Here is a 44,950-nt window from a genome sequence, read left to right as displayed (position 1 = left end):
CACGATGGCCTAGGATATACTCACGGATATCAAACCATCCCTTAGCACCAGCGATCACAGCACATAAAGAGGCAAATAAAACATCAAAAAGTGGATAGGTAACTTTGGCGCTTTGTCGTTGATCATCAATGGCGTTGAAATGCTGCTTAAACGTGTCTATATGCATGATTTACTCCCCAAAAGAGAGTATAAGATCATAACTGCATCAGATCGTCAAATCAGGCTCGTTTTTGCTCAAAAAACGTTCGCGATCTCGCCCTGAAGTGAGGGCTGAGCCTGACGAATCCCCACGAAATATTAAGAGTAAACAATAAGATAATTAAAAAAGAAGGGAACATTCACGGCATTTGGTGATCAAATCTATCGCCAAGAAAAGATAAAGGGGTCAGAGCCCATTAGCTCTTTAGGGTTACTCTGATTTGACTGGATGTCCAGGTGCTAGATGACCGAATCTTACATTTAAATGGGCTTCAATCTCGGCTCTAAACTTGTCGTTACCAAGTGGACTACTCTGTAACGAGAGTTGGTTTAAACAGTTTCTGATGGTATGGATTTGTTCTGGAGGCAAAGCTGTATTGAATAGCTCACGGTACCGACGTTGACGGATTTCTGGAGTGAGTCCAAGTGCTTGATAGATTGTGTGGGGTGTTAGACAGGTAATCTTTCTGCCTACACCATGAAATTGATAACTTGACCAAGTGTATTCACTTGGATGTTTAACCATATTGGCTCTGACTGGATTCAGCTCAATATAGCGTTGGCAAGCTAGAAAGTAGGATTCACTATCGATGAGGCAGGCTTTGTGACGGCCTTCCCAGAGAGTACCGGTACGATGATAAAGTCGATTTATGGTGCTGACATAGGTGCGGCCAACGCTTTGCATCACACATGAAATACCTTCAGTGGTTGCAGGAGTCATGAGTAGATGAACATGATTTGTCATTAATACAAAGGCGTGCAGTTTTACATTATATAGGCTTAGCGCGTCACCTAGCGCATTAATGTAGATCTTGAAGTCATCCTCTGAAAAGAAGCAGGCGGAACGATTGTTGCCTCGCTGAACAATATGGCTGGTAATACCTGGGGCATAGATACGGGGTTTTCTTGGCATATCCGCTCCTTGGATAATGTTGAATGGAAACAGCGGTAAGTATAGGTGAAATGAGTTAATTAGCTCTGACCCCTTTGTTTCGTGTAGAAGAGTCAGGTGCTATACAGCCCAAACAACTCGATTATTACTTAGATGAGTTTGTCTTTCGCTTTAATCGCCGAACTTCAAAATCACGAGGGTTGCTATTTTATAGGTTGCTTCAACAGGCTGTGGTGACTCGTCCAGTTACGTACAAAAAGATCACAGGTAAGAGTGGAGAATAATACAAAACCTCATATATGGAGCTAAGGGAATACCCCTTGTTTATATACAGGTATAACTGGGATTGAGATAATTGCTATAAAAAAGATGCATAAATCGCTGGGTTAATGCATCGATAACACGAATGTGAAAATATTAATCAAATCTTATCAATAGGTTATAATGTGGTAAAAAGCGTTATGCAGACCTCGTAAACACCCGCGCATCTTTTTTATCTGATTATTTACGTTATTATATCTGTGAGTTATTAAAATAACACATTTACAACAACCACTTAGCGGTGATAGGCTGGCAGAAAATTAATAAGCAGACAGGAACGTTATCCTGCTGCTAATCAATAAGCTGTTAGGCGCAAAGCAAAGTCTGGCACCACAATCAAATATTGGAGTGAATTTGAAGGGTTTTATCTTATTTTTGTTGTTTACTTGTCCAGTGCAGATAACTTTTGCGACTGAAAGTACAGGGAATGATGTAATAAAAATAATTGAAAGCATCTTAGCTAAACCTGATGCCAATATTGATTTGGCAAAAACAAAGCTAACTATTGATAAACTAGTTGATCCCTCAATTAATATTAATGCAGCGATGGGTAAAATAAATCAAATGGTGAAAACCCTCAAAAGGGATCTCAATCCAGACATGATGCCACTTGATAAAGCTCTTTCATTAAGTTCTTTTTTATATGAATCAGGTTACTGGAATAACTACAAACCATTTCAATACGATCTGGACGATCCTTTTGGTCAAAAATTAAATAATAAGTTAATTTCAACTTATCTTAATACGAAAAAAGGCAACTGTATTTCTATGCCAATTTTGTACGCGATATTAGCGGAAAAATTAGGGCTAGATGTTACTTTATCAACAGCGCCTTTACATGTTTTTGTTAAATTCAAAGATCCCACCTCAGGTAAATATTTTAATATAGAAACAACAGATAAAGGGCAACCTGCTTCAAATGACTTTTATCATACAAAGTCATTGATCACTGATATAGCAATTCAAAACGGTGTTTATTTACAACCACTGACCAAAAAGCAAACCGTTGCTGTTATGGCTATGGTACTAAACGGATCATTTGAAAAACAAGGCAAATGGCAACACTCAATTGACTTAGCCAAATTACTTTTAAAGGTTTACCCTAGATATGCGTATGCCATGATCAAAGTGGGTAATGGTTACTCTCGTTTACTCAATATTGAAATATCCAAAGCTAAAATTAAAGGTAGTTATACCTCAGAAGAGAAACAGCACATGGATCATTTATATCAACAAAATATTCAGTGGTTCGCTAAAGCAGAAAAGCTGGGGTGGCATCTGTCAACCCAAGAAGAAAATGATAATTACTTAAATGCCATCAAAAAACGGCAAGCACTATTAACTAAAACAACACAAGGAAAATAATAAATGCTTAAATGGAAACAAATATTACTAATATTCACACTAGGACTCTTCTTTATTACAAACCAAGCTAACGCTCGCTTTGTATCGGTTGATCCTGTCTCAGCGCAACAGCATTTAAAAAAAGGTAATGTGCAAGGCTTTAACCGTTATGCTTACGCTAATAATAACCCTTATAAATATGTAGATCCTGATGGGAGAATTGCTGAAACGGTTTGGGATGCCGCAAACGTGGCAATAGGCGTTGTATCAATGGGAAACAACATTAGTGCTGGCAATTATGGCGCTGCTACTCTTGATGCCGCAGGAGTCATTGTTGATGGTGCTGCAACTATAGTACCTTTTGTTCCCGGTGGTGCAGGAATGGCAATCAAAGTAGGTAGGGCAACCGACTCTATTGTCGCTGGAAATAAAGTTCTAAAAAATGGTGATAGTTTAAGTACAGATAAAGCTTTGGGTGCCGCTCAGGACTTTTTAGGAGGTGGTTATAAAGAAGTTGGCTCTGGCGTATTTAAATCTGCAGATGGTACAAGTATGGTTAGAATGACTGATTCTGATCTTGCTAAAACAGGTAACCATGCAGGTGCTCCCCATATGAATTTTGAAAAAGGAACGACTTCCATAAAACCTAACGGTAAAGAAACATTCAATTCTAAAACTAATGTCCATGTATATTTACCGGAAGAAAAATGATATGGAAAATAATCACAATCAGCTTGGCTGCCTAATTCAAACATTAAGAAAGATAGATTCTTCTTTTGAAAAAAATGGTATTAGTACTCATGCTTTAGCTTTAAAAAATAATGATAGTGAAATTGTTGTTACTGGTAATTTTGAAGGTTTAATTAATTTAGGGTTAAAAATACTTGAAGTCGCATCTTCTTGCTCTGATGGGGAACATGTGCATTTTGATGAACATTCATTATTTGATGAGTGCGATAAAGGATTGATAATTAGCTATAAATCAGCTGAATGGGATTAATGTCAGCAAGATGTATGCGCCTAATCGGGTAGCCGGAGGTATCTAGCCTCCAGCCCCCACACCACCCTGCATGCGGCTCCGCACAGGGCGGTTCATTTAGAGCGCCTAACCTAGACTTTCTGGTTAGGGTAATGAACTGCGATCCATCCATCTCTTAGTGAACATAAACCCGCTTTCTTAAGGTAATCATTACTCAGCGCTTGCTGTATCCCTGGTGTTTTCGAGCTTCGCCATGGCCCTTTACTTGTGATCCCACAAGCAACGGCTGATTGGATCCTGACGCCACGTCTAAGTAAATTTTGTACCTTAGTCCGTGGCTTTCGCCACTGACGCCAGTAGCACATACGTACTCGACGACGGATCCAATGGTCTAAGTCGAAATTTATCGAGCCACCCATCATAAAAATGAAGCCATTGACCACATGCCAGTGCTGACATTGTGAGTGCTAAATGGCATATAAGGCGATGATTTATTTTAATTTAAAATATCAAGATGATGAGCTGTATGCAACCGCGATAAGTGGACACCCATAAGATTTTGGCACTTTAACTTAATCGGCACTTATTGCTGATATCTAGCAATCCATTCTAGAAATATTTATCAAGCAAATATTTATCAAGCAAATATTTATCAAGCAAATATTTATCAAGCCACCCACGATAAATAGTGGGTCGTTCCTCCAAATATCAACTCTAACAGTTTAAGCGCTATAAAGCCTGTAGTCGTTTGATTTATATTAATTTAAAACATCAAGGTGATGTGCTTTATGCAACCACGATAAGTGGACACCCATAAGTTTTTTGATACTTTAAACTCCCCCAAGTTCAAAGTAGCGAATGGATGGTGCCAGCCATGATTAAGCCTTTCACACTAGCAATAACACACTCTAAAAATCGAAGAGACAACTTATCTTGTAAATCAGCAGGTGTAGATGCGGCTGCCAGCTTCCAAAAAAGGGACTTTTTGGCAGAGCTTCCATGGACGGACTGGCAGCGTCTCGTAGAAGTATCTGCACATGCCTCGCCGGCCAGGCGATAGATTGCAATGAAGGTTAAACCTTCAAACACACTCCCCAATACCCACTCAGCCAGAAGCTAACCCAAAAATGTAACCAGCCTTCATTCCAAGGCTAGTCAAAAGGGTCTGGATCCCCGCCCACAAGCATTGCGGGAAGACGAATGTTAATTGCGAGAAAAACGAGCTATAGAGCTACTATCGACAATTAGCAAAGTTAAATCCAAGAGACCCACTAGCTTACTCTTTGCTTGTAAGAACAGGTGTGGATGCGGCTGCGAGCTTCGGTTTCAGGGATGAAACCGCAGAGCTTCCATGGATGGACTTGCAGCGTCTCGCAGAAGTATCTACACATAAGCTCGCTGCAGGCGATAGATAACCATGAAGCAAAAATTATAAACACACTTCCCAATATAAACTCAGCCAGAAGCTAACCCAAAAATGTAACCAGCCTTCATTCCAAGGCTAGTAAAAAGGCTGGATTCCCGCCCACAAGCATTGCGGGAATGACGAGTATTGAATTGTTATCCAACTTAATTCCAAGCCTAGCAAGATTTGGGGCATTTCTGAGTTAGCTACCCACCAACAAAATCCAAATCGAAGAGACAAATAAACGGGTGCAGATGCGGCTGCGAGCTTCCAAAACATGGACGTTTTGGCAGAGCCCACACGGATGTGCTTGAATGATATCCTATCTAAGGGCCAGTTCGGCATCCGTGCCTCTCGTTCATAAGCGCATGTCTGCGCCATATTCACCGTCTCGCAGAAGCATCTGCACATGCCTCGCCGGCCAGGCGGTAGGTAACCATGAAGTTATGGCCTTCAAAATACTATCCAACAACAAAATAGTTAGAAGCTAAACCAGAATGTAATCAGGCTTCATTCGAAGCCCTAAGAATTACCTTGGGTATCGGCCTAAGGTACATCTGTCATTACTACCAAAATCTCGAACGGTTGCGACGTTCTCGTAGCCAAGTTCGATCATCTTTTTCCTGAGCTCTATGGCTTGTTGATAGCCATGTTCCAGCAGAAGGTAACCGCCGGGGGCTAAATAGTCTCGAGCACTCGATGCTATATGATAAAGATCGGCAAAGCCCGCTTCACCCGCAGTCAGTGCGCTCTGAGGCTCAAACCTGACATCACCTTGATCCAGATGCACATCAGTCTCATCGATATAAGGCGGATTTGAAACGATGAGATTAAAGTCATAACAGGTTACCGAATCAAACCAGTCACTCTGGATGATCTCGACCTGTTGTAGCTTGAGATGCTCTCTATTCGCTTTTGCCAGTGCCACCGCCTCAATGATCTTATCGACAGCGGTGATCTGCCACTCTTTTTTCTCATAAGCTAAGGAGAGTGCAATAGCGCCGGTTCCTGTGCCTAAATCCAACACCTGTGCATTTTCTGCCAGTGGAAGATTTAACGCGGTTTCTACGAGAATTTCTGTGTCAGGACGCGGAATAAGTGTCGTTGGATTAACCATGAACGGCAGAGACCAAAACTCTCTTTCACCAACGATGTGTGCGATGGGAGTCCCCAGCACACGACGTTGGACCATCTTGGTGTAATCGACAACCTGATCCGATGTTAGACGTTCATCGGGCCAGGTATACAAGTAACCACGCTGTTTATGAATGATGTAGAGTAACATCACCTCTGCATCAAGCTTAGGTGTATCTGAGACATCGACCAATTGGGGTGAAGCCCAATCTAGGGCTCCAGCTAGAGTCTGGTGCAAGGGATTTCCTTAGTTTGATGCTTAATCAAGCGCGTTAAGTGGAGGGAGATCTAGAGGATCACCCTTCAGACAAGGCCGCTAACAAATCGGCTTGGTTTTCTTGCATCAAGGGAACGATCAACGCATCCAATTCACCTTCCATGATCTCATTGAGACGATAGAGAGTCAGGTTGATTCGATGATCGCTGACGCGTCCCTGGGGGAAGTTATAGGTACGAATACGCTCGGATCGATCGCCACTACCAACTAAGTTGCGGCGTGTGGTCTCTTCGACGCTACGACGCTTCTCATCTTCAACCGCTTGAATACGGGCTGTGAGCACGCTCATGGCCTGTGCACGGTTCTTATGTTGTGAACGTTGATCTTGGCATTCAACCACAATACCCGATGGTATGTGAGTAAGACGGATTGCTGAATCAGTTTTGTTGACGTGCTGTCCACCGGCGCCCGATGCTCTGAAAGTATCGACTTTCAGATCGCCCTTATTTATTTCAATGGCTTCTGCTTCAGGAACTTCAGGCAAAATAACAACGGTACATGCTGAGGTATGAACACGGCCTTGTGACTCTGTTTCTGGTACGCGCTGAACTCTATGTCCGCCGGACTCGAACTTCAACTTACCGTATACACCTTCACCACTTACTTTGATGATGATCTCTTTAAAGCCGCCATGCTCTCCCTCGTTAGCATTCATTATCTCTGTCTGCCAACGATTAGATTCGAAATATCGACTGTACATGCGGTATAGATCACCGGCAAAAATAGCCGCTTCATCACCACCCGCGCCCGCACGAATTTCAACGAAGGCATTGTTATCGTCTTTCGGATCTTTAGGAAGCAGTAAGATTTGAATTTCATCTTCAAGCTTTTCAATAACAGCTTTTGTCTCTTTGAACTCTTCTTGAGCCATCTCTTTGAGCTCGGGATCATTCTCTGCCAACATCTCTTTGGCACCTTCATGATCTTCACTCGCCTGTTGAAATGCTTTAAAAGCTGCAACGACATCTTCAAGCTGCGAATATTCTTTCGAGAGTGCACGAAAGCGCGTCTGATCTGCAATAATGCCAGGATCGCTCAACAGAGCCAATACTTCTTCATTACGCTCAAGCAAGCCTTCAAGCTTGCGGATAACACTATCCTTCATTAAAACGTTAACCTTAGTTTTTATCTAATCCGAGCGCAGTTCTAAGCTGGCCAATGCTATTAAGATCGCCTTGACGGCTAGCAGCAGTCAAGGCTCGAGTTGGTGCATGGATCAATTTATTAGTTAACTTATTGGCGAGTTCGAGTAGCAGTTGTTCGCTATCTCCACCTTGGGCTAATTTTTTGATCGCTCGCTCAACTAACTCATCTTTTATCGCCATACTTTGGCTGCGATACTCACGGATGCTGTCTACCGACTCTAATGAGCGGACCCACTCCATGAAAAGATGTGACTCTTCTTCTGCAATTATCTCAGCTTGCTCGGCAGCCTCTCTTCTTGAGGCCATATTCTGTTCTATGATGCTTTGCAGGTCATCCACTGTGTAGAGGAAAGCATCGTCAAGGTCGGCCACCTCGGCTTCAATATCACGAGGAACTGCGATATCAACCAATAACATAGGCTGATGACGACGCTGCTTCAGCGCTTTTTCTACCATGCCTTTACCGAGTATCGGTAATGGACTCGCGGTAGATGATATCACGATATCGGCCTGAGGGAGAAAATCAGGGATCTGCTCGAGTGTGATCGCCGTCGCACCGAACTCCTTACACATACCTTCGGCACGTGAGAGGGTACGATTTGCCACAACCATAGAATCAACACCATTATCTTTTAAGTGCCTGGCAACCAGTTCAATTGTCTCACCGGCTCCGATCAGCAGGACTTGGGTCGCGCTCAGTGCAGAGAAGATATGCTTAGCCATGCTAACGGCGGCAAATGCCACTGACACGGCTGCGGCACCAATCTCGGTTTCAGTTCTGACCCTCTTGGCGACCGAGAAAGTATTCTGAAACATGCGGTCCATGGTGATAGCGACTGTTCCAGCCTCTCTTGCCTTAGCAAAAGATTGCTTTACCTGACCTAAGATTTGCGGTTCACCAAGGATCAGTGAATCTAATCCCGATGAGACACGCATCAAGTGCTGCACCACGGCTTGACCATGGTACTTGTATAGGCACGACTCAACCTCCTCGTGGGAAAGTTGGTGATACTCTTCCAGCCAACGCACGACCTCCGCTTCATCTGCGGTATTGGTATACAGCTCAGTGCGGTTACAGGTTGAAATTATCACAGCTTCACCGGTCTTGGTAAGCCTCGCCAGACTCTTCATGGCTTCATGAATGTTATCTGGTGAGAACGCGACCTTTTCACGCAGGTCAACCGTGGCTGTTTTGTGATTAATACCGATTGCTACAAGGCTCATCTGACTCGTTTTGATCTCTTGGCATCTCATTTATTGTCGGACATTCTACTTAATTGAATGAACTAAAAACAGAATATGCTTAACAAAACCGAATAATAATCTCAGTTCTTATCCATTTATCCAATTTAAGCTGGCTGTTTTCACTGTGAAGAATAATGATAGGCCTGTTTGATACCTAAGTGCGACAGGACATACAGCGATTTTCTCATTTAAGACTGGTATTCTTAACACGCCTTCGTATCATAGAGAGCCTCATTATCAGCCATAGATGAATAATTTGAGCTACATCACAAAAACGCCTCTCCTTTTGCTGCTCCTGAGCCTAAGTTTGCTATCGGCATGTACCACGACTCCAACGAACTTGGTCCCAATACAAGTCGATACAGTGTCTCAAGCTAAGGCTTGGGAGATGCGAGGCAAGCTTGCAGTCAAAACACCCAAGGATAGTTTCAGCACTAATTTATACTGGCTGCATACCCAGACAAAAAGTGAACTTAAACTCACCACTATGCTTGGTACAACCGTTTTGTCCTTAATCACCGAACATGGCATGACACGCTTAGAGGTCGACGGAAAAACATATGAGCACCATGATGCTCAGCAGTTGCTAACCAGGGTCACAGGCTGGTCTATCCCGGTCAACGCTTTACCGCTATGGATAACGGGCCAAGTATCGCCGGATGATGAAGTCAGCTCATTTGATAAAAAGAATAGGCCAGTAAGCTTATTTACGCCATTAGAGAGGCCTCCGTGGCGGGTCGAGTTCCTCACGTGGCAACATCAGAGTGGTGCTCAGGTCCCTAGGTTATTGCAATTGAAAAGAGGTGATCTGCGACTCAAAATACAGGTCAATGAGTGGCAAGCACTCGCTAATAGTGAGCAAGCCCCCACGACAAATCACGTTAGAAAAAACACACCAATGAATGCGAGCACACGCTAGATGACGGACACGAACTTATCACTAGGTTGGCCAGCTCCGGCAAAACTCAACCTCTTTTTACACATCAACAATCAACGTGATGATGGCTATCATGAATTACAGACTCTGTTTCAATTTGTCGACTACTGTGACTATTTAGACTTTAAAGTCACCCAATCTTCCGAGTTAACGTTACATTCGAACATGAGTAAGGTTGTCGCAGATTGCGATAACTTAATTCTCTTAGCCGCAAAATCATTGCAGAAATTTTGTAACTGCGAAAAAGGCGCCGAAATTTGGCTTGATAAACGCCTGCCTATGGGGGGAGGAATAGGGGGAGGTTCGTCCGATGCGGCCACTACTTTAGTGGCATTAAATGCACTCTGGAACACGCAATTATCTAAGACTCAACTGATGGTTATGGGCTTAGAACTTGGTGCAGATGTACCTGTTTTCATTAATGGTTTATCAGCATTTGCCGAAGGTGTCGGCGAAAAACTAGTCCCCGTTTCTCCGACAGAATATTGGTACCTAATTCTAATACCCTATGTACATGTTTCCACTGCAGCAGTGTTCCAAGATCCACAACTTACCCGCAACACTCCTAAGTTAGACTTAGACTCCTTGATGAGTGCTCCATGGAAAAATGATTGCCAAAATTTCGTCGTTAAACGTTACCCTCAAGTTGCCAACACCTTGGGCTGGCTGATAGAATATGCGCCGTCTAGAATGACTGGAACTGGAGCGTGTATTTTCGGTCAATTCGAACTAGAGCATCAAGCCTTAGAGGTCCTGGCTAAATTGCCGAAGGACATGCGAGGTTTTGTCGCTAAAGGGACAAATATATCGCCCCTAGAGTCGCATTTAACTCGACTATAGAGGCTAAACTCTGGAGTAGCGCTAATCTTACTCCAGCCACTAAAAATGAAGCATACGCCTGAGGTTCATACAGTGCCTGACATTAAACTTTTTGCTGGTAACGCAACACCTGCTCTCGCTAAGAAGATAGCCGATCGTCTATTCTGCAAACTCGGAGACGCAGCAGTAGGCGTGTTCAGCGACGGGGAAATCAGTGTCCAGATAAACGAAAATGTACGTGGTGCGGATGTCTTTATCATTCAATCTACATGTGCACCGACCAACGATAACTTGATGGAGCTTATCGTGATGGTCGACGCATTACGTCGTGCATCGGCCGGACGAATTACCGCTGTGATCCCTTACTTCGGTTACGCTCGTCAAGACCGTCGCGTACGTAGCGCTCGAGTCCCTATTACAGCGAAAGTTGTCGCAGACTTCCTATCAAGCGTAGGAGTTGACCGCGTGTTAACTTGTGATCTGCATGCTGAACAGATCCAGGGCTTCTTCGATGTTCCTGTCGATAACGTCTTTGGTAGCCCTGTGTTGCTAGAAGATATGCTATCGAAGAATCTTGATAACCCAGTCGTGGTTTCTCCGGATATCGGTGGTGTTGTTCGTGCCCGCGCTATTGCTAAACTACTGGATGACTCTGATCTCGCCATTATCGATAAGCGTCGTCCACAGGCTAACGTTGCTCAGGTAATGCACATCATAGGTGACGTTCAAGGTCGTGACTGTATCATAGTCGATGATATGATCGATACCGGTGGCACTCTTTGCAAGGCAGCCGAAGCCCTGAAAGAGCATGGTGCAAACCGTGTATTTGCTTACGCGACTCACCCTGTGTTTTCGGGTAATGCGGCTAAGAATATCGCCGAGTCTGTTATCGATGAAGTTATCGTTACCGACACCATTCCGCTAAACAAAGATATTGAGGCACTGGATAAAGTCACTCAATTGTCTATGTCTGCACTTCTGGCCGAAGCTATCCGCCGTGTGAGCAACGAAGAGTCCATCTCTGCGATGTTTAAATACTAGTCAGCATTTTGCACTGAATGCTCGGAGGCACTCTTAGGAGTGCCTTTTTTGTGCCCTCAATTTTGTCAAATATTGAAAGATAGGTATCTCTTATGAGGCTCAACTCTACTGTCTATAGCCTAGGAGATGAGGCAAGAAATTGGTGTTTTCAAGTTAGCTTAACCAAATCCACTTATACTAAACACGAAAATTCGCACTCAACGGAGCTAACAAGCTGCTGTCAGCGAAACAAGGTATCCCCCACCCCTATGTTCCAAAACCTAAATCGGGCCGCCTACCCAGGCTAAACAGAGCCTCCACACACACCAGAGCGACACTAAAACCGCAATCCTTCATATCAAAACCCACAGCCTCAAGTTTCACATCTGATCTTGATGTCTACAAACAAACGACTCAGTAAACTCCTGACATAAAAAAACCTGCCAAAAGACAGCTTGCTTGATGTTGACTTTTCGTTTTTAAGAGGTAGGACGGCAAGAGAGCCCCTTGCGGCAGGAGACAGGAAGAGAGGCTTGGACTGTGTCAGGTGACTTGTCACCCCTTGCGGCAGCAGAACCTAAATCTGGCCTATCTCCGATAAAGAATGCCACTTTATCTAAACCAGAGTAGCAAAGGTTTTTGTCTAAACCAGAGGATTCCCGTACGGCATCAGTTTACGTCCTGATTAAATCCCAAGGATTGAACCAGTAAATTCCAGACACAAAAAAGCCCGTCGTAAAGACAGGCTTTTCTGTTTCAACTGTTCGTTATATAAGAAGTGGTACGGGAAGAGAGACTCCCCCTTGTTTCAGGAGAGTTGTCACACCTTACGGCACCAGAACCTAAATCTGGCGTGTCTACCCTCTCTCTAACTAAAGAGTACCACTCCCGCACTGATTTCAATTTTACATCTTGAATAGATGGGATAGGTTAAGTATCCAGAGACGACAAACCTGTCAGAGACAGATCAATCCATCTTAAATAAATGGTACGGGAAGAGAGACTTGAACTCTCACACCTTACGGCACCAGAACCTAAATCTGGCGTGTCTACCAATTCCACCACTCCCGCACTGCATCAGTTTTACATCTTGAATAGATGGCAGGCTAGAAGATATATCTGGCGTGTCTAATATCAACACCACCACTCCCGCACTGCATCAGTTTTACATCTTAATAGGATGAGACACCTTAAATGTATCTGAGACATAAAAGCAGTTTAACCAGACCTTCATGTATAAAATGGTACGGGAAGAGAGACTTGAACTCTCACACCTTACGGCACCAGAACCTAAATCTGGCGTGTCTACCAATTCCACCACACCCGCACTGACATTTTATTTTTCATCTTATTTTACATCTTGATAAAGATGGCAATATAGAAAGTTAAATCTGGCGTGTCTAATCTCAACACTACCACTCCCTGACTGCATCAAGTTTTCATCCTGATTAAGATGTCTTGGAATTAAATCCCGCCTATTGTCTAAATATAGCACGAGTCAAATTCACCCTCTAGTTTTCATCTTGAGTAGATGTAAAAGTGGCTGGGGTACCAGGATTCGAACCTGGGGATGCCGAGATCAAAACCCGGTGCCTTACCGCTTGGCGATACCCCAAAAAATTTCTAACTAAGTTACAGACTAGCAGCCTACAACCTTTAATAAATGGTACGGGAAGAGAGACTCCACCTTGTTTCAGGAGAGTTGTCACACCTTACGGCACCAGAACCTAAATCTGGCGTGTCTACCCTATCTCTAACAAAGAGTACCACTCCCGCACTGATTTCAATTTTACATCTTGAATAGATGGGATAGGTTAAGTATCCAGAGACGACAAACCTGTCAGAGACAGATTAATCCATCTTAAATAAATGGTACGGGAAGAGAGACTTGAACTCTCACACCTTACGGCACCAGAACCTAAATCTGGCGTGTCTACCAATTCCACCACACCCGCACTGCATCAAGTTTACATCCTGATTAAGATGAAGCCCGAGAGATAAATCTGGCGTGCCTAATATCAACACCACCACTCCCGCACTGATTTCAATTTTTCATCTTGAATAGATGACAGACTGGAAGATAAATCTGGCGTGCCTAATATCAACACCACCACTCCCGCACTGCATCAAGTTTACATCTTGAATAGATGACTCGGTTTAACATCCTGAGAAAAGATGGTAGCAATAGCGGGACTTGAACCTGCGACCCCAGCATTATGAATGCTGTGCTCTAACCAGCTGAGCTATATTGCCACTATTTACCTGTCCCTCTTGGTGAGGAACGGGGCGTATTATGCTTATTCAGCGTATTGAGGTCAACCGCTTTTTTCGCTAATTGAAACTAAATCTACCGTTCGGCTATTACTTCAGCAAACTGAGCAGCAGATGCACAAATATAGCCGCTTAAACGCCATAGAGATAGCGAACAGACGCGACAGAACGCTAGCCTAAAAGCAAAAAGGCCCAATGAATACCATTGAGCCTTTATTACATCACCAACTTAAGCCATGAAATTAAGCTTCATGTCCTAAAATTAGTACAGCCATAGGGGGAAATTTCTTATGCGTCTTATACGTTAAAGAGGAAATGCATCACATCTCCATCTTTCACTATATAAGATTTTCCTTCTACCTTTAGCTTACCAGCTTCTTTCGCGCCAGCCTCACCTTTATAGGTAATGAAGTCGTCATAAGACATGACTTGAGCACGAATGAAGCCACGTTCGAAATCAGTATGGATCACGCCGGCAGCTTGTGGTGCTGTCGCACCTATTGCTACAGTCCAGGCACGAACCTCTTTAACACCTGCAGTGAAGTATGTTTGCAGTGTCAGTAGATCGTAACCGGCACGAATAACACGATCTAAACCTGGCTCTTCCAAACCAAGATCGGCCATAAACTCGTCGCGATCTTCAGGTTCCATCTCTCCGAGCTCTGATTCAATCGAGGCGCACACAGCCACGACAACCGCATTCTCTTTCGCTGCGATTTCACGAACAGTATCTAGATGCGGATTGTTTTCGAAACCATCATCGGCCACGTTAGCGATATACATGGTGGGCTTTAGCGTCAAGAAATTCAGGTAAGCCACCGCGGCTTTCTCTTCGACTGACAAGTCTAAAGAACGTAACATAGTGCCTTCGTTTAAAGGAGTAAGCATCTTCTCCAGTACAGAGACTTCAAATTTAGCCTCTTGATCGCCACCTTTAGCACGCTTTGCCTGACGATGAATGGCACGCTCACATGAATCCAGATCAGCCAAAGCGAGCTCAGTGTTGATCACTTCGATATCTTCGGCTGGTGAGATTTTATTAGCGACATGCACTATGTTCTCATCTTCGAAACAACGTACAACGTGACCGATAGCATCGGTTTCACGGATATTCGCCAGGAACTTATTGCCCAGTCCTTCACCTTTAGATGCACCCGCAACCAGACCTGCAATGTCGACAAACTCCATAGTCGTCGGCATTACACGCTCAGGATTAACAATCTGTGCTAAGGCATCGAGACGAGAATCGGGTACAGGCACGACACCAGTGTTGGGTTCGATCGTACAAAACGGAAAGTTCGACGCTTCGATGCCTGCTTTAGTTAACGCATTAAATAACGTTGATTTACCTACGTTTGGCAGGCCTACGATGCCACATTTAAAACCCATATCTTTACCTTTTATATCAATGATAAACTAACAGTTATACTGCCAGTTAAGTTCTTAAGAAGTCACCAAGCGTCACTTCAATCAATTTTTTGCTATAAACCAACCTGGCTTAAGACTTAAATAAATACACCTCTAAGCTTTAAAGGTGTGCAACCTGTTCATGGCTTTAGCCATGTCTTCAGTAAACAGTAACTCGGTGGAGCGTACAGCCTCATCGAGCACAGTTTCAATCTGAGTCTGTTCTATCTGCGGAGCCTTGCCCAGTACATAGTTACTGACTTGGTTTCTATCACCTGGATGACCTATGCCTATTCGCAAGCGATAGAAGCCTTTATCATTGCCCAGACTGGCAATGATGTCTTTTAAGCCATTATGACCACCATGCCCGCCACCCAGTTTAAACTTGGCAACTCCAGGAGGCATATCGAGTTCATCATGAGCGACTAAGATCTCATCGGCTTGGATACGAAAGAAATTCGCCATCGCACCAACGGACTTACCACTGAGATTCATGAACGTACTCGGGATCAGTAAACGAACATCTTTACCATGCAGGTTAACTCTAGCGGTTAAGCCATAATACTTGCTATCGGCGATCAGAGTCGCAGTGCATATTCTGGCGAGCTCTTGTACATACCAGGCCCCGGCATTATGCCTAGTCTGCGCATATTTTTCACCAGGATTAGCGAGTCCTACAATCAGTTTTATGTTACTCATTTAGCCCATTCTTTAATACGAGGCGCACATCCGCCGTACAATGATGCCGGCTAAACGTCACGCGCAAAATAAAAACGCGGCATTTTAACACTCAATCCACGGCGCAACAAATTATAAGCAAAAATGCTTGGTTCGAGACATTCACAAATACGCTAAACGGGTCCCAAGACCCAAGTTTAAATAGCGCTAATATCGGGTTAGAGTCCCATGGCATATTTGAGCACTTGTTTCTTAATCGGCGAGTCGATATTTGCAAGCTTAAGCGCAGCATTTCGCAATACTTTAAGTGGGAGTAAATCATTGCTGAATCCGGCATAAAATAGATCCATCGCCGACATCATCAATTGATTATCTCGGTATCGGCGATTTTGGTACTCGCTCAATGCAGCATTACTCCACCAAGCCTCTTGCTGACTCAGTTTATCCCCAATCACAGAAATCAATGCATCGACATCTTTAAAGCCAATATTGACCCCTTGCCCAGCCAGAGGATTAATGGTGTGAGCCGCATCGCCTAAAATCACCAGATTATCGGAAAAATAAGCTTGGGCATGGCGTCGGGTCAACTTAAAACTGCCCTTATTCAATACTTTAAACTGCCTGTCCAATCGCTCAGGAAAATGCATCTTTATCTGCTGAGCCAGAGCCGCATTGCTCAATGTCGATAGCTGGGCGATGCGACTGGCGTCATCGTACCAGACCAGAGATGCATTATTGCCCGGCAGCGGCAGCAAAGATCTCGGCCCTTGGGGCGTAAACTGTTGCCAGGTAACATCTTGTTGCTCTATGGCCGTCTCGATATTAATCAACATGGCCGACTGGGCATAATCCCAACCTGTTAAGCCGATACCGGCCCAAGTTCTGACCTGTGAGTTGGCCCCATCGGCACCGACTAATAACTTGGCATCGAGTCGCCGACCATCGTCTAAGGTCACACAAACCCCATCTTCGGAGCGACTAAAGCTATCAAGACTTCTAGGGCAGAGTAATTCGAGATTCTCGAATGACTCAAACTGCTCCCACAAGGCCAACTGGATCAAACGATTCTCGACAATATGCCCCAGGTGAGACACGCCGATGGCATCGGCATGAAAACATGTGATACATCCCTCTAACTCCCAGGTTTCCAGGCCTAAATATGGCGCTCGTCGCATCTGAGTCAAGCTTTCTAGTGCACCCAAACGCTCCAGCAAGGTCTCTGTCGCTAGGCTAATTGCTGAGACCCTCAAATCTATGGCCTGCTCACTAGTGTATGCCTCTGGTCTGTACGCCTCAATCACGGTAACGCTCAAGCCTAGTTGAGCTAAACCTATGGCCGTTGCGGCACCGATCATGCCTCCTCCCAGAATAACCACATCTCTTTTAGTAATTTCTGTTTGCGATTGACTCACCAAGACTCCTACACATCAAATAACCATTGCCTAATCACTCATTCTAATTTACGGGCATTAGATAGCCCATCAATCATTTCAAAATTCTTAGATGAGTATGCAAATGTTGCTATAGCCAAACTACTCACACCTGCTTACAATCCGTACGATTATCACACGAATTCCTGCCTTACACTCAATCTTGCAAATCAACCAATGGAATGAGTGAGAATACGATGAAATTTATCACAGCCTTTATACCAGCCTCTATATTCGTCATCAGCAGCCTGTTACCTACCACAGCTTGGGCAGCCCCTGCGAACGCGGCAACGAATTCCGCCACCATGGAAGTCATTACAGTAACCTATCGCTCGCCTATAGATTATGCCTTATATCAATATACGACGGAACTGTTCGCATATTTCAAGCTGCAGGTCCAGGCAGACATTTATACCCAGGCTCGGTCAAGCTCGATGCAAATGGCTGAGTCAATACACAGGCAATTTCAGGCAGACAGATCCGCTTGGAAAGCGCCAAACACGCTAATACTTGGCAAGTTCAAACCTACAGTCCGCAGTATTTTTTAATAAAAACGCCCAAAAGCTAGCCAGTGACTTGTTCAAGAGGTAAAATGTCGCGCTATTTTTCCCCTGGTTCCAAGAGTGACATAAACTGATGAGCAAGAAACTCCATATTAAAACCTGGGGCTGTCAGATGAATGAGTATGACTCATCCAAGATGGCCGACCTGATGGACGAATATAAGGGCTACACCCTGACAGACGACGCTGCAGAAGCCGATGTTTTGTTACTGAACACCTGTTCTATTCGTGAAAAGGCTCAGGAAAAAGTGTTCCATCAACTTGGGCGCTGGAAGAAGTTAAAAGATAAAAACCCGAACCTCATAATAGGTGTCGGAGGCTGCGTTGCCTCTCAGGAAGGCAAGATGATCAAGGAACGTGCCCAATGCGTCGACATCATCTTTGGCCCGCAAACCCTGCATCGTCTGCCTGAGATGGTCGATCAGGTCAAGCAAGGCGGCAAGGCGGTTATCGATATCAGTTTCCCTGAGATCGAAAAGTTCGATCGACTACCAGAGCCTAGAGCCGATGGCCCTACGGCTTTCGTTTCGATAATGGAAGGCTGTAGTAAATATTGCTCTTTCTGCGTGGTGCCATATACACGCGGCGAAGAGGTGAGTCGTCCCGTGGATGATGTCATTCTGGAAGTCGCTCAGCTGGCCGAACAAGGTGTTCGTGAAGTCAATTTACTGGGGCAGAATGTGAATGCATTTCGCGGCGCGACCCATGATGATGACATCTGTACCTTTGCCGAGCTACTGCGTTATATCGCCGCTATCGACGGTATCGACAGAGTGAGATTTACCACCAGCCATCCAATCGAATTCTCTCAAGACATCATAGATGTCTATGAAGATACCCCCGAGCTGGTTAGCTTCCTACACCTGCCGGTACAATCGGGATCAGATCATATTCTGACTCAGATGAAACGTGGTCATATGGCTATCGAATATAAGTCGATCATTCGTCGTCTGCGTAAGGCGCGTCCTGATATTCAGATCAGCTCTGACTTCATCATTGGCTTCCCGGGTGAATCTAAGCAAGATTTCGCCGACACCATGAAGTTGATTGAGGATGTCGCGTTCGATCATAGCTTTAGCTTTATCTATAGTGCACGTCCAGGCACGCCCGCAGCAGATCTACCAGACGATGTCACTCTGGCTGAGAAGAAAGAGCGCTTGGCCATCTTGCAAGAACGTATCACTCAGCAGGCGATGCGTTATAGCCGTCAAATGTTGGGCACAGTTCAGCGCATCTTGGTCGAAGGCCCTTCGGTCAAGAACCCAATGGAACTTAGGGGACGCACCGAAACCAGTCGTGTGGTTAACTTCGCGGCCGATCCTAAACACATAGGCAGCTTCGTCGATGTCGAAATCGTCGATGTCTACGCCAACTCACTGCGTGGTACCTTTGTTCGCGGTGAAGACGAAATGGATTTACGCCGCTCATTGAGGCCTTCTGATATTGTTTTGAAACATAAGAAAGACGATGAATTAGGCGTGACACAGTACACACCTTAAACATAACAAGATAAAGTTTTAAGGCGGCTTAATTGCCGCCTTTTTTATTCGTTAAATACCATTAGCATTTCTTGTTCTGTGCTCGTAAAATGAAACAATAGTGACACCTTAATTATTGCCAATTGGAGCTATTCTTGTCTAACAAGTTAACCACGCTTAACCTCTATCTTGAGCCATCCGATACCCACAGATTGGCATCATTATGTGGTCCTTTCGATGACAATATTAAGCAGCTCGAACGCCGAATTGGTGCTGAAATAACCTATAGAAATAACCATTTCCAGATTGTTGGTCAAGCGAGAAACTGTCTAACCATCAGCAATCTACTCAAGACTCTCTATGTCGAGACTCAAGCCATAAGAGGCAAGACTCAGGATCTTAAACCCGATACCGTGCACCTGGCAATACAGGAAGCCGTGGCTTTGGAGGCCGAAGTACCTAGGGATGATAAAGCGTTTTATATCAAGACTAAGCGTGGGGTGATCAAGCCGCGAAATTTGAATCAGAGTGACTATGTCGCCAACATAATGCGCCACGATATCACCTTCGGTATCGGCCCTGCCGGTACCGGTAAAACCTATCTGGCGGTTGCGGCGGCTGTGGATGCCCTGGAACGTCAAGAGGTTCGCCGTATTCTACTCACCCGTCCCGCCGTCGAGGCAGGTGAAAAGTTAGGTTTCTTACCCGGAGATCTGAGCCAGAAGGTCGATCCTTACTTACGGCCTCTCTATGACGCCCTATTCGAGATGATGGGATTCGAGAAGGTCGAACGCCTGATAGAAAAAAATATTATCGAGGTCGCTCCACTCGCCTATATGCGTGGCCGAACCCTTAATGATGCCTTCATCATCTTAGATGAGAGTCAAAATACCACCTTAGAGCAGATGAAGATGTTCTTAACCCGTATAGGATTCAACTCACGAGCGGTTATCACCGGCGACATCACGCAGATCGATCTGCCCAAGAGTCAGAAATCGGGTCTGCGCCACGCTATCGAGGTTCTTAGCAAGGTTGAGGAAATTAGTTTCAACTTCTTCCAGGCCAAAGATGTGGTTCGTCACCCCGTAGTAGCACGAATAGTCGAAGCATACGAAGACCATGAGCAGAAAGTTGAACAAGCTAAGGCAAAACGTGACAGTCAATATAAGCTTCAGGAAACGACGATAAATGAGTCTTAATCATAAACATCTCGAGTTAGATCTCGATCTGCAAATAGCCATAGATAATGATGGGCTCCCATCTCAGGAAGATTTTGAACTTTGGGTTCGCATTGCACTCAGAAATACCATGAATCAAGCCGAGTTAACCATTAGAATAGTCGACGAAGCTGAGAGTCAAACGCTCAATAGCAGCTATAGAGGAAAAGATAAGCCGACCAATGTGCTGTCTTTTCCTTTCGAGGCACCGCCCGAGATTGATATCCCTCTCTTAGGCGATCTCATTATCTGTGCCCCTGTGGTAGAACTCGAGGCCAAACAGCAAGACAAAAGCTTACAAGCTCACTGGGCCCACATGGTTGTACATGGTTGTCTGCATCTGCTAGGGTATGATCATATCCAAGATGCCGAAGCTGAAGAAATGGAGTCATTAGAGACTCAACTAATTGAAAGTTTAGGTTTTAACAATCCGTATAAGGAGCAATAATTGGTCTATTTTCCCATCATTTTGATAGGAAGCTAGTCTAGGAAAACACTATGAGTGACGATATCCCCCCGAGTACCAACGCCCAGAAGAAGGGCTGGTTTGAAAAAGTAAGTCAGTTATTTCAGGGCGAGCCCCAGAGCCGCGATGATCTTGTTGATGTCATTCACGATGCAGAGCAACGTGAGGTCATCTCTGAAGACACACGCGAAATGATCAAAGGTGTATTAGAAGTCTCAGATCTAAGAGTTCGAGACATCATGATACCCAGAGCTCAGATAGTCGCACTGCAGATCGATGACACAGTAGAAGAACTACTCTCTACGGTCATTAGCTCTGCACATTCACGTTTTCCCGTCGTCAATGAAGATAAAGATCATATCGAAGGCATCTTGCTGGCAAAAGATCTACTCAAATACGGTTTTAAAAACAACGACGAGCCTTTCACCCTCGGCCAGGTTATTCGCCCCGCCGTCGTTGTTCCCGAAAGTAAACGTGTCGATGTACTCCTCAAAGAGTTCCGTTCCCAACGTTATCATATGGCCATAGTGGTCGATGAATACGGTGGCGTATCGGGTCTGGTCACCATCGAAGATATTCTCGAAGAGATAGTGGGTGAGATCGAAGACGAGTTCGACCACGACTCAGCCGAAGATACCGAGATCCGCAAGGTGGGCAAGCAGGTCTATATGATCAAGGCTCTAACCCCGATTGAAGATTTCAATGATGAATTTAAGACTCAATTTAGTGACGAAGAATTTGATACCGTTGGCGGAATGGTCTCACATGCGTTTGGCCATCTGCCGGAACGTAATGAGAAGGTCGTCATAGATGGCATAGAGTTTAAGGTGATCAGCGCCGATACACGCCGATTACTTCAGCTAAGAGTCAAACTCCCCGATCCTAATGCCGCAGAGAAGATGGCCTAGCACCAGCGCTGTCGGCTCAAACACGGTCGTTTTATATGATGAGGCTTAAATGCTGAATAAACTTCGGGCATTTGCCCATCATGGAAAAATACGTCTGGTACTGGCATATCTTGCCGGTGCCAGCACGGCACTCGCTTTTGCCCCCTATGGCTTATGGCCAATCTATCTCATCGCTATCGTCTTCGCACTCGATCAGAGCAGCGGCTTATCCCCGCGAGCCGGATTAACATACTGGCTGAGCTTCGGCTTTGGCTGCTTCTGTGTCGGCATTAGTTGGGTGCATGTCAGCATGGCCACTTATGGCGGCATCCCCTTAGTCGCGTCCATGGCCTTGATGGCGTTGCTCGCCTTGTATCTTGCCCTCTATCCAGCATTGACGGGTTATCTGCTGCAAAAAATATCACCCACTACATCCATAATGAGAAATATCATCTTGTTTCCGGCGTTATGGACCTTAACCGAATGGCTAAGGGGCTGGGTGTTGACCGGTTTCCCCTGGCTCTGGGCTGGCTACTCTCAGACCGAAGGACCGCTTAAAGTACTCGCCAGCGTCATAGGCGCACTGGGTTTAAGCTTTGTATTGGCATTAATTGCCGGCGCATTGGCTCTGTGCTTGCAAAAACGTTGGCGTCCGGCGGTTATTATTTTCCCCTTACTGGGATTAGCGACTTATCTGTCTCCCATGCTATCTAGCGTCGAACCCGATGGCGAAACAGTCAAGGTGGCTCTGGTACAAGGAAATATTCCCCAAAGTATGAAGTGGCAGCCAGAAACGCTCTGGCCTACCATGAGCAAGTACATGGATCTTTCTCGTCCACAGCTAGATGCAGATATCATCATCTGGCCCGAGGCTGCCATCCCGGCCCCAGAATATATGGTGTCAGATTTTCTCGATAATGCCAGTAAGGTCGCTAACCTCAACAACAGTGCCATCATCACCGGCATCATCAGCCACCAGCAAGACAGCTTCTACAATTCGCTGATCGTGCTCGGCAACCACAATGAAAAACATCAGAGTCAGGCAGACTATACCGAAGGTGGCAGCAACGAATTTAAGAAACACCACTTATTACCGATTGGAGAATTCGTCCCCTTAGAGTCTCTGCTAAGACCCCTAGCACCACTTTTTAACTTGCCCATGTCTTCGTTTAGTCGAGGTGCGTATCAACAGCCAAATCTCAACGCTCTAGGTTATCAGATAGCGCCCGCCATCTGCTACGAGATAGCCTTTGCTGAACAGTTAAGAGCCAATGTCAATGAGGGAACAGAGCTGCTACTGACCGTGTCTAACGATGCCTGGTTTGGCAGTTCCAACGGGCCGTTGCAGCACATGGAAATAGCCCAGATGCGCTCAATCGAACTTGGCAGACCGCTAATAAGAGCGACCAACAATGGTGTCACCGCCGTCGTCGATGAGCGGGGAAATATCACTCATAGCTTGCCTCAATTTGAGACTGGGGTACTGGTTGCCGATATTCCCCTAGTCAAGGGGCAGACCTGGTTCTCTAGATGGGGCCAGTCGCCGATATTATTCTTGTCGGCTCTGTTATTGGCACTGGCGATAATCCGTCAACGCTGGCTTTCAGTTAGCTGATATTGGATGAAGTCGGAAGAGGCTCTTTCACTAACAGAAAATGATAAACCCACATATAAAAATACCCGCCAAGTGCGGGTATTTTTATGGGCACAGAATAAAAGAATATCTAGACGATAAATTGATTCAACAACTGCTCCTGCCGCTTAACTTGTTCCAGTTGTTTGCTCATGGCCTCGTTGGTTTGTTCCGAGTTTTTGGCCACCAGCACAGATAAGTCTCGAATATTAGATGTGTTGCGATTCATCTCTTCGGCGACCTGACTCTGCTCTTCGGCCGCACTGGCGATTTGCAGATTCATGTCGGTGATCTCTTCGATGCTATTGCGGATCTTATTCAAGGTTTCACTCGCCACTTGCGCTTTCTCGACGGTAATCACAGTGGTCTGTCGACTGTCATCCATCACACTCACGACTGTGGCCACACCGGCTTGTAACTTTTCTATTTTCTGTTTAATTTCTGAAGTCGACTCTTGAGTTCGTGCTGCCAGAGTACGTACCTCATCGGCGACAACGGCAAAACCTCTGCCTGACTCCCCCGCCCTTGCAGCCTCTATCGCAGCATTAAGTGCGAGTAAATTGGTTTGACCGGCGATAGCATTAATCACCCCTAAGATCGACTCTATACTCACAGTATCGGCTTCAAGCTCTTTTACCGCATTGGCCGCATCATCTATTTGAGTCGATAGGTGTTCGATGGACTCGGTGGTCTGCACTACGGCCGTCACGCCTTCACTTACCGCATTGTCAGCCTGCTTCACCGCATTGGCGGCGCTCTGGGCATTATTGGCGACATCGGACGCCGTTACCGACATCTCATGCATCGCCGTGGCGAGCTGCTCTAGCTCTTGGGTCTGCTGGCCCATAGCTTCGAATGCTTCACTGGCCCCTCTGGCCGTCGCTTGCGTTCCCTGACTCACTTCGACACCGATCGACTTCACCTGATGGATCAGGTCTTGTAGTTTAATCACAAAATTATTGAAATTACCGGCCAAGGTCGCAAACTCGACATCGGAATTGGTGTTCATCCTGCGAGTCAGGTCCCCTTCGCCACTAGCCACATCTCTCATAGCCTCATTCAATGTGTGCAGCGGCTTCATCAATTGCCCTATGATAGCGCCGAGGAGCAGTATGGCGATGACCAAGGACAAGATTGAGTACCAGATAGCATCACGACGAAGCTCGTCGGCGGCGGCAAACATCACACTCTCATCCAATATGATCCCCAGGCTCCAATCGAGACCAGACAGGGGTTTAAAAATGACCGAATGCACAGTGCCATCGATATCCAAGTGGGTACTGGCCATTGACACATCCACCGAGTTGCCGAAAACCTCACTCATAGGACGCCCATTTTTACTCGAATCTGGATACGCAATAAACTCGCCGTTATTGCTGACGATAAAGGCATAACCGGCACCGAAGAGATTAGCCCGATTACTGATGTCGGCCAGACCCTTGAGGCTGATATCCGTGAATAAGGCCCCCTTAAACTCACCGGTTGCATATAATGGCATGGCCGCAGAGACAAGTATCTCACCACTGACAGCATCTTCATAAGGGGCCGTAAACACGAAGCCCCCTTGCCTCTTCGCCTCTAGGTACCAGCTACGTTTCCTGGGATCATAGCTCGCATCGGGTTCCCATTTAGGATCATTGACGGCGAAATGGCCATTTTCTAATCCCATTCCAGATATAATAAAGTGCTGTTTGATGACTGGCAGGGTTAAGATCTCAAAAAAATGTTCATCGGAGAGGTCGGCTCCCAACAGAGACGCTGCATATTCGGTAATGTTCTTCTTTTCAGCCATGACAGCTTCGATATTATTACCCATGGAACTGGCCAGCTCGTCAACACTGACGGTTACCTGTTGGTAAATTTGTTGCTTTAGCTGAAAATATTGATAACCGGACAAACATGCCAGTGACAACATCAACATAAGACTCGCAGCAATGACTATTTTATGCACAAACTTCATATACATCCTCACAGGTACTACTAACGAGTAGTGTCGAAAAATAAATAGGCTGCCAGTATCTAAACCAAGAAAACTTTAGCAAGTCCATTTTAGCAAGTTCCATTATCGCAGCGTCATTGGTATTGCCCGCTACCTTTGTAAAGTAATCAGAGAAGAATTAATAGGTATTTCATATAAATATGGATATAAATATGTGAACAATCATGAGTAAGGCATGTCTTTAACTATGCAGCCCCCCTACAAACGGCTACTCAGCCAGGGGCGGAGGATTGACGATATATCATTATGTCGGCGTTAGCAGTCATACCTTCATGAGCCGAATTCGACGCCAGATCCAGCAAGTTGCTAGACCTGATGTCGGCCTGGGACTAATAATGGCTAAGGTTCGAAATACCAACGTGAAAATGCGAGCAGATAAACATCTACTCCATGACTGGGCTAGGTTCTGACTGAGTCCAGTTGAGTTAAGGTGCCAGTGCCTCACGGGTAAAATCACTATTATCACATTTTGGGCAGTCGGGGATCACTCCGGGGAATTCGATTCTCATCTCATGGCCGCAGTGAGTACACACCATATTGCCCTGATTGACGATTTCACCGCTTTGATAGTGTCCCTGATGCTTAAAATCCTGCAGTACTTCATGCCACTCGATCTGGCTTCTGTCGGTGATACAGCTCAACCAATGCCATAATGTATTCTCTACCGTGATCATTGTCGGGCTATGGCTCAGATCTAAGTCATTTTTTTCATGCAGGAAATTCGCTATGTCACGTTTTAAAAATTGTTCGACTAATGCCAGCTCATTATCCTTAGCCCGGTGTTTGATAGACAGGAAATCTTTACTGTTAGTCACAATATTAAATAACTCTTTTATAGTTATAGAGTTATCTTCAGAATAATCAGACTTCACTTGCTTTAACAGCGCCTCATAAAGCGATAGTAGCTCAGTACTTCTCTTACTCATGTTAAATACTCCTCATCCGAACCTTTTTAATGACTCACTTCTAGTTTATTCTATGCAGATCTAACTCGCGTATAAAGTGCGCAAGATCAAATAATGGGCCCCATGGCCGGGAAATATTGATGCAAGAGCAATATCAACCTTCAGAAATTGAAGCTAAAGTGCAGCAGCACTGGCAAGACAAGAAAACATTTGAAGTCACCGAAGATGAGAACAAGGAGAAGTTTTACTGTCTCGCCATGTTCCCTTACCCTTCTGGCCGGCTGCACATGGGTCATGTACGTAACTACACCATAGGCGACGTAATAGCCCGTTACCAGCGATTACAGGGAAAAAATGTATTACAACCTATCGGCTGGGACTCATTTGGCCTACCCGCTGAAAATGCGGCGATCAAGAATAACACGGCCCCGGCCCCTTGGACTTACGAAAACATCGACTACATGAAGAACCAGCTAAAGATGCTGGGGTTCGGTTACGACTGGAGCCGTGAAATCGCCACCTGTACCCCGGAGTACTACCGTTGGGAACAGTGGTTTTTCACTAAGTTATTTGAGAAAGGCCTGGTCTATAAGAAGACCGCATCGGTTAACTGGTGTCCTAACGACGAAACTGTGCTGGCTAACGAGCAGGTTATCGATGGTTGTTGCTGGCGCTGTGACACTGTGGTCGAGCAAAAAGAGATCCCTCAGTGGTTTATCAAGATCACCGAGTATGCCGATGAGCTACTAAACGATCTCGACCAACTCGACGAATGGCCTGAGCAGGTCAAGACCATGCAGCGTAACTGGATAGGTCGCAGCGAAGGCATAGAGATGACCTTCAAGGTTGTCGATAGCGAAGCGAGTTTCGATATCTATACCACGCGCCCCGATACTGTTATGGGGGTGACCTATGTTGCTATCGCGGCGGGCCACCCGCTCGCCGAGCAGGCAGCAGCCAATAATCCCGAGCTTGCCGCATTTATCGAAGAGTGTAAGAACGCCGACACCACGGAAGCCGCCATGGCAGCCATGGAAAAGAAGGGGGTTGCTACAGGCCTTTATGCCACTCATCCTCTGACTGGTAAGCAAGTGCCAATCTGGGCGGCTAACTTCGTGCTGATGAATTACGGCACTGGCGCAGTCATGTCGGTACCGGCTCATGACCAACGTGATTATGAATTTGCCATTAAATACGGCTTAGCCATAGAAGGCGTGATTAAGCCCAGCGATAGCGAACTCGATATCAGCGAAATGGCTTACACAGACAAAGGCATAGTGTTTAATTCGGGAGACGCTTTCCCTGAGCTTGACGGACTGGATTTCCAGGCCGCGTTCGATGCCATCGACGCAAGATTAACCGCTGAAGGCAAAGGTAAACGTCAGGTTAACTTTCGTCTGCGTGACTGGGGCGTATCCCGTCAACGCTATTGGGGTGCTCCTATCCCTATGATGACACTGGCCGATGGCACAGTGGTAGCGACACCAGAAGATCAACTCCCGGTCATCTTGCCCGAAGATGTGGTCATGGATGGGATCCAGAGCCCAATCAAGGCCGATAAAGAATGGGCCAAGACCACATATAAAGGCGAGGAAGCCTTCAAAGAGACAGATACCTTCGACACCTTCATGGAGTCATCTTGGTACTATGCTCGTTACTGTAGTCCCCATGCAGATCAGATGTTAGATCCGGAAAAGGCTAACTACTGGCTACCTGTTGATCAGTATATCGGCGGCATCGAGCATGCGTGTATGCACTTGCTCTACTTCCGCTTCTTCCATAAGTTACTCAGAGATATCGGCTTAGTCGATTCGGACGAGCCTGCAAAACGCCTGCTCACTCAAGGCATGGTGTTGGCAGATGCCTTCTACTATAACAATGACAGAGGCGCTCGCGTCTGGGTGGCACCGTCAGATGTTACCGTTCAGGAAACTGACGAAAAGGGCCGTATCCTTAAAGCCATAGACAAGGATGGCAACGAACTCGTCTATACTGGCATGAGCAAGATGTCTAAGTCTAAGAACAACGGCATAGACCCACAAGAGATGGTCAACAAGTATGGTGCCGATACCGTTCGTTTATTCATGATGTTTGCAGCGCCACCTGAGCTAACCTTAGAGTGGCAAGAATCGAGTGTCGAAGGCGCACACCGTTTCATCAAGCGTCTTTGGAAACTGGCTCATGAGCATATTGCTAAAGGGTCGACTGCCAAACTGGATGTCAAGTCTCTCGATGCGAAGCAGAAAGAACTGCGCCGCGAGTTACACAAGACCATCGTCAAGGTTACCGACGATATCGAACGTCGTCAGATGTTCAATACGGCCATCGCCTCTATCATGGAGCTAATGAACCGATTACTGAAGGCACCTCAGGAAACAGAACAAGATCGTGCTCTGTTAAATGAAGCACTCTCGGCCGTGGTTCGTCTGCTATACCCCATCATTCCCCACACCAGTTTCAGCCTGTGGAATGAGTTAGGTAATGCAGAGGCCATCGAAGATGTATTGTGGCCAAAAGTCGATGAATCAGCGCTAGTGGAAGACAGCAAGTTGATCATAGTACAGGTCAACGGTAAGCTTCGTGCAAAGATAACGGTCCCAGCCGACGCAACGAAAGAAGCGGTTGAAGAAAAAGGCCTTGCAGAAGAAGGTGTGATAAAACACACCGAAGGTAAGACCATTCGCAAGATCATCTATGTAGCGGGCAAGTTGCTCAACATAGTGGCTAACTAAGCATCCACCAAAAGGAAATACTGCCGAGCCTATGCTTATTAAACGCATATGTTTCGCAATAGTGGCACTGAGTATCATGCTCAGTGCTGGTTGCGGCTTTAAACTCCAGGGCAACTACTCGATACCAGAGCAGTTACAGACCCTGCACCTAACGAGTCCAGATGAGTACAGTGAGCTCACTCGCCTGGTTCGCGAACGTCTACGTCTGCACAGCATTACTCTAATCGATGCAAGCGATGACATCCCTACTTTGCATATTTTGCATGACTCATTGGACAGAACGACTCTTTCCCTCTATCCAACCGGTAATGTGGCCGAGTATGAGCTAACTTACTATGTGACCTTTGCCGTACGTTTACCTCAAGGTGAAGCACAGGAGTTCGACGTGGTGATTCAACGTGATTATCTCGACGATCCCAGAACCGCTTTGGCCAAGAGCCGTGAAATGGAACTCTTGCTCAAAGAAATGCGTAATCAAGCGGCGGATCAGATGATTCAGATCCTTGCTTCAATCGAGGTAAAATGATGCTGATGTCTGCATCATTACTCCCTTGCGACCCTGTATCTCCCATGCCTCACCTTGAGGCATCTTGATGCGAGTCTATCCAGATCAGCTGCTGACTAGTCTTGCCCCACTGAAACAGTGTTATCTCATCTTCGGTGACGATCCTTGGCTGTGCGAAACCAGTCGCAGCCAGATCTATCATCAAGCCAAGAGCCAAGGCTTCGAGGAAAAAATCCAACTGACTCAGGAAAGTGGCTTTAACTGGAATGAATTAGTCGAACAGTGGCAAGCCATGAGCCTGTTTTCCAGCCGCAGAGTGATCGAATTAACCTTACCTCAGGCTAAACCAGGAGCCGAGGGCGGCGCGATATTTCAAAGCCTGATGCAGATGGCAAACCCAGATGTGCTATTGCTCATCACTGGGCCTAAACTCGCAGCCGAGCAGACTAAGAGCAAGTGGTTCAAGACTTTAGATAGCCAAGGGATATATGTTCCCTGTATGACCCCCGAAGGGGCACAATTTCAGCGTTGGTTAGAGGGTCGGATCCAGCACTTCGCGCTAAACTTAACTCGCGATGCTAAAGATATGCTGTTCAGCCTCTATGAGGGGAATTTACTCGCCGCCGACCAGTCATTGCAGCTGCTGCAGTTATTGAGCCCAAATGAGCAGATAGATAGCCCGGAGCTGAGCCGTTATTTCGAAGACCAATCGCGTTTTAGTGTGTTTCAACTCACAGATGCCATGCTCAATAACCGTCAGGACAAGGCGCAGCATATTCTCTCTCAGCTAAAAGCCGAAGGCGTCGCCATGCCGATCATCTTGTGGGGTATTTTCAAGGAACTGGCCATTCTTTTGCAGTTAAAATCCGCTCAAGAGGTCCAAGAACCCTTGCAAGGTCTCTGGGGGAAATTACGTATTTGGGATAAACGAAAGCCTTTATATATGGCAGCCTTAAACAGACTCTCCCTGTCGCAGATAGAGGCCTTACTCGCCAGCGCATCTGACATAGAGCTAAAGCTGAAACAACAAGGTATAGAAGATTGGACCGGCGTGAGTCATCTGAGCCTACTGTTCGATCCTAAAGCCCATGCGGCCTTATGTCATATTCAATTGAATGACTGGAGCTAAACTCACGATGCGGATTGGGATCTTGGGGGGCACATTTGACCCTATTCATTTTGGGCATATACGCCCCGCACTCGAGATCAAGTCACAGCTTAATCTCGACAGTGTCTGGCTTATGCCTAACCATATCCCGCCCCATAAAACATCCACAGTGGTGAGTACAAAGCAACGGCAAGCCATGGTTGAATTGGTCTGCCAAGAATACAGCGAATTTGAATTGTGTGATATTGAGGCCCGCCGTTCAGGCCCCTCTTATCTGCTGACCACCTTAGAAGAGCTGCATAGGCTATATCCAGAGCACGAGTTTTATTTCTTGATTGGCACTGACTCTTTAGTCTCATTACCCAGCTGGTACCAGTGGCAGTCCTTATTTGACCTGTGCCATTTTGTGGTTTCGGCTAGAAACGGCTGGCAGCTCACCTCAGACATGCCGGTATTTAAGCAATATGAACAAAGATTAACGAGCCTAGATCAACATAAATCGCAGAAATCAGGCCTCATTTTCCAAGTCAATATTACCCCACAGGCATACTCTTCTACTCACATTAGACAGCAACTGGCACTAGGTTTAAGCCCAACAGAAGCCGTCCCCAGCCGAGTGCTGAAATTTATCGCCGAGAAAAACCTGTACCAAACACCAGCTTAATCTCAAAGCTCGACCCTTACTCAGGTTAATTTCCCCAGTGCACCCTCAATTCCTGGATAACCTGTTATACTACTGCGCTGTCAAAATTTATTAAGGAATTACGCGTGGAAAGCGCCGAGCTAAAGCAATTTGTGATCGACAAGATCGAAGATTTAAAAGCCAAAGATATCGTCACCTTAGCAGTGGCCGAACAGTCTAATATGACTGATTATATGGTAGTTTGTTCAGGTACATCTAAGACTCACGTTAAGGCTATTGCCGAAAATGTTGTCCTTGAATGTAAGCGAGCTGGCTTAACCATAATCGGTGTCGAAGGCCGTGAAGGCAGTGAGTGGGTTCTTGTGGATCTGGGCGATGTGATTCTTCACGTCATGCAAGATAAGACTCGCGATTTCTATGAGCTTGAAAAGCTCTGGTCAGCCAAACCAGCTTAATGAAATTACAGTTAATCGCCGTTGGTACACGCATGCCTGCTTGGGTCACAGCAGGCTTTCAGGAGTACCAACGTAGATTTCCCAGAGACATGGCACTGGAACTGGTGGAGATCCCGGCTGGAAAGAGAGGCAAGAATGCCGATATCGTCCGCATTCTTCAAAAAGAAGGCGAGCAGATGCTGGCTGCTATCCCCAAGAGCAACCACATAGTCAGCTTAGATCTTCCGGGGAAAACCTGGAAAACGCCAGATCTGGCCTCTCAGCTCAGTCGCTGGCAACTCGATGGCAGAGATGTCAGTTTGCTCATTGGTGGTCCAGAGGGTCTCTCTCCCGCTTGCAAGCAAGCTGCGTCACAAAGCTGGTGCTTATCTGCTTTGACTCTGCCACACCCCCTAGTAAGAATTGTGGTAGCCGAGAGCCTTTACCGAGCTTGGAGCGTGAATAATAACCACCCTTATCACAGGGAATAGTAAAGTTCGGTATAACCGGACTTTTTTCGCTAACAAGCAGGCTTTTGCCGATTGCTAAGCCGGAGAAAATGTAAGTGGCACCAAGAAAGCGAGTTACGATGCATGACCACGCAGCTGAAGCATCGCTTTTTAAACGAAGAGCCTTGTTCACTTTTGCTTGCGTAGTCATCCTCTTAAGCATACTGCTAGCAAACTTATATCACCTACAAATTCTCTCATACAAAGATTACGCAACCCGCTCGAACGATAATCGTATCAGGGTCGTTCCCGTCCCCCCGAGTCGAGGTTTGATTTATGACCGTCATGGCAAACTATTAGCCGAGAACCGGCCATTTTTCTCTTTGGAACTTATCCCTGAAAAGATAAAAAACATCCCTGAGATGCTCGAAGAGCTAAGCCAGATCATCCCCATCACGGTCGATGAGCAGCAAGATTTTATTGCATCCCTGAAACACCACCGGCGTTTTAAACCGCTCACCTTGAAGAATCGTTTAACCGAGGAGCAGGTTGCACTCTTTAGTGTTAACCAGCATAAATTCCCGGGTATTTCTGTGATTGCGGGTCTCAAGCGACATTACCTCTATGATGGTTTGATGACGCATGCATTGGGCTATGTGGGCCGCATCAACGACCGAGATCAAGCGCGACTGCGACGAAGTGAACAATGGAAAAACTACGCCGCAACAAAAGATATAGGTAAGCTGGGCATAGAAAAATTCTATGAAAGTTTACTTCATGGTAAGCCAGGTCATCTAGAGGAAGAGGTCAATAATCGCGGGCGAACCATACGCACGCTAAAATCTGTGGCTCCACAGCCTGGGCAGGACATTTACCTGACCTTAGACTTAGATTTACAACGAAAAGCCATGGAACTGCTAAACGGCAGAAGAGGCTCAGTGGTAGCCATAGACCCGCGTGATGGTGGTATCTTGGCCCTAGTCTCCAGCCCCACCTACGACCCTAATTTATTTGTTCATGGCATCAGCAGCAAAGCCTACAATAAACTGCTTAACTCGACATCCAGGCCATTGATCAATCGCGCAACCCAAGGACAATATGCGCCAGCCTCGACGGTCAAACCCCTCCTTGCTCTGCTCGGTTTGGATGAAGACATAGTCACGCCTAAGACCCGGATCTGGGATCCCGGCTTTTGGCAAATCCCAGGCGTTGCCAGAAAATATCGAGACTGGAAGCCGTGGGGACATGGCTGGGTAGACGTCAAAGCTGCGTTAATGCATTCATGTGATATTTATTTTTATGATCTGGCTTACAAGACTGGCGTCGATAAGATTGCCAAGTTTATGGAGCCTTTCGGCTTCGGTGAACGTACTGGGATAGACGTCTTCGAGGAATCCGCCGGGATCATGCCCTCTACAGACTGGAAGCGTCTGCGCTACAACCAGCCTTGGTATACTGGCGATACTATTTCGGTGGGGATAGGACAAGGTTACTGGACATCGACCCCATTGCAGCTCGCTAACGCAACGGCTATCTTGGCCAATAAGGGGAGGCGCTTCACACCGCACCTACTCAAGTCGATCAAAGACAGTACCTCCAAAATCGACACTCCAATCGATGAAATGGCACCAATCGAGCTAAATAACGCCAACAACTGGAACATAGTCAATGAGGCCATGAGAGACACAGCCCATAAGAAACGTTTCAAAGATTCCCCCTACACAGCCGCAATGAAGACAGGTACCGCCCAGGTCATTAGTGTTGCCCAAGATACCGAGTATGATGCCGATGCAATCGCAGAGAAGTTTCGTGATAACGCCTTGACGATTGCCTATGCCCCCTTCGAGAATCCCACCATAGTGATCGCCGTGGTATTAGAAAATGCGGGTTGGGGTGGCGTCAACGCGGGGCCAGTAGCCAAAGCCTTACTCGATGAATATCTGTTAAGAGATACCTTGGAGCACCTTCGATGAGTTCACAAAACCACAAGCCTAATATTTGGCAACGCTTGCACCTAGACCTGCCATTATTACTCGGTATTTTGAGCTTGATGGTGTTCGGCCTATTCGTCATCTATTCCGCCGGTGGTGAAGATTTAGCCCTAATGGAAAGACAGCTAGTCAGGATGGGCTTATCTCTGGCAATCATGTTTATCGTGGCGCAGATAAATCCCGAAGTATTCAGGCGTTGGGCCTTTCCAATCTATCTTGCCGGAATCGTCTTGTTACTTGGGGTCCACTTCTTCGGTGAGATCAATAAGGGGGCGCAACGTTGGCTCAACCTAGGCTTCATGGAGTTCCAACCCTCGGAGTTGATTAAGCTGGCCTTCCCCATCACTATGGCTTGGTATGTCAGTAAGTACCCCTTACCACCAAAGAAACGATATCTGGTCGGAGCCGGAATTATCTTGCTGGTGCCGACACTGTTAATCGCCAAACAACCGGATCTGGGCACTTCAATTCTGGTGGCCTCGTCTGGCATTTTTGTGCTGTTTCTATCGGGCATGAGCTGGGCGATTGTGGGTACCTTTGTGGGCGGTATATTAGCTATGCTGCCCGTACTCTGGTTTTTCTTGATGCATGACTATCAGAGGACCCGCGTCCTCACCTTGCTCGATCCTGAAAAAGACCCCCTAGGCGCCGGTTACCACATCATACAATCTAAGATTGCCATCGGCTCGGGTGGGCCCTGGGGTAAGGGTTGGTTAGAAGGAACCCAGTCACAACTGGAATTTTTACCCGAGCGCCACACCGACTTTATCTTTGCCGTCGTTGGTGAAGAATTTGGCCTGATAGGCAGTGCGCTCTTGCTGCTCATGTACCTTTATGTGATAGGCAGAGGACTAGTGATTGCATCCCGGGCACAGACCAGTTTTGCCCGCCTCCTGGCTGGGAGCATCACCCTAACCTTCTTCGTCTACATTTTCGTTAATATTGGCATGGTTTCCGGCCTGCTACCTGTTGTCGGTGTCCCCCTGCCGCTAATCAGTTATGGTGGTACCTCCATGATGACACTGATGGCAGGATTTGGCATTCTGATGAGCATTCATACCCATAGACGATTTGTCGACAGATAAATCAACACGATTAAGACAGCTTATAGGCTTTCTCCTAGCAAGCATGTAAGCTGAAACTTTCTTCAGTGGATTAAGACAGGCTTAAAGAAACTCACGTATTTTACTCGCTCGTCTTAGCGGTTTTACCCATAGCATTATCCAGATACAGGGAGCGGTTTCAGTGAATATAAAACCCAAACTAGTAATGACTCTACTAATAGCTGCATTTTCCATCTCGGCCACGGCTAATACTAGCGTCCTTGATGATGCCAGCGTGGCACCATTAAAAACTGAATTTATGCAGACCCAAAAGGCCTTAGGCTTTACGGAGCAAGACGTTCAACAGTTTCTCGATACGGCGAAATACGATCAAGGTGTCATAGATGCGATGACCAAGCCTTGGGAAGCCAAACCTTGGCATGAGTATTACCCCATATTTCTCACTGAGAAACGGTTAGAGGCTGGCATCGTTTTCTGGGAAAAGCATAAGGCGGCAGTGAGTCGTGCAGCAAAAAAATTCGATGTAGATGCTGAAATCATCATCGCCATCATAGGCATTGAAACCTTCTATGGCGGTTACATGGGTAACTACCCGGTTGTTGACGCTCTCTATACGTTAGGTTTCTATTACCCGCCCAGAGCGACCTTTTTCAGGAAAGAATTAAGTAATCTACAGACGCTAATCAAAGATGAACAACTCGATATTAATAATCTCAAGGGGTCTTACGCCGGTGCCATGGGTTTCGGACAGTTTATTCCTTCGAGCTATCGCCATTATGCCGTCGACTTTGATCATGATGGACGCAGGGACCTGCTCAACAATCCCGTTGATGCCATTGGCAGCGTAGCAAACTATTTCCACCAACATGGCTGGCAACCAGGTGCCCCTGTGGTACTGCCTTTATCGGTGGATAATAAATTACCTGCTCAAGTTAACGTCTGGGCTGGTGAGAAATTAACCTATACCGTTGCCGACATTTTATCACCAAGCGTAGCCTTGGCAGTGGCCATAGATATCGACGTATCCCAACCGGCACTAGTTGTCGAATTGGAGCAAGAAAAAAATACTGAATATTGGCTGGGCTTGAATAATTTTTATGTGATCACACGCTATAATCGCAGCCCTCTATACGCTATGGCTGTGTATCAATTTAGCCAAGAGTTGAAACTCGCCGCCTCTCTTTAAATAAGCTAACTTATTTATCGGGCCCATGACTAACAAGTAGCCATGATAATTAATGACTTGGGTTGGAAACTGAAACCTTTATGATATTTGATATAAGAATCACAGCAACACTGGCCATTTTGGCTGTATTAGCGCTCTCTGCATGTTCTAGCTCAGAAAGCAGCAACAGCAGTCGATATGCACTCGCTGATGATAAAGCCCCAAGCAGTGCACCAGATGTCTCTAAGGTGGAAGACGCTCATCCAAAATATGAAGCTTATAGCCGGGGGGGGAATAAGACAAACTACACAGTGCGAGGCAAAACTTATCAGGTATTAGACTCTGGCAAAGACTTTCAACAAACCGGTCTTGCGTCTTGGTATGGCGCAAAATTTCATGGTCACCTGACATCTAACGGTGAAACTTATGATATGTATTCCATGTCCGCGGCGCACAAGTCATTGCCCCTGCCAAGCTATGTCAAAGTGACCAATACCAAGAATAACAAGCAAGTGATTGTTAGGGTTAATGACAGAGGTCCTTTCCACGAAGACCGAATAATAGACCTGTCCTATGCGGCAGCGCATAGACTAGATATGCTTAAAACAGGGACGGCTAATGTCAAAATCGAAGTGATATACATTGCAAGTCCTGAGTCGAACGCCTTGGCTGAGCTCAAAAATACCAAGCTTCACTATATCCAGGTGCTGGCATCATCAAACAAGTCTAAGCTAGATGCACTCTCAAAAGAGCTAGAGAATAAATATCAAGTTAAGACAAGAATACTAGCAGTCAATAATCTCTATAAGTTACAACTAGGTCCTATAGGCCAGAAACAGCTTGCGACTGAGTTAAACCAACAATTAAAAAATCATGGCTACCCTCAAAGCTATCTGGTGACACAATAGTGTCTGAGCTAGATGTGTGACTCCAAGATTATTTTTATATAAAAAAGATTAATGAACCTTCACTGAATTAGAGAGTCGACTAGTGATATACTGCGACCAATTTCGCTTTCCGATTTTAACCAAATAAGACGTGCCTTGTTGATATGAATTTTTTAAATCGCCCTTTAAAAACGCTTATTCTTGCGACCTCAATCGCGTGCTCATTCACCTATGCAGCACCCGTAGTGACGCCTAATGCGCCAACAGTCGCTGCGAAAGCCTATGTCTTAATGGACTACAATACAGGGCAGATCATTGCGGAAGAAAATGCTTACCAGAGCCTAAACCCGGCAAGCCTGACTAAGATGATGACCAGTTATGTCATAGGCCATGAAATCAAGGTAGGCAATATCTCACCTGAGGATGAAGTCACGATCAGTGAGAAGGCCTGGTCAAAGAACTTCCCAGATTCATCGAAGATGTTTATTGAGGTCGGCAAGCAAGTCACCGTCGACGACTTAAACCGCGGCATCATCATCCAGTCAGGTAACGACGCTTGTGTCGCTATGGCCGAGTATATTGCCGGCACAGAAGATGGATTTGTCGATCTGATGAATTCCTGGGCAATACAGCTCGGTATGAACGACAGTTTTTTTGAAAATTCTCATGGACTAGATGCTGATAACCATAAGTCGACTGCCTATGATATGGCGCTCTTAGCGGCAGCCCTTATCCGCGATGTTCCAGACGAATATGCCGTCTACAAACAAAAATCATTCACCTATAACGGGATCAAGCAATATAACCGTAACGGCCTGTTATGGGACAAGAGCATGAATGTCGACGGTATAAAAACCGGGCACACCTCTGGTGCCGGCTATAACTTGGTCACATCGGCGACAAAAGATGGCATGCGTTTAGTGTCTGTGGTCATGGGCACTAGGAGTGAGACTGCACGTAAGGCAGAAAGTAAAAAGCTGCTCAACTATGGTTTTCGTTTCTTCGAAACCATTACTCCATACAAGGCCGGTGACAGCTTTGTTTCGCAACAAATTTGGTTTGGCGACAAAGAGTCCGTCGACTTAGGTGTCATTACAGATACACCCATCACGATTAGCCGTGGTCAGGCTAAAAACTTACAAGCCAACTTCGAGCTAACCAAAGAGTTAACCGCCCCATTAGCCAAGGGCGAGACCGTAGGCCGTATCTACTTCCAGCTTAATGGTAAAGATATCGCTCAATTCCCGCTAGTCACCCTGCAAGAAGTCAATGAAGGTAGCTGGTTCAGTAAGCTAATGGATTACTTTAAGCAGATGTTTGCCGGCTGGTTTAGCTAGAATTTTTTATAAGCAAAATTTGCAGCCACCTTAGGGTGGCTTCTTTGTTTCAAGTCTTCCTTGAAAAACGTATAATGAGCTCCATAAAGAGCCTATTACATCGGCAAGAGATTATAGATATGTTAGATACAAAATTTGATGAAGTGATGGAATTTCCAGCCTCATTCCCGTTTAAAATCATTGGAGATGCCAGTGATACCTTAGCCGACAGAGTCGTTGCCGTGGTTCAACAACACGTTCCAGGTGATTACGTTCCAAGCACCAAGGTGTCCAGCAAAGGCACTTATAATTCGATCACCATTCGTGTTACGGTTCAGGATAAAGCACAGGTAGAGACACTCTATATAGAGCTTGCCGCCATTGAAGGTGTGAAGCGCGTCTTATAGTCGCAGAATCTTGTCTTTCGAATTATGATTAGAGAATGACATTTTAAATCAAACACTTGTAAATTTCTTCAACATTCCTCATCACCAATAAATGTGATCTAGCTTACATTTATTGGTTAGAGGAGTATAATGCCGCCATTATTGTTTAAGGGGGTTGCCCTTGTCTCAGAGCACGTTACACGTTAGATATCTTGGTCAGCAAGATTACGAATCGGTATGGCACGCGATGCAGGACTATACCGACAACCGGGATGAATCTAGTCCAGATCAACTGTGGATAGTAGAACATCCGCCTGTGTTTACCCAAGGTCAGGCTGGCAAGAGTGAACACATTATCAACCCGGGTGATATACCAGTTATACTGGTCGACCGAGGTGGTCAAGTGACTTATCACGGACCAGGTCAGCTTGTGGCTTACCCTCTGATCAATATAAAACGACTCAAGATAGGTGTACGTCAGCTCGTCACCGATATTGAAAATAGCATAGTGCAGATGCTTGAAAAATATCAAGTTAAAGCCTATCCAAAAGCCGATGCCCCTGGCGTTTATGTCGATGAACGAAAAATCGCATCGCTAGGCTTAAGGATCCGTAAGGGCTGTTCTTTTCACGGTTTAGCTCTTAATGTCGATATGGATATGAGCCCGTTTCAACGAATTAATCCATGTGGTTATGTCGGTTTAGAAATGGTGCAATGCAAGCCATTAGGCGGACCGCAGACTGTCGAAGAGGCAGGAGAGCAACTCGTTAAAACATTTAGCCAGAACTTAGGCTATCAGAATCTAGTTCATCATCAAGGATTGCCAGAGTCATGAGTAGGCCAGAAAGATTACAACCTGGAGTTAAACTAAGAGATGAAGCTAAACTCTCTCGAATTCCAATTAAAATCGTTCCTTCAGAGCGTGCAACCATGCTACGTAAACCCGATTGGTTGCGAGTAAAACTGCCGGCATCGAACCAAAGGATCACTGAAATAAAGCAGGCTTTGCGCAAGAATGGTCTTCACTCTGTATGTGAAGAGGCATCTTGCCCCAACCTTGCCGAGTGCTTTAACCACGGTACTGCCACCTTTATGATTTTGGGCGCCATCTGTACGCGTCGCTGCCCATTCTGTGATGTTGCCCACGGTCGGCCATTAAAGCCTGATGCCGAAGAGCCAATAAAACTCGCTCAAACCATCAGGGATATGAAGCTTAAATATGTGGTTATCACCTCAGTGGATCGTGACGACTTGCGTGACGGTGGCGCTCAACATTTCGCGGATTGTATCCGTGAAATACGCTTACTCAACCCTGATATCAAGATCGAAACCTTAGTCCCTGACTTCCGTGGACGTATCGATGCAGCGTTGGAAATTTTGGCCACCGAGCCGCCAGATGTGTTCAATCACAACCTTGAAACTGCACCTATGCACTACCGTAAGGCCAGACCCGGTGCTAACTATCAATGGTCTCTCGATCTGTTGAAAAAGTTTAAAGCGCGTCATCCACACATCCCGACTAAGTCTGGACTCATGATGGGCTTAGGTGAAACCAACGAAGAGATAGCTCAGGTTTTACGGGATCTGCGGGCTCATAATGTTGAGATGCTAACACTAGGTCAATACTTGCAACCATCAAAATTCCACTTGCCGGTAGAACGTTATGTGCCACCTGCAGAATTTGATGAACTCAGAGTCTTTGCCGAAGAGATAGGCTTTACTCATGCAGCCTGTGGACCTATGGTACGTTCTAGTTACCATGCTGATCTGCAAGCCCAAGGTAAAGAAGTTAAATAGGCCGCTTAGCGAGACATCTAGCGTCGCTGAACCATTAGCCGACGCTATTTTTTTATCTAAATTTTGTGGTTTTAGAGGTTATCGTTAATGGCCAGTTCCATCAAGATGGCATCTTCATTACCATTATCAGTCTTATAATAAGACAAACGAATGCCAGACTCTTTGAAATCATACTGAGAATACAAGTGTCTTGCAGTCAGGCCCGACGCTCTAACTTCCAAAAATAATGTCTCGGCTTTTGATTGAACAGCATTAGCAATCACAGCCTGTAATAACATGTGACCATATCCTCTCCCCTGCTCAGAGGGGGCGACACAGATATCCATCAAGGTCGCATCTTCAAATATTTGATGAAGAATAGCGAACCCCACCAAATGCCCTTCAACCTTAAGCCCGAATGTGGAGTACAAGCTGCCAAAGCAGCTCTCAATGGTTCTTAGACTCATGGGGTGGCAATGTGCAATCGCTGCGAGTTTAGACATGCTCACAGCATCTATGTGGCTTAATGAGCATACTTGGTCTAGCCTAGTCATAGTTATCCTATCTGAGATTCTTTGTATTGGTTACAATTTGATCCCACAACTCACGTTTAGCCTCTGCTTTTCTTATGAGCTCAGCAAGAGGTGCTGAACTCAGTACAGGATTAGATTTAGGCATCTTAAGACGTCGCATATCCCAAATGACATCGGCTCCTTTAATCGCCTTCTCAGAAAATGAGCAGTTGGTGATAGGACACGCAATTAGTGACAAAACTGAATTAATCACAGGATGATGCTCAATACCAGGCTCAACACTATCAACTAAGATAATATAAGCCTTAGCTGCATTACTAGTCTGTACCCACCTATTGATCCCCATCGCATCTAAATATGCCGCTTTTTCCACTCTGATTAATGCCCTTCATGCTTCGATGATTGATAGGATACCAGCTTATACCCATTCCATTAAATTTATGACGCCCAACTCTTACTCACTCAATGGAACATAGCCTAAAATCAAGGCTGAAGCCAATGATGGGGCAAACGAAAATCTGTTAAGCAGAAGAATCTAAAAGCTTGAAAAATCGATATGAAGGTTAACCCGGCCTACACCCGATTTAGCCAGTAGTCAGCAGAGCCTTAGTTAATAGAAAGTCTGGATGCATAGCCTTGAATAAAACACCAAATCCCAGACGCAAAAAAGCCGAGCTAATGCTCGGCTTTTTCTAAATGTGGCAGGGGTAGCAAGACTCGAACTCGCAACCATCGGTTTTGGAGACCGCTGTCAGACCAAATGATCTTAATCAGCTTCAATTGAACCCTATCGACATTAACTGTTAAATCATTTTAAAACAAGAAGATAGCATGGTTTTGACTATAGCCTTATTTTCTTCGATTTATATCATTTAAAGTGGTTTTATTAGGCCAAGATAAAAAAATGGTCACCAGGCCTGGTATAATTTTTATACTAAAATGCAAAGGAACATACTCCGACTTAGAACGGTATTGCCTTATAAAGTAAGCCTTAACACTCTATCGTCGAGAGTCGTTCATCTAGTGGCACACTAAATCTGCTATAAAGAATACTCAACCTACACTGTACATTTGGTCTTAGAGCATAATTTTTATATGCACTATACATTATTGTGAAACGCATCGTGTTTGAAATTATTTTCAATGAATACCCGAAAAAAGATGTGTTTGAACACTAAAAAGTATTAGTTTTTTCCTCAATGCACCAAAAAAGACGCAAAACCCCTCATAACCAAGCATCTAAAGGCTTATATCAACAGTCGAATCAGAGTAGCTCATATAAATTTGAGTATATCGCAAGTAAGTTAACGTCAAAATACTGAGAAGTGTCGTATCACAGGAGGACCTGTCAGTTAAGTTATTAAACCGTTTTGGCACTTTGTAGTAGCCTGTTTAGGTTGGCCGATGCACTAACAGATTGGACGTTTAATCGCGAAGGTATAAGACTCTTGATTTAATCCGCGCGCCAGTGTTATATAGGGACTATGGCAAAATCAAAAAGTAATGTTGATGCAAGTATTCTCTGATAGGAAAAAAGCAAAAATCAGGCATGTTTTGATTCATGATGCTGCGTTGCCTGCTTATAATTTTTCAACATCATTAAATCGCCTATTCAATAATGCGATCACAAAAAATATTGCCCAAAGTGATTGCTTTTGCCATCAGCTCACACTGCACGCAGTAGAAATAAAACCTTTTGAAATACAAATTATATCGGGTTTTGAACATCCATTTTTCAACTTGGCGTCACTGAATGTGAGCAGCTCAATCATCATTAATCACTCTAGCACAATGACAGATGAGCAAATTGCAAGAATGGCTTGGATTAATACTATCAGTCACCGACTATTTAACTCGGTTAGCGAATCTAGCCTTGGTGAACTTCACACTGCTATCAATAAATACATCCCCACAAATCTCATGTTAGAAATGTTTGCTGTTAAACATGTTTCTGAAGTCAAACTCGCTGAAATGGTATCTAAGACTAAGGGTTGTATAGCAAAGCAAAAATCAAAAGAAACACTGCTCACAGTACCAACAGAACCATCAATTTTCGAGTCTGTAATTGAGACAATAAAGTGAGGTAATTATGGCGCTAACGCGGTTTGAAGAAGAGATCATTCATAACGCACTGAGCAATGCATTCCCTCCTTCCCTTGAAGCCTCACACCCCTTGATAGCCCAAGAGATTTTGAGGCTAACACAGCTATTAAAGCCGCAGTATATTGATGACTTCCCTGAACTGAGCATCGTCACTGATAGAGCTGAGAATATCTTAGGCCCCCTACAGAGCGTTGAAGCAGGAGATCTACATAAACTTTACAACAGTCTAAAAAAACAAAGACAACTTGAAGAGCTTTATTTTGTTGCCTTCCTTTCCTGCACAATGGATTCGCCTTCCCAAGATAGTGATCAGTTTGATCAATACAAAGCGCTGACTTTTTTCGTATCGGTGAAGCTCTATATTTTAGGAGCGCATGAATCAGCAATCAAAGCCGTTTGCAACGAAGTCAGGCAATGGGCCTTGGGACAGCGTGATAGCTTATCAAATCAACTTCCCGAGGTTATTCGCAACCAGTTTGCAAATTTGATAGATGATTTGTTTGAGTTACGGCTGGAATCAAGCAATAAGTGCAACACGCTTACCAGTAAAGACCTCAAGGGGTGTTAGCCCGCCTAATATCTTTCTTGGCGTTAAATTTAGTTGCAATATTCTGTTCTCGATTTCCTCCTCTGTCAGCATAGCCATGTCGAATTTCTTAGGCCAAAAACGCCTAATTCGACCGTTAGTATTTTCATTCGTTCCTCGCTGCCAACTCGCATAAGGTTTGGCAAAATAAACCTTCGCTCTTGTCGCTTCATGAACCTTCATATGGCCTGCAAACTCACCGCCATTATCCAAGGTTATCGTCAATGCCGTATCGACCTGCCCAAGCAAAGCGATCATCGCATCACTCACTTCCTCTTTCGTTTTTCTGAATACTCGTCGTGCTAAGGTAAAGCGACTGCAGCGATCCACTAATGTCACTAAATGAGCATTTTGCCCATGAACCGTATCGCCTTCCCAGTCACCTATTCGTTCTCTTGCTTCTACAATTTTCGGGCGCTCACTGATATCTACTCGGTCTGGGATCAAGCTGACACCCGCATTACGCTTCCTTTTGCCACCTTTCCAACGCGTTTTACCATAGCGAGGGAGCTGCTGATATAAAGTGCCACCTTGTTGCTTATTCTCTTCAATACGCCGATAAATGGTTGTATGACTCAAGCATTCACTTGGGGCGAATTCTATTGGCATGCGGTCACTGATCG

The 44,950-nt window shown here is 45.5% G+C and carries 41 protein-coding genes, 5 tRNA genes and 2 pseudogenes; 29 read left to right on the top strand and 19 right to left on the bottom strand.

All coding sequences use genetic code 11. The features are described 5' to 3' along the window. The coding region (locus tag HRU42_RS12360; RefSeq protein ID WP_295031541.1) for a transposase family protein at window positions 1–166 on the bottom strand (166 nt) is incomplete at its 3' end. A gap of 243 nt (window positions 167–409) precedes the next feature. Beyond that, entirely contained in the window at window positions 410–1,111 is a 702-nt protein-coding gene (locus HRU42_RS12355) for a transposase (protein ID WP_295031540.1), read from the bottom strand. 95 nt (window positions 1,112–1,206) lie between these two features. Here HRU42_RS12355 and HRU42_RS12350 point away from each other — a divergent pair. The 4 genes and pseudogenes from HRU42_RS12350 to HRU42_RS12335 all read left to right on the top strand — a co-directional run. Then, a pseudogene (locus HRU42_RS12350) lies at window positions 1,207–1,374 on the top strand (IS1595 family transposase); the annotation flags it as partial. Between the two features lie 391 nt (window positions 1,375–1,765). After that, a complete protein-coding gene (locus HRU42_RS12345) occupies window positions 1,766–2,776 on the top strand; it encodes a transglutaminase family protein (protein ID WP_295031539.1) in 1,011 nt (336 codons plus the stop codon). A 3-nt stretch (window positions 2,777–2,779) separates the two neighbouring features. After that, window positions 2,780–3,466 carry a polymorphic toxin type 10 domain-containing protein gene (locus HRU42_RS12340; RefSeq protein WP_295031538.1) on the top strand — a complete coding sequence of 229 codons (687 nt, stop codon included), beginning with the start codon at window positions 2,780–2,782 and terminating at the stop codon, window positions 3,464–3,466. Window position 3,467: 1 nt separating this feature from the next. Next, a complete protein-coding gene (locus HRU42_RS12335; RefSeq protein ID WP_295031536.1) occupies window positions 3,468–3,755 on the top strand; it encodes a hypothetical protein in 288 nt (95 codons plus the stop codon). Between the two features lie 110 nt (window positions 3,756–3,865). On the opposite strand, the pseudogene HRU42_RS12330 reads toward HRU42_RS12335, so the two are convergent. From HRU42_RS12330 to hemA, 4 genes and pseudogenes are all read right to left on the bottom strand, one after another. Next, window positions 3,866–4,132, bottom strand: a pseudogene (locus HRU42_RS12330) (group II intron reverse transcriptase/maturase); the annotation flags it as partial. A gap of 1,536 nt (window positions 4,133–5,668) precedes the next feature. Next, window positions 5,669–6,511, bottom strand: coding sequence for a peptide chain release factor N(5)-glutamine methyltransferase (gene prmC, locus HRU42_RS12325; protein WP_295031535.1), 843 nt, complete (start codon window positions 6,509–6,511; stop codon window positions 5,669–5,671). 58 nt (window positions 6,512–6,569) lie between these two features. Further along, window positions 6,570–7,655 carry a peptide chain release factor 1 gene (gene prfA, locus HRU42_RS12320; protein ID WP_295031533.1) on the bottom strand — a complete coding sequence of 362 codons (1,086 nt, stop codon included), beginning with the start codon at window positions 7,653–7,655 and terminating at the stop codon, window positions 6,570–6,572. Window positions 7,656–7,668: 13 nt separating this feature from the next. Beyond that, window positions 7,669–8,919, bottom strand: a complete 1,251-nt coding sequence (gene hemA / locus HRU42_RS12315) for a glutamyl-tRNA reductase (RefSeq protein ID WP_295031532.1) — start codon at window positions 8,917–8,919, stop codon at window positions 7,669–7,671. 268 nt (window positions 8,920–9,187) lie between these two features. On the opposite strand from hemA, the gene lolB reads away from it, so the two are divergent. The 3 genes from lolB (at window position 9,188) to HRU42_RS12300 (ending at window position 11,737) form a co-directional block, all read left to right on the top strand. Beyond that, complete coding sequence (gene lolB, locus HRU42_RS12310; RefSeq protein WP_295031531.1) at window positions 9,188–9,859, top strand: lipoprotein insertase outer membrane protein LolB; 672 nt, start codon at window positions 9,188–9,190, stop codon at window positions 9,857–9,859. Next, window positions 9,860–10,717 carry a 4-(cytidine 5'-diphospho)-2-C-methyl-D-erythritol kinase gene (gene ispE / locus HRU42_RS12305; protein WP_295031529.1) on the top strand — a complete coding sequence of 286 codons (858 nt, stop codon included), beginning with the start codon at window positions 9,860–9,862 and terminating at the stop codon, window positions 10,715–10,717. A 72-nt stretch (window positions 10,718–10,789) separates the two neighbouring features. Continuing rightward, on the top strand, window positions 10,790–11,737 hold the full coding sequence (locus tag HRU42_RS12300) for a ribose-phosphate pyrophosphokinase (protein WP_295031528.1): 948 nt from the start codon (window positions 10,790–10,792) through the stop codon (window positions 11,735–11,737). Between the two features lie 965 nt (window positions 11,738–12,702). Here HRU42_RS12300 and HRU42_RS12295 read toward each other — a convergent pair. The 8 genes from HRU42_RS12295 to HRU42_RS12260 form a co-directional block, all read right to left on the bottom strand. Continuing rightward, window positions 12,703–12,787 (bottom strand) — tRNA-Leu (locus tag HRU42_RS12295). A gap of 171 nt (window positions 12,788–12,958) precedes the next feature. Continuing rightward, window positions 12,959–13,043: transfer RNA gene (locus tag HRU42_RS12290), tRNA-Leu, on the bottom strand. A gap of 213 nt (window positions 13,044–13,256) precedes the next feature. Next, window positions 13,257–13,331, bottom strand: a tRNA-Gln gene (locus tag HRU42_RS12285). A gap of 255 nt (window positions 13,332–13,586) precedes the next feature. Then, window positions 13,587–13,671 (bottom strand) — tRNA-Leu (locus HRU42_RS12280). Between the two features lie 221 nt (window positions 13,672–13,892). Continuing rightward, a tRNA-Met gene (locus tag HRU42_RS12275) sits at window positions 13,893–13,969 on the bottom strand. A gap of 315 nt (window positions 13,970–14,284) precedes the next feature. Continuing rightward, window positions 14,285–15,376: a redox-regulated ATPase YchF gene (ychF, locus tag HRU42_RS12270; protein WP_295031527.1), complete on the bottom strand. Its 1,092-nt coding sequence runs from the start codon at window positions 15,374–15,376 to the stop codon at window positions 14,285–14,287. A gap of 132 nt (window positions 15,377–15,508) precedes the next feature. Next, entirely contained in the window at window positions 15,509–16,093 is a 585-nt protein-coding gene (gene pth, locus HRU42_RS12265; protein WP_295031526.1) for an aminoacyl-tRNA hydrolase, read from the bottom strand. Window positions 16,094–16,290: 197 nt separating this feature from the next. Beyond that, window positions 16,291–17,484 carry an FAD-dependent oxidoreductase gene (locus HRU42_RS12260; protein ID WP_295031524.1) on the bottom strand — a complete coding sequence of 398 codons (1,194 nt, stop codon included), beginning with the start codon at window positions 17,482–17,484 and terminating at the stop codon, window positions 16,291–16,293. A 215-nt stretch (window positions 17,485–17,699) separates the two neighbouring features. Between HRU42_RS12260 and HRU42_RS12255 the strand changes: the two genes are divergently transcribed. The 6 genes from HRU42_RS12255 (at window position 17,700) to lnt (ending at window position 23,727) form a co-directional block, all read left to right on the top strand. Then, window positions 17,700–18,050 carry a hypothetical protein gene (locus HRU42_RS12255; RefSeq protein ID WP_295031522.1) on the top strand — a complete coding sequence of 117 codons (351 nt, stop codon included), beginning with the start codon at window positions 17,700–17,702 and terminating at the stop codon, window positions 18,048–18,050. 88 nt (window positions 18,051–18,138) lie between these two features. After that, window positions 18,139–19,563 (top strand): tRNA (N6-isopentenyl adenosine(37)-C2)-methylthiotransferase MiaB, encoded by a 1,425-nt coding sequence (miaB, locus tag HRU42_RS12250; RefSeq protein ID WP_295031520.1) that lies wholly within the window; start codon window positions 18,139–18,141, stop codon window positions 19,561–19,563. A 134-nt stretch (window positions 19,564–19,697) separates the two neighbouring features. Continuing rightward, entirely contained in the window at window positions 19,698–20,741 is a 1,044-nt protein-coding gene (locus HRU42_RS12245; protein WP_295031518.1) for a PhoH family protein, read from the top strand. Beyond that, window positions 20,731–21,207 (top strand): rRNA maturation RNase YbeY, encoded by a 477-nt coding sequence (gene ybeY, locus HRU42_RS12240; protein WP_295031516.1) that lies wholly within the window; start codon window positions 20,731–20,733, stop codon window positions 21,205–21,207. The genes HRU42_RS12245 and ybeY overlap by 11 nt, the downstream gene beginning before the upstream one ends. A 50-nt stretch (window positions 21,208–21,257) precedes the next feature. Then, on the top strand, window positions 21,258–22,133 hold the full coding sequence (gene corC, locus HRU42_RS12235; RefSeq protein ID WP_295031515.1) for a CNNM family magnesium/cobalt transport protein CorC: 876 nt from the start codon (window positions 21,258–21,260) through the stop codon (window positions 22,131–22,133). 49 nt (window positions 22,134–22,182) lie between these two features. Beyond that, complete coding sequence (lnt, locus tag HRU42_RS12230; protein WP_295031513.1) at window positions 22,183–23,727, top strand: apolipoprotein N-acyltransferase; 1,545 nt, start codon at window positions 22,183–22,185, stop codon at window positions 23,725–23,727. 109 nt (window positions 23,728–23,836) lie between these two features. Here lnt and HRU42_RS12225 read toward each other — a convergent pair whose 3' ends face one another. Together HRU42_RS12225 and HRU42_RS12220 are read right to left on the bottom strand one after the other, a co-directional pair. Next, a complete protein-coding gene (locus HRU42_RS12225; protein ID WP_295031511.1) occupies window positions 23,837–25,705 on the bottom strand; it encodes a methyl-accepting chemotaxis protein in 1,869 nt (622 codons plus the stop codon). 464 nt (window positions 25,706–26,169) lie between these two features. Further along, complete coding sequence (locus HRU42_RS12220; RefSeq protein ID WP_295031510.1) at window positions 26,170–26,670, bottom strand: zinc ribbon-containing protein; 501 nt, start codon at window positions 26,668–26,670, stop codon at window positions 26,170–26,172. Between the two features lie 119 nt (window positions 26,671–26,789). Between HRU42_RS12220 and leuS the strand changes: the two genes are divergently transcribed. The 14 genes from leuS (at window position 26,790) to lipA (ending at window position 41,126) form a co-directional block, all read left to right on the top strand. After that, window positions 26,790–29,381: a leucine--tRNA ligase gene (leuS, locus tag HRU42_RS12215; protein ID WP_295031509.1), complete on the top strand. Its 2,592-nt coding sequence runs from the start codon at window positions 26,790–26,792 to the stop codon at window positions 29,379–29,381. A 31-nt stretch (window positions 29,382–29,412) separates the two neighbouring features. After that, window positions 29,413–29,907, top strand: a complete 495-nt coding sequence (lptE, locus tag HRU42_RS12210; protein ID WP_295031507.1) for an LPS assembly lipoprotein LptE — start codon at window positions 29,413–29,415, stop codon at window positions 29,905–29,907. 67 nt (window positions 29,908–29,974) lie between these two features. Further along, window positions 29,975–31,015: a DNA polymerase III subunit delta gene (gene holA, locus HRU42_RS12205; protein WP_295031506.1), complete on the top strand. Its 1,041-nt coding sequence runs from the start codon at window positions 29,975–29,977 to the stop codon at window positions 31,013–31,015. 7 nt (window positions 31,016–31,022) lie between these two features. After that, on the top strand, window positions 31,023–31,658 hold the full coding sequence (gene nadD / locus HRU42_RS12200) for a nicotinate-nucleotide adenylyltransferase (RefSeq protein ID WP_295031505.1): 636 nt from the start codon (window positions 31,023–31,025) through the stop codon (window positions 31,656–31,658). A 104-nt stretch (window positions 31,659–31,762) separates the two neighbouring features. Further along, window positions 31,763–32,092: a ribosome silencing factor gene (gene rsfS, locus HRU42_RS12195; RefSeq protein ID WP_144045290.1), complete on the top strand. Its 330-nt coding sequence runs from the start codon at window positions 31,763–31,765 to the stop codon at window positions 32,090–32,092. After that, window positions 32,092–32,562 carry a 23S rRNA (pseudouridine(1915)-N(3))-methyltransferase RlmH gene (gene rlmH / locus HRU42_RS12190; RefSeq protein ID WP_295031502.1) on the top strand — a complete coding sequence of 157 codons (471 nt, stop codon included), beginning with the start codon at window positions 32,092–32,094 and terminating at the stop codon, window positions 32,560–32,562. The genes rsfS and rlmH overlap by 1 nt, the downstream gene beginning before the upstream one ends. A 74-nt stretch (window positions 32,563–32,636) precedes the next feature. Beyond that, window positions 32,637–34,493 (top strand): penicillin-binding protein 2, encoded by a 1,857-nt coding sequence (gene mrdA, locus HRU42_RS12185; protein WP_295031500.1) that lies wholly within the window; start codon window positions 32,637–32,639, stop codon window positions 34,491–34,493. Further along, window positions 34,490–35,596, top strand: a complete 1,107-nt coding sequence (gene rodA, locus HRU42_RS12180) for a rod shape-determining protein RodA (RefSeq protein ID WP_295031498.1) — start codon at window positions 34,490–34,492, stop codon at window positions 35,594–35,596. The genes mrdA and rodA overlap by 4 nt, the downstream gene beginning before the upstream one ends. A 160-nt stretch (window positions 35,597–35,756) precedes the next feature. Next, window positions 35,757–36,761, top strand: coding sequence for a lytic murein transglycosylase B (gene mltB, locus HRU42_RS12175; RefSeq protein WP_295031496.1), 1,005 nt, complete (start codon window positions 35,757–35,759; stop codon window positions 36,759–36,761). Between the two features lie 80 nt (window positions 36,762–36,841). Beyond that, the gene (locus HRU42_RS12170; RefSeq protein ID WP_295031495.1) at window positions 36,842–37,648 is read left to right on the top strand and encodes a septal ring lytic transglycosylase RlpA family protein; all 807 of its coding nucleotides are present in this window, start codon (window positions 36,842–36,844) and stop codon (window positions 37,646–37,648) included. 143 nt (window positions 37,649–37,791) lie between these two features. Next, the gene (locus HRU42_RS12165) at window positions 37,792–38,964 is read left to right on the top strand and encodes a serine hydrolase (protein WP_295031494.1); all 1,173 of its coding nucleotides are present in this window, start codon (window positions 37,792–37,794) and stop codon (window positions 38,962–38,964) included. 119 nt (window positions 38,965–39,083) lie between these two features. After that, the gene (gene ybeD / locus HRU42_RS12160) at window positions 39,084–39,350 is read left to right on the top strand and encodes a DUF493 family protein YbeD (RefSeq protein WP_193633302.1); all 267 of its coding nucleotides are present in this window, start codon (window positions 39,084–39,086) and stop codon (window positions 39,348–39,350) included. A gap of 160 nt (window positions 39,351–39,510) precedes the next feature. Then, a complete protein-coding gene (gene lipB, locus HRU42_RS12155) occupies window positions 39,511–40,164 on the top strand; it encodes a lipoyl(octanoyl) transferase LipB (RefSeq protein WP_295031492.1) in 654 nt (217 codons plus the stop codon). Then, the gene (gene lipA, locus HRU42_RS12150; RefSeq protein WP_295031490.1) at window positions 40,161–41,126 is read left to right on the top strand and encodes a lipoyl synthase; all 966 of its coding nucleotides are present in this window, start codon (window positions 40,161–40,163) and stop codon (window positions 41,124–41,126) included. The genes lipB and lipA overlap by 4 nt, the downstream gene beginning before the upstream one ends. A gap of 71 nt (window positions 41,127–41,197) precedes the next feature. Here the strand turns inward: lipA and rimI are convergent, their stop codons facing one another. After that, complete coding sequence (gene rimI / locus HRU42_RS12145) at window positions 41,198–41,608, bottom strand: ribosomal protein S18-alanine N-acetyltransferase (RefSeq protein ID WP_295031488.1); 411 nt, start codon at window positions 41,606–41,608, stop codon at window positions 41,198–41,200. Window positions 41,609–41,666: 58 nt separating this feature from the next. Continuing rightward, a complete protein-coding gene (locus HRU42_RS12140) occupies window positions 41,667–42,011 on the bottom strand; it encodes a hypothetical protein (protein WP_295031486.1) in 345 nt (114 codons plus the stop codon). A 1,136-nt stretch (window positions 42,012–43,147) separates the two neighbouring features. Here HRU42_RS12140 and HRU42_RS12135 point away from each other — a divergent pair. Both HRU42_RS12135 and HRU42_RS12130 read left to right on the top strand, forming a co-directional pair. Next, window positions 43,148–43,720, top strand: coding sequence for a hypothetical protein (locus tag HRU42_RS12135; protein WP_295031484.1), 573 nt, complete (start codon window positions 43,148–43,150; stop codon window positions 43,718–43,720). 7 nt (window positions 43,721–43,727) lie between these two features. Next, a complete protein-coding gene (locus tag HRU42_RS12130) occupies window positions 43,728–44,309 on the top strand; it encodes a hypothetical protein (RefSeq protein ID WP_295031482.1) in 582 nt (193 codons plus the stop codon). Here HRU42_RS12130 and HRU42_RS12125 read toward each other — a convergent pair. Then, on the bottom strand, window positions 44,259–44,950 hold a 692-nt coding region (locus HRU42_RS12125; protein WP_295031480.1), incomplete at its 5' end, for an IS30 family transposase. The two genes, HRU42_RS12130 and HRU42_RS12125, sit on opposite strands and share 51 nt — an antisense overlap.

It is taken from the genome of Shewanella sp., from assembly GCF_013214165.1.
Classification (GTDB): Bacteria; Pseudomonadota; Gammaproteobacteria; order Enterobacterales; family Shewanellaceae; genus Shewanella.
The sequence above is the reverse complement of the archived record's forward strand: the minus strand, read 5'-3'. Positions and strand labels throughout refer to the sequence as shown.

What these genes read in the sequence shown, in the direction of transcription:
- HRU42_RS12355 (WP_295031540.1), bottom strand. Translation starts at nt 1,111, where the DNA reads ATGCCAAGAAAACCCCGTATCTATGCCCCAGGTATTACCAGCCATATT.
- HRU42_RS12340 (WP_295031538.1), top strand. Translation starts at nt 2,780, where the DNA reads ATGCTTAAATGGAAACAAATATTACTAATATTCACACTAGGACTCTTC.
- HRU42_RS12335 (WP_295031536.1), top strand. Translation starts at nt 3,468, where the DNA reads ATGGAAAATAATCACAATCAGCTTGGCTGCCTAATTCAAACATTAAGA.
- prfA (WP_295031533.1), bottom strand. Translation starts at nt 7,655, where the DNA reads ATGAAGGATAGTGTTATCCGCAAGCTTGAAGGCTTGCTTGAGCGTAAT.
- hemA (WP_295031532.1), bottom strand. Translation starts at nt 8,919, where the DNA reads ATGAGCCTTGTAGCAATCGGTATTAATCACAAAACAGCCACGGTTGAC.
- lolB (WP_295031531.1), top strand. Translation starts at nt 9,188, where the DNA reads ATGAATAATTTGAGCTACATCACAAAAACGCCTCTCCTTTTGCTGCTC.
- ispE (WP_295031529.1), top strand. Translation starts at nt 9,860, where the DNA reads ATGACGGACACGAACTTATCACTAGGTTGGCCAGCTCCGGCAAAACTC.
- ychF (WP_295031527.1), bottom strand. Translation starts at nt 15,376, where the DNA reads ATGGGTTTTAAATGTGGCATCGTAGGCCTGCCAAACGTAGGTAAATCA.
- pth (WP_295031526.1), bottom strand. Translation starts at nt 16,093, where the DNA reads ATGAGTAACATAAAACTGATTGTAGGACTCGCTAATCCTGGTGAAAAA.
- HRU42_RS12255 (WP_295031522.1), top strand. Translation starts at nt 17,700, where the DNA reads ATGAAATTTATCACAGCCTTTATACCAGCCTCTATATTCGTCATCAGC.
- miaB (WP_295031520.1), top strand. Translation starts at nt 18,139, where the DNA reads ATGAGCAAGAAACTCCATATTAAAACCTGGGGCTGTCAGATGAATGAG.
- ybeY (WP_295031516.1), top strand. Translation starts at nt 20,731, where the DNA reads ATGAGTCTTAATCATAAACATCTCGAGTTAGATCTCGATCTGCAAATA.
- corC (WP_295031515.1), top strand. Translation starts at nt 21,258, where the DNA reads ATGAGTGACGATATCCCCCCGAGTACCAACGCCCAGAAGAAGGGCTGG.
- lnt (WP_295031513.1), top strand. Translation starts at nt 22,183, where the DNA reads ATGCTGAATAAACTTCGGGCATTTGCCCATCATGGAAAAATACGTCTG.
- HRU42_RS12225 (WP_295031511.1), bottom strand. Translation starts at nt 25,705, where the DNA reads ATGAAGTTTGTGCATAAAATAGTCATTGCTGCGAGTCTTATGTTGATG.
- HRU42_RS12220 (WP_295031510.1), bottom strand. Translation starts at nt 26,670, where the DNA reads ATGAGTAAGAGAAGTACTGAGCTACTATCGCTTTATGAGGCGCTGTTA.
- leuS (WP_295031509.1), top strand. Translation starts at nt 26,790, where the DNA reads ATGCAAGAGCAATATCAACCTTCAGAAATTGAAGCTAAAGTGCAGCAG.
- lptE (WP_295031507.1), top strand. Translation starts at nt 29,413, where the DNA reads ATGCTTATTAAACGCATATGTTTCGCAATAGTGGCACTGAGTATCATG.
- holA (WP_295031506.1), top strand. Translation starts at nt 29,975, where the DNA reads ATGCGAGTCTATCCAGATCAGCTGCTGACTAGTCTTGCCCCACTGAAA.
- nadD (WP_295031505.1), top strand. Translation starts at nt 31,023, where the DNA reads ATGCGGATTGGGATCTTGGGGGGCACATTTGACCCTATTCATTTTGGG.
- rlmH (WP_295031502.1), top strand. Translation starts at nt 32,092, where the DNA reads ATGAAATTACAGTTAATCGCCGTTGGTACACGCATGCCTGCTTGGGTC.
- rodA (WP_295031498.1), top strand. Translation starts at nt 34,490, where the DNA reads ATGAGTTCACAAAACCACAAGCCTAATATTTGGCAACGCTTGCACCTA.
- HRU42_RS12170 (WP_295031495.1), top strand. Translation starts at nt 36,842, where the DNA reads ATGATATTTGATATAAGAATCACAGCAACACTGGCCATTTTGGCTGTA.
- HRU42_RS12165 (WP_295031494.1), top strand. Translation starts at nt 37,792, where the DNA reads ATGAATTTTTTAAATCGCCCTTTAAAAACGCTTATTCTTGCGACCTCA.
- ybeD (WP_193633302.1), top strand. Translation starts at nt 39,084, where the DNA reads ATGTTAGATACAAAATTTGATGAAGTGATGGAATTTCCAGCCTCATTC.
- lipA (WP_295031490.1), top strand. Translation starts at nt 40,161, where the DNA reads ATGAGTAGGCCAGAAAGATTACAACCTGGAGTTAAACTAAGAGATGAA.
- rimI (WP_295031488.1), bottom strand. Translation starts at nt 41,608, where the DNA reads ATGTCTAAACTCGCAGCGATTGCACATTGCCACCCCATGAGTCTAAGA.
- HRU42_RS12135 (WP_295031484.1), top strand. Translation starts at nt 43,148, where the DNA reads ATGCAAGTATTCTCTGATAGGAAAAAAGCAAAAATCAGGCATGTTTTG.
- HRU42_RS12130 (WP_295031482.1), top strand. Translation starts at nt 43,728, where the DNA reads ATGGCGCTAACGCGGTTTGAAGAAGAGATCATTCATAACGCACTGAGC.